The following is a 57,671-nucleotide window of genomic DNA, read 5'->3' as shown; positions in this document are numbered from 1 at the left end:
TATTGCCCATACTACTATACTAAATTTATGGAAAAATCTTTTCTTTTCTTCATCACCTTTAAATAGTACATAAGTTGCCCATATAGCATGGAATAGCATAAGTACTATAGCTAAGAAACCAGTAACTCCATGTAAACTTTGAGTAAAAGATGATGTAGCGATAGTTGAAGAACTACGTGCTATTTCACCCATTGTTAGAGTTCCTAATGTATCACAAACTAAACCACACCAGAATGTTAGTATATGTTTTTTGTTTAATGTTTTAGCCTTTCTTTCGCCAAAAACACCTATTGTATAAATAACAAGAGCTGATGTAATAAATACTATAGCCATTATTAATTTTGTATCCATAATTATCACTCCTTAATTTTAGATAAAATATTTCTTAAATTTGATACTAATTCATTTAAATCTTCTTCTGTACAATCCTTAAATATGTTATCAAAGCTTTTCTGAATTTTAAGTCTGAATGTAATAGCAAATTCTTTTCCTTTATTAGTAAATCTTAAATAAGTATTTCTTTTATCATTTTCTTTTTTGAATTTTTCAATAAACCCATTTTGTTCAAGCCTAGTTACTATACCAGAAACTGTTCCTTTAGCTAAAGACATTTCGTGACATAAATCAGATATTGTCATTTCTTGATTGTGTGCAACTAATTTAATAATTATAACTTGCTGATGAGTTAAACCATTTTCTTTAAAACTATCTTCAATAGAATACATTGTTTTAGAATAAATTTCTTTTAGTAACATTGCAATTCTAAAACTATCAAAATTTGAATTCAATAAAATCACCTCGAATATTTATATTCATAATAAAAACTGATTTTAAAATAGTTTCTATACGAACTAATATATTATAAAATATATATTTAGTCAATGGTTTCTATGCAAATCATTTTAAAATAGTAAATATTTTTAAATATATATGCTCTAATTAAGTTTTTACATTTTCGCTATATCGTGATTTTTGAAGTTATTTATTTGATTGTAGTTTTATTAATTTAGCTAATGGAAATTATTTTTGGAAAATATATGAAATTAGTTTACATTTAATGCAAATAATGCTAAAATTAGACTGTAATAATAAATAGACAAAAAAATAACTATTGAAATCAAAGCCATGAAGGTTTTACACAGTGAGTGTATACTTTTATGGCTTTTTTGTATTAATAGAAGTTTTATATTCAAATAAATGAGGGGGATTATTTTGTTAAGGGGTATATTAAAAAAAGCAATTCAGTTTATAGGAGTAATGTTCCTATTATCAATAATTGTATTTTATATGGCAAGATTGTCTCCAGGAGATCCTTTAAGATCTTATTATGGAGAAGGCGTAGAAAGAATGAGCACTATAGAAAAGCAACATGCTATGGACAAATTAGGACTAGATGAATCAATATATATTCAGTATGGAAAATGGATATCTAATGTATGTAAAGGGGATTTTGGAATATCTTTTAAATATAAACAAGATGTGTCTACAGTTATAAAAGACGTTTATATAAATACTATAATACTAGGTGGTCTAGGGTACATATTAACATTTATTTTAGCATTGATAATGGGAATATTTTGTGCATTGAATGAGGATAAGCTAATAGATAGATTTATATGTAAACTAGGAACTATAACTAATTGTATACCTTCGTTTTGGATTTCTTTGGTACTAATATTAATATTTAGTATAAATTTAGGAATATTGCCAACAAGCGGAGCTTATTCAATGGGACAAGAAAATGATATAACCAATAGAGTAATACATATAATTTTACCATTATCAGTTCTTATATTAAGTCATCTTTGGTATTATACATATATGATAAGAAATAAATTATTAGAAGAAATAAGAGAAGATTATGTTTTATTATGTAAATCAAAAGGATTACACAATAAGGCTATAGTGTATAAACATTGTTTAAGAAATATAATGCCAACATATATAAGTATAATGGCAATTTCAGTTCCTCATATATTAGGAGGTACATATGTAGTAGAACAAGTTTTTTCATATCCAGGTCTAGGATCTCTTTGTTTTGAAAGTGCAAAGTATCATGACTATAACATGTTATTAGTTTTAAGTTTATTAACAGGAACTTTAGTTGTATTTGCAAACATGTTATCACAAGTTATAAATAATAAAATAGATCCTAGAATGAAACATGATAGAGGTGATAACAGTGAAATTGCAATATAGCGACTTTGATATAGTAGGAGAAAATTATATTTGCCAAGAAAATGATAAAAAAATAAAAAGCAAGACTTTTATAAACCAAATTAAAGATAAACCTTATATATCAATAATTGCACTAAGTATAATAATGTTAGGATGTATTTTTTCATCAACAGTAATGAATCATAATCCATCTTACATGGATTTATTAAATTCAAATGTAGCTCCAAATAAAGAGTTTTACTTTGGAACAGATTCAAGAGGAAGAGATATATTTTCAATGATATGGTATGGAGGAAGAGTATCTTTATTGATAGGTATATTATCTACAATAATTTCAACATTTATTGGGATTATGTATGGAAGTATTAGTGGAGCATCTTCAGAAATTATAGATGATATTATGATGAGATTTACTGAAATAATACTTAGCATACCATCAATATTAATAATAATATTTGTACAGGCTATGCTAGGAAACTCAACGCCAATTTCTATTTCTATAGTTATAGGTATAACTAGCTGGATGAATATTGCAAAGATAGTAAGAAGTGAAGTAAGGCAAATAAGAAATAGTGAGTACATATTGGCAGCTAAAAGTATGGGAGGTAATTTTATATATATAGTGGGACAACACTTATTACCTAACTTTATATCATCTATAATGTTTATGGTAGTGACTAATATTGGGTCAGCTATTGTAACAGAATCAACTCTTAGCTTTTTAGGAATAGGTTTACCTTTAGAAATTATATCTTGGGGAAGCATGCTTTCATTAGCAGAACAAGCACTATTAACGAATCAGTGGTGGATAATATTGATACCAGGTATATTTTTAGTAGTTACATTAGTTTGTATTACTAATATAGGAAATTATATAAGAAAAAATAATAACAAGAAATTAAGCAACCTGTAGGTTAGGTTTATAAATAAAATGCTAGATAGTATTTTAAATATCTATTTAAATAAAAAAGGGGAAAATATACAATAGGGGGTAAAATTATGAAATTAAAGAAACTAAAGATTATGAGCTTAGCAATGATTTTAAGTTTAATGGCAGGATGCTCAAGTACTGGTAAAGGTGCTGATACTTCAGTGAAGTCATCTGACGAAAAAGTTTTAGTTTATGGAAGTGGAGATTATACAAGTATAAATCCAGCTTTATATGAACATGGTGAAATAAATTCATTAATATTCAATGGACTTACAGCACACGATAAAAATAATAAAGTAATTCCATGTTTATCGGAAAGTTGGGAGCTTGATAAACAATCTAATACATATACTTTTAAATTAAGAAATGATGTTAATTGGCATGATGGAAAAAAATTCACTGCGGAAGATGTTAAGTTTACTTTAGAGACAATAATGAATCCAGAGAATGCTTCAGAAATAGCATCAAACTATGAAGACATAAAAAATATAGAAGTAGTAGATGAAACTACTATAAAAATAACTTTAAAAGCACCAAACGTAGCAATGCTTGATTATTTAACAATTGGTATATTACCAAAGCACGTGCTAGAAGGTAAAGATATAACAACAGATCCATACAATCAAAGTCCAATAGGAACAGGCCCATTTGAAATGGAAAAATGGGATAAAGGACAAAGTATAACTCTTGTTAAGAATGAAGATTATTTTGAAAAGGAACCTGGTTTAGATAAAGTTGTATTTAAAATAGTTGTAGATGTAAAAGCAAAGGCTATGCAATTAAAATCAGGTGAATTAGATTTAGCTCAAGTAACTCCAAAAGATATGTCAATATTTGAGGGAAATAAAGATTTTAAAGAGAATATAATGAAAACTTCAGATTATAGAGGCATAATGTATAATTTTAATGCACCTTTATTTAAAGAAAATAGAGAATTACCTAATGCATTAAGTTATGCAATAGATAGAAAAGCTATATTAGACAGTGTATTGTTAGGACATGGTAAAGTTGCTTACTCTCCACTTCAAGCTGGAGCATATAATAATCCTGATATAGAAAAATTTGATTATAATCCATCTAAAACTAAAGAAGAACTAGAAAACAGTGGTTGGAAGCAAGGTAATGATGGTATATATGAAAAAAATGGAACTAAGTTAGCATTTGAAATAGTATGTGGTGAAGGCGACCAAGTTAGAATAGATATGGCAAATATATGTGCACAACAATTAAAAGAAATTGGAGCAGATGTAAAAGTAGCTGTAAATGCTGAAGTAGACTGGGAAAATCAAGACAGTTTCTTAATAGGATGGGGTAGTCCATTTGATCCAGATGATCATACATATAAGGTATTTGGAACTGATAAAGGTTCAAACTATAGTATGTACTCTAACCCTAAGGTAGATGAATTACTTCAAAAAGCTAGAGAAACAGATGTAGATGAAGATAGAGTTAAGTATTACAAAGAATTCCAAGAAGAAATGGTAAAAGATATGCCATACACATTTATATCTTACATAGATGCAATATATGTAGGAAAGAGCAATGTAAAAGGTATAACACCTGAAACAGTTTTAGGGCATCATGGTGTAGGTATATTCTGGAATATAGCTGATTGGACAATAGAATAATATAATAAAGAATGTTTAGAAAGTAATTATCTACAAATAGATAATTTATGATTATTATCATTATAAAAAAGCTTAAGGGGTCTTTTGACCCTTTAAGCTTTAAATAGTATAGGGGATGATTACATGGGTAATATATTAGAAGTTGATAATTTAGTTGTAAAATTCAAAACAGATGATGGAGAAGTTCAAGCAGTAAGAAATGTTTCGTTTAATTTGAAAAAGGGTGAAACCTTAGCTGTAGTAGGAGAGTCGGGTTGTGGAAAATCTGTCCTTTGTAAAAGTATAATAAAAATATTACCTAAAAATGGATATATAGAAGATGGTAAAGTACTTCTTAAGGGTGAAGATTTAGCTAAAGTATCACAAAAAAATATGAATAGTATAAGAGGAAAAGACATATCTATGATTTTTCAAGATCCAATGACTGCTCTTAATCCAACTATTTCTATAGGTAAACAAATATCAGAAGCTATATTAATACATAATAAAATAAGTAAGCAAGAAGCTAAAAAAAGGGCTATAGAGTTAATAAAACTAGTTGGAATAGATAATCCTGAGAAAAGATTTAAACAATATCCGCATCATTTTTCAGGTGGAATGAGACAACGTATTGTTATAGCTATAGCACTTGCATGTAATCCAAGTGTATTAATAGCAGATGAACCTACAACAGCACTAGATGTAACCATACAAGCACAAATAATAGATTTAATAAAAGATTTACAGAAAAAAATAGGTATTTCAATTATATTCATAACACATGATTTAGGGGTAGTTGCAGAAATAGCAGATAGAGTTGCAGTTATGTATGCAGGAAAGATAGTAGAAATAGGAACAGTAGAAGATATTTTTTATAACTCTCAACATCCATATACATGGGGACTAATGTCATCTCTACCTACATTAGAATTAGAAAATGAATTTTTATACAATATACCTGGAGAGCCACCAAATTTGCTAAACACTCCAAAGGGAGATGCTTTTGCAATAAGAAATGAAAATGCTTTGAAAATAGATTACTTTGAAGAACCACCAATGTTTAAGATAAGTGATACACATAGCGCATCAACATGGTTATTACACAAAGATGCACCTAAAGTAAATAAATATATAAAAGCTAAGGGAGAGAGAGTGATTATAAATGAATAAAGAAAAAATATTAGAAATTAAAAATTTAAGTCAATATTTTAAATTAGATAAAAATACTGTTGTAAAAGCGGTTGATAATATAACTTTTGAAATTTATAAAGGAGAAATTTTCGGATTAGTAGGAGAATCGGGGTCTGGAAAATCAACTCTAGGAAGAAGTATAATAAAACTATATGAAGCGACGAGTGGAGAAATAATATATAAAGGAAATAGAATATCGGATAAGAAAATATACAAAAAAGAAAAGAAGCTTTTAAACAAGAGCATGCAAATAATATTTCAGGATTCAACTTCATCGTTAAATCCACGAATGACAGTTGGTGATATTATTGCAGAACCTTTAAAAATACAGGGAATATATAATAATAAAGAAGAACGGTTAAATAAAGTATATGAAATGTTGAGTTTAGTAGGGTTAGATAAAAGTTATATTAACAGATATCCAACAGAATTTTCAGGGGGTCAAAGACAACGTATAGGTATTGCTCGTGCCCTTTGTATAAATCCAGAATTTATTATAGCAGATGAACCAATTGCATCGCTAGATGTATCTATACAGGCTCAAATCGTTAATTTATTTAAAAAATTACAAAAAGAAAGAGATTTGACTTGCTTATTTATAGCCCACGATTTATCAATGGTTAGGCATATAAGTGATCGTATAGGAGTTATGTACAATGGAAAATTAGTAGAATTAGCAGAAGCTAATGAATTATATAATAATCCAATACATCCATATACGAAATCTTTATTGTCAGCAATTCCAGTTCCAGACCCCAAATATTCTAAAATAAGAACAAAGATAAGATATAATCCCAGTATACATGACTACTCAGAAGATAAACCAAAATGGATTGAAATCTCTTCGGGACATTATGTATACGCATCTGAAAAAGAGCTATATACGTATGATCAAGAACTTAATATAATATAAAATGAAAAATGTGCTAATAATTTTAATAAAATAATAGCACATTTTTTACGCATAAAACTCAACCGAAAATATTAAAGTAATTTGCAAACACATTTTTCAAGTAACTGAATTAATTTACAGCCTGTTGAAAGATATGAGCTAATTGAATTTTTCTTTTTTTAGTGTTTATAAATAAATTAAGCGTAGAATTCAAATAATAAATATTAAGTTTCAATATTATAATTAAAAGATATAAAATTCAACAACGAGGTGATAAACATGAAAAAATTAAATGAAGTATTAAAAAGTTTAAATGAAGATTTATCAGGATTATTAAGTACTATGTTAGCATCGGAGAGAGTTAATAGCCAAAGATGTATAGCCAAAGATTTAGATACTACAAAGACTATAATAGACCATAAGGATGAAAGTAAAGAATTAAATCAAGAAGACTTAAATAAAATAGGTAAAGAGTTACATAAATTGACAGAAGATATAAAAGGGATGGCTAATACAATGCTTATATCAGAGAGAATTAATAGCCAAAGATGCATAGCTAAGGATATAGATACTACAAAAACAATAATGGATGCTAAAAATGAAGATAAAGAATTTACAGAAAAAGAAATTAAGCATTTAGTACAAGAAGCTAAAAAAGTAGTAGAGACAATGCTTATATCAGAGAGAATTAATAGCCAAAGATGTATAGCTAAGGATATAGATACTACAAAAACTATAATTGAACATGATGATAAGAAAGAAGAAATTAATAAAAGTGAGTTAGAAAAAGTAGTAAGTGAATTAAAAGGAATTATAAATGAAATGCTTATGTCTGAAAGAGTAAATAGCCAAAGATGTATAGCTAAAGATATAGATACAACAAAAACAATAATTGAACAAAAAAAATAATTGAACAAAAAACATGTGACTAGCTAGTATAATCCCCTTACAATGATCGCTTTTTAGAATAATTATACGATACTCTTTTAAAAGTGTCTACCATAAGGGGATTATACTATTTACATACGTGTATTTTTACATATAACTAAACATATCTAACATATATTTATAGTAACAAAAGATTACAAAGCAGATAATAGTAATATAAGTATAGTATAATAAATTTAAAGATATAAGTTAGGGGGGATACAAATGAAATTAGTATGGTTACTTGTAGCAATTGTTTTTGCCATAGGTGAAGCTATGACTCCAAGTTTAACATTGATATGGTTCAGTATAGGTGCGGTAATATTAATATTTTTAAGTGGCTTTATAGAAAGCATATTATTGCAGGTAATAATATTTGCAATAATATCGATAACATTACTAGTGGTAGTAACTAAGAATATAATAAAAAAAGATGAAACTCATGAATATAATACTAATTTAAAAGCTATTATCAACAAAACAGGTACAGTTAAGAATAATATACTTCCAAATAAAACAGGAATAGTGGTAGTTGATAGTGAAGAATGGACAGCGAGATCTTTAAACGGAGAAGTAATAAAAAAAGATGAAATTGTAGAAGTTATAAATATTGAGGGAGTAAAATTAATAGTTAGAAAAATAAAATAAGGGGGGATTTTACATAATGGAATCAATAATATCATTAGCATTACCAATAGTGCTTATAATTGTAGTTGTAGTAACCGGTTTATCTTGTGTAAAAGTAATAAAGCAATCTAAAGTAGGAATAATAATGAGACTTGGAAAGTTTAGAAAAGTAGCAGATACAGGGGTTCATTTTTTAGTTCCATTTGTAGATCAAATGAGTTATGTAATTGATTTAAGAGAAAATGTAATAGATTTTCCACCACAACCAGTTATAACTAAAGATAATGTAACTATGCAAATCGACACTGTAGTTTATTATAGGATTACAGATCCAGCTAGATATGTATTTGAAATAGCAAATCCAATTACAGCAATAGAAAATTTAACGGCAACGACTCTTAGAAATATAATAGGTGAATTAGACTTAGATGAGACTTTAACATCAAGGGATATAATTAATACTAAAATGAGAGCAATATTAGATGAAGCAACAGATAAATGGGGAATTAAAGTAAATAGGGTAGAGCTTAAAAATATAATGCCACCTCATGATATCCAAGTAGCTATGGAAAAACAAATGAGAGCAGAAAGAGAAAGAAGAGAATCAATATTACAAGCGGAAGGTAGTAAAGCATCATCTATACTTCAAGCAGAGGGTGAAAAGCAGTCATCAATTCTAAGAGGGGAAGCTAAAAGAGAAGCTATGATTCTTGAAGCAGAAGGTCAAAGGCAATCTTCCATATTACATGCACAAGGAGAGGCCGAATCTATTAGACAAATAGCTATAGCTAAAGCACAAGGTGAAGCTGAAGTAATATTAAAGGTTCAAGAAGCTACGGCTAAAGGGCTTAGAGAAGTATTTTTAGCTATGAAGGAATCAGATGTAGATGACAATATACTAGCGCTTAAGTCAATAGAGGCACTAGAAAAGGTGGCTCAAGGAAATGCTACTAAATTAGTATTACCTTCAGATACAGTGAACTTCTTAGGAACATTTAAGGGAATAAAAGAAGTATTAGGTCAAGACAAATAAAAATAAACAAATAAAGATTAAGATTATAAGGCCTCAAGATACTATAAAAGTATTTTGAGGCTTATTATAATTTTAATTAAGGAGTATGAAAAAAGATGTTTCATTTTATTAGCTTAGATATTAGAAAAGAATTATTAAGCTCATTGATAAAAAAATAACAATAATTAGATTATAGGTGATAAAAAAGATTGAAATATTAGAAAACGTTTTCAAAATCAAATGTATAAAAAAGAAATATTAAAAAAATTATGCTGAAATATATATATATATGAGTGCGTGTATTACAATATGTTTTTTTATGCTGAAATATAGAATTAATTGACTGAATTTTACTATAATTTGATTGTGAATAATAAGACGTATTAATATATAATTAAATACTATAGAGAGATAGAATAAGGGGGGCGAGATATTCATATTATGGAATATAAAAAAGTAAATTATGACAATATTCTAATTGATAATATAAATAAATTTAAATCAGGACAATCGTATGATAGTTATAAATTTATGGGATGCCATATTGACAGAGAAAACTATATATTATCTTTTACAGTATGGGCTCCAAATGCAAGAGAGGTTTATTTGGTCGGAGATTTTAATAATTGGAGTAAAAATTCTCATCCCATGGAAAATATAGGAAATAGTGGAGTTTGGAACATCTCACTGAACGATATAAAAGAAGGAGATGCATATAAATACAATGTAGTTGGCTGTGATGGAGTTAGTAGATTAAAGTCTGATCCATATGCATTTTTCTCAGAACTAAGACCGAATACAGCATCTATTGTATATGATTTAGAAAAATATAAGTGGAATGATAAAAAGTGGCAATCTAGAAAAATAGATGAAAATATTAATCAAATGCCAATGAACATATATGAAGTTCATTTAGGCTCATGGAAACGAAAATGGGACGGTGACTTTTTCTCTTACGAAGAACTATATGAAATGATAGATTATGTAAAAGATATGGGGTACACACACATAGAAATCTTGCCTATAACAGAACATCCATTAGATCAATCTTGGGGATATCAAACAGTAGGATATTATAGTAGTAGTAGTAGATATGGAAAACCAAATGAATTTAAGGCATTTATAAATAAATGTCATGAAAATGAAATTGGGATAATTGTAGATTTTGCATATAGTCATTTTTGTAAAGATGACCATGGATTATATAAATTTGATGGCTCACCTCAATTTGAATATAAAGACATATTAAAAGCTGAAAATATTGGATGGGGAACAGCTCATTTTGATTTAGGAAAACATGAAGTTAATAGTTTTTTAATTTCAAATGCAATATATTGGCTTAATGAATTTCATGTAGATGGAATAAGAGTAGATGCAGTATCAAGTATGCTGTACTTAGATTATGACATAGGTGAATGGAGACCTAACAAATATGGAGGAAGAGAAAATTTAGAAGCTATAGATTTCTTAAAAAAATTCAATGAAAGTATTTATAAATACACAAATAATCCCATTATAGTAGCGGAAGAATCAACTTCATGGCCTATGGTTACAGGACCTACATATAAAGGAGCATTAGGATTTACATACAAATGGAATATGGGATGGATGAATGATACCCTAAGATATATGGAAATGGATCCAGTATATAAGAAATATCATCATGAACTTATAACATTCTCTTTTATGTATGCATTTTCAGAAAACTTTATCTTACCATTATCTCATGATGAAGTAGTTCATGGTAAAAAATCATTATTAGATAAAATGCCGGGAGACCCATGGCAGAAATTTGCTGGACTTAGGACTCTATATGCATACTATATGATTCATCCAGGAAAAAAATTACTATTCATGGGAAGTGAATTTGGGCAAGGTTTAGAATGGCGATATGCATATGGTTTAGAATGGCAATTATTAGAAGTTGAGCCTCATATAGCAATGAAACAATATGTTAAGAGTCTTAATAATTTATATAAAAATGAAAAGGCATTATACGAAATAGATACCAGTTATGATGGATTTGATTTTATAGATCCACACAACAATGAACAGAGTGTAGTTGTTTTGATGAGAAAGGGTAAAAAGTCAGAAGATTTTATTATAGCAGTAATAAACTTTACACCAGTAGTATATTACGATTATAAAATTGGGGTTCCACATGCAGGAACATATGAAGAAGTATTTAATTCTGATGATAAAGCATATGGGGGTTCAGGAGAAACCATGGATGGAGCAGAATTATTTGCTAAACATGAAAAATGGCATAATAAAGATTACCATATAACAATAAAAGTTCCTCCATTAGGAGCAACATTTATAAAAGGTAAAAACATAAATATTAATAAATTTGAAGTTGATAAAGATAAAAAGGTACTAATAGGTGGAAAGAATAAAAAAACAGTAGTTCTTAATAGAGAAGAAATTTCAAATAATAAAGAAAATATAATTAAAAGACAAGAACTATAATTATATAGCAATTATAAATATAAACTAATTAATATTTAAGGGGGATAAATAGTGAAAAAGGAAATGTTAGCTATGATTTTGGCAGGGGGCCAAGGATCAAGACTAGGAGTATTTACAAAGAGAATTGCAAAGCCAGCAGTATCATTTGGGGGAAAGTACAGAATCATAGATTTTGTATTAAGTAACTGTTCTAATTCAGGAGTAGATACTGTAGGTGTTCTAACACAATATAGACCATTAATTTTAAATTCTCATATAGGTATGGGAAGTCATTGGGATTTAGATAGAATAAATGGTGGAGTTTATGTACTTCAACCATATATGAATGAAAAAGAAGGAAATTGGTATAAGGGAACTGCACATGCTATACATCAAAATATGAATTTCATAGATAGCTATAACCCAGAATATGTTCTTATATTATCAGGAGATCATATTTACAAGATGGATTATAGTAAAATGCTAGAATATCATAAGGAAAAGAATTCTAAAGCAACTATTGCAGTAATAGAAGTTCCATGGGATGAAACATCAAGATTTGGAATAATGAACACTAATTCAGATGGAAGTGTATATGAATTTGAAGAAAAGCCGAGTGAGGCAAAAAGTAATTTAGCATCTATGGGAGTTTATATATTCGACTGGAAAATGCTAAGAGATTACTTTGTTCAATCTGAAAATGAAAATTTAAATTATGAAGACTTTGGAAAAAATCTAATACCAAAAATGCTAGAAGATAATCAAGGTATGTATGCATATCCATACAAAGGTTATTGGAGAGACGTTGGTACTATACAAAGTTTATGGGACGCAAATATGGATCTTATAAAATCTAGAGAGACTTTAGATTTACAAGATCCTAAATGGAAAATATATACAAATACTATGGCTATGCCACCCCAATATGTTGGGAAAGATGCAGTTACAAATAATTCATTAGTAGCAGATGGATGTATGATATTAGGATCAGTAGAGCAATCTGTTTTATCTCATGGTGTTTCAGTAGGAGAAAATAGTAAGATAAAAGGCTCAGTTATAATGCCTAATGTGACGATAGGTAAAAATGTTATCATAGAAAAAGCTATGATAGGAGAAGGCGCAATAATAGAAGATAATGTAATTATAAGAAATAATAATGATGAAATAAATGTGGTTTCTGAATACGAAGTTATTAAGGATGAACTAGTGTTAGAAGGGGGGATGTAACAATGAGAAATGAGTGTATGGGGTTAATAAATTTAACTAAAAAGGGAGATCCAAATATAAATAAACTTAACTATGGTAGACCAATAGCATCCACTCCAATTGGAGGAAGATATAGAATTATAGACTTTATTCTTTCTAACATGGTCAACTCAGGTATAACTAATGTTGGGATATTTGCTAAAGAAAAATATAGATCATTAACAGATCACATAGATAGTGGTAAAGATTGGGATTTAAGTAGAAAAAAAGGTGGTTTATCTATATTTAGTCCGGAACACACAGAATCTCAAAATATTTACCAATATAGAAAAGGGGACATATATAACATATTATGTAATATAGAATATATAAAGAAAAGCGAAGAAGAGTATATTTTAGTTGCTCCAAGTTACATGATATGTAATATGGATTATTCAGAAGCATTAAAATACCATAAGAAATCTAATAATTATATAACTATGATATATAAAAATATTGATAATGCAAATACAGATTTTAAAGGAAACTTGACATTAAACTTAGATAATAATAATAAAGTTATAAATGTAGGTAGTAACATAGGCGTATTTGATAGAGCAGATATATATATGGAAACATATATAATGAAAAGAACAGACTTTATAGATGATATATATAACTTAATAAATACAGGAGATTACCTATACTTAGAAGATTATATAATAGAATTAGTTAAATATAAGCAAATTGGAGCATATAAATATAATGGATATTTAAAATGCATAAAATCAGTTCAAACATATTTTGAAGCAAGTAATGATCTTTTGAACGTAGATATTGCAAAAGAATTACTTTATTCAGATAGAAAAATATTAACTAAAGAAAAAAATGAATCACCAACTATATATACAGAAACTGCAAAAGTAGAAAATTCTTTTATAGCAAGTGGATGTGTAATAGAGGGCACTGTTAAAAATAGTACAATATTTAGAAGAGTACATATAGAAAAAGATGTAGTTATAGAAAACTCTGTAATAATGCAAAACTGTATTATAGGAGAAGGTGCAGAATTAAACAATGTAATATTTGATAAAAACATAAACTTAGCTCAAGGAAAAGAATTAAGAGGAGATGAAAATTATCCTATTGTTATAGAAAAAAATATATGTATTTAGTAAGAGGGGGAAATTTTTAGTGAAAGTTCTTTATGTAACATCAGAGTGCTGGCCATTTGCTAAAACAGGAGGATTAGGTGACGTAGCCTATGCATTACCTAAGGCATTAAAAAAAGAAGGTATTGATGTTAGAGTAATACTACCTAAGTATTCAACAATGCCAAATTATTTAAAGGAAAAGCTAAAGGAAGTAGCAGTATTTAGTGTAAAGGTTGGATGGAGAAACCAATATTGTGGACTTTTAGAGATGGAGTTAGATGGAGTTAAATTTTACTTTGTAGATAATGAGTATTACTTTAAGAGAGAAGGTGAAATTGCATATCTTTATGGATATGATGATGATGCAGAAAGATATACTTTCTTTAGTAATGCAGTGCTAGAAGCCATATCTATTCTTGATTTTTATCCGGATATAATTCATATGAATGATTGGCATACAGGTATGATACCTTTAACGCTTAAAGAAAAATATAACAATATAGAAAAGTATAAAAATATAAAAACTATGTACACTATTCATAATTTACAATATCAAGGTGTATTTTCAAATAAGGTCTTAGGTAATGTACTAGATCTTCCATATGAATATCTTTATAATGGAGATATTGAATATTACGGTGGAGTCAGTTTCATGAAATCTGGTATAGTTTTTAGTGATAAGGTGACTACGGTAAGTCCTACTTATACAAATGAAATACAAACTGAATTTTATGGAGAAAGCTTAGATGGATTATTAAGAACTAATTCATACAAACTAAAGGGTATTTTAAATGGAATAGATTATGATTTAAATAATCCTGCAACAGACAAAGATACATTTGTTAATTACGATGCAAAGAGTATTGATAAGAAGGTTGAGAATAAACTTAAATTACAGAAGATATTAGGTTTAGAAGTTAATTCAGACATACCTTTAATAGGTATAGTATCTAGACTAGTGTCACAAAAAGGTTTAGATTTAATATCTTATATTATGCCAGAGATAATGAGAGAGAATGTACAAATGGTAGTACTAGGTACAGGAGACCATCAATATCAATCTATGTTTAACTATTATGACTCAACATATCCAAATAAAGTCTCTGCTAGGATAACATTTGATAGTGCACTTGCACAGCAAATATATGCAGGTAGTGATATGTTTTTAATGCCATCATTATTTGAACCTTGTGGCATAGGTCAAATGTTAGCTATGAGATATGGAACACTTCCAATAGTTAGGGAAACTGGTGGTCTTAAAGATACAGTAGAACCATATAATCAATATACAGGACAAGGAAATGGGTTCAGTTTCCAAAATTATAATGCACATGATATGCTTTATTGCATCCAAAGGGCCATAGATATTTATAAAGATAAAGAAATATGGACAGAACTGGTTATAAATGCTATGAATACAGATAGTAGCTGGGAAAAATCAGCTAAAATCTATATAAGCACATATCAAGAGATGCTAAATTAAAGGAGAGATTTTATGGCCGTAATTAGCAAAAAAAAGTTTATACAGAGCTTTGAAAGTAAAATGTATAGTATGTATGCCCAACCAATAGAAGAAGCCACTAATGAACAGTTATTAAATGTTTTAAGCAGTGTAATGAAAGACATTATATCTAAAAAATGGATAGATACTAGACTATGTTGTGAAAAAGAAGTTTATTACTTTAGTATAGAATTCTTAATGGGAAGGCAATTAAAATCTAATTTATTAAATTTAGATATAGAGAATACAATTAGAACCGGATTAAAGGAAATAGGAATAAATCTAGATGATTTAATTGATACAGAAGGTGACCCAGCTTTAGGTAATGGCGGTTTGGGAAGACTTGCAGCGTGTTTTTTAGATTCTATGGCATCTTTAGGTATAAGTGGTCATGGATATGGAATTAGATACAAGAGTGGGCTGTTTGAGCAAAAGTTTGTAAATGGTTATCAGGTAGAAGTGCCTGATAACTGGCTTACTCAAGGAACTTATATCTGGGAAAGTGTGAGACCGAATAAAGCAATGGTTGTTAAATTTGAAGGTAATGTTTACTTATCAGAAGAAAAAGGTATGCTAAAAGTTCATCACACAAATTACATTCCAGTAATGGCTATGCCTTATGATATACCTATAATTGGATATCATAATGATTATATCAACACGCTAAGATTATTTAAATCAGAAATCATAAGTAGAGACTTTGGTCCTTTAACATCAAATGCAAAAAATTATTCAGGTAGTTACGAAGATGCATTAAGCTATAAATACTATACTGAAGAAATATCTCAGGTTTTATATCCAAATGATTCTAACTATGCAGGTAGATTATTAAGATTAAAACAAGAATATTTTTTAGTTAGTGCAGGAATACAAGATATAATCAGAAAGTATAAGAAAAATAAATTAAATATACTAGACCTATCAAAGAATGTAGCTATTCATATAAATGACACACATCCGACATTATGCATCCCTGAGCTTATGAGAATATTACTTGATGATGAAGAATTATCTTGGGATAAAGCTTGGGATATAACTAAAAATACTATATCTTATACGAATCACACAATAATGGCAGAAGCTATGGAAAAATGGCCTGTAGAACTGATCAAAAAATTACTTCCTAGAATATACATGATAATAGAAGAAATAAATAGACGATATGTAGAAGAACTAAATCATGACCATGATGATTATCAAAAAATACAAAGAATGAGTATTATTAATTGTGAAAGTGTTAGTATGGTTAATTTATGTATAGTGGGTAGTCATAGTGTCAATGGAGTTGCAAAACTTCATACAGAACTACTTAAAAATGAAGTACTAAATGATTTTTATGAGTATGAGGCTTATAAGTTTAATAATAAAACTAATGGGATTGCTCATAGAAGATGGCTTATAAGTTGTAACGAAGAACTTAGTGATTTGATAACACAATTAATAGGAGATGGATGGAAAAAAGATACTTTAGAGTTAAAAAAACTTGAGGAGTACAAGGAAGACCCAAAAATATTAGAAAAGCTAAGCAATATCAAAAATAACAATAAAAAAAGGTTAGCGGATTTTATAAAGACAGAGTATGATATTGAAATTAATCCAAACTCTATTTATGATGTACAAATAAAAAGATTACATGCATATAAAAGACAATTATTAAATGTGCTACACATACTTCATTTATATCATGAGCTACTAGAAAATCCTGGCTTTGATATGGAGCCTAGAACATTTATATTTGGAGCAAAAGCAGCACCAGGCTATTACTTAGCAAAAAGCATAATTAAACTAATAAATTCTGTGGCTAAGAAAATTAATAATGATGATAGAATTAAAAATAAAATAAAAGTAGTTTTTGTAGAAAATTATGGTGTATCCTTAGCTGAGATAATAATACCAGCTACAGAGGTTAGTGAACAAATTTCAACAACAACTAAAGAAGCATCAGGTACAAGTAATATGAAGTTCATGATGAATGGAGCAATTACATTGGCAACATTAGATGGAGCTAATGTAGAGATACATGAACAAGTTGGAGATGAAAATATAATAATATTTGGACTCAAAGCATCTCAAGTCTTAAATTACAATAAATATGGAGGATATTCATCGTTAGATTTATATAATTCAAATAAATATATAAAAAGAGTCGTAGATGATTTAATAAATGATTTTATAGATAATATGGGTAATGACGGTAGAGTAATATATGACTCATTAATAACGTATAATGATGAATATTTTGTATTAAGAGATCTAGAAAATTATATAAAAGCTCAACATGAAATAAATAAACTATATAAGAAAAAAGAAGAATGGAATAGAATATCTTTAATAAATATAGCAAATTCAGGCATATTCTCTTCAGATAGAACTATATCTGAGTATGCAAATGATATTTGGTTTAAAGGGTGTGAGATAAATGGGAAATATAATAAACTATAATTCTTGGGAAGATAAGGCTCCTTTTGGGGCCTTAAAGGTAAATCAAAGTATGAGATTGTCGATTAATTCGAATGAAGATTACAATATACTTGATATTTCCTGGGTAATTTTAAAAGAAAATGTAGAATTGAGCAAAATAAGTTTAGCAAGAGAGAATAATAAGTATTATCAAGGAGAATTTAATGGATTTAATGAAGTTGGTGTTTACTTTTATTATTTTGAAGTAGATATTGAAATAGATGGTCAAAATCAAAAAAAATATTATGGAAAAAGCATAGAAGATGGAAACATATATGAATATTCGTATGAAAATATAAAAAAATATCAAATTACAGCATATGAGGACTATGAAGTACCTAATTGGTATAAAGATGGAGTAATGTATCATATATTTGTAGATCGATTTAATAATGGAAACAGAACTAAAAAGACAAATAATCCCAAAAAAAATAGTTTTATATATGGAAATTGGAGTGATACTCCAATGTATATAAAAGATAATGAAGGGGACATTGTTAGATGGGACTTCCATGGAGGTAATTTAAAAGGAATTATAGACAAACTTGGATATTTAAAAAAGCTGGGAATAAGTATTATATATTTAAGTCCTATATTTGAAGCTTCAAGTAATCATAAATATGATACAGCAGATTACAAAAAAATCGATCCGATGTTTGGGGATGAAGAAACTTTTAAAGAATTAATAGATAAAGCACAGAAAAAAGGTATAAGCATAGTACTAGATGGTGTATTTAGCCACACTGGGGCAGATAGTAAATACTTCAACAAGTATGGAAACTATGGTGAAGTTGGAGCATGTCAATCACAGAGTTCTAAATATATTTCATGGTATAACTTCGAACAATATCCATATAAATATAAATGTTGGTGGGATATAAAGGCACTTCCGAATGTAAATGAATTAGAGCCAAGTTATATGGATTACATAATTAGAGACAGAGATAGTGTAATAAAGAAGTGGACTAACATGGGTGTTAAAGGTTGGAGATTAGATGTAGCAGATGAACTTCCAACTGAGTTTATAAAAATCCTTAAAAAGGAACTAAAAGAAACAGATAAAGATGCTATTCTAGCAGGGGAAGTATGGGAAGATGCATCCAATAAAATAAGTTATGGAGAAAGAAGAAACTATTTCTCAGGAAAGCAATTAGATTCAGTGATGGGTTATCCATTTAGACAAAATGTACTTTCTTTCTTAAAGAGAGATATTACATCTAAGCAACTTAACGACAAATTTATGGAAATAAAAGAGAATTATCCATCTGAAGCATTCAGATCTAATTTAAACTTATTGGGAACACATGATGTATCAAGAATAAAAACAGAGCTTAATGAGGACTGTGATGTGGTTAAGTTAGCAGTTGCAATCCAAATGACTTTTGAAGGTGTACCATATGTATACTATGGAGATGAAGCTGGACTTTGTGGTGGGTTAGATCCAGATAATAGAAGAACATATCCTTGGAAAGAAGAAGATGAGGATATGATTGAATTTTACAAAGAAGCAATAAATACAAGAAGAAAATATGATACATTAATACATGGAGACACTAAGTTTATAGATGTGAAAAATGATGATGTATTTTCTTTTATAAGATACTCAGAAGAAGAAAAAATACTAGTAATGATAAATAGAAATGAAAATACTCAAAATATAGAATTAGATTTTAAAGAAAATACACTAGAAGAAATAGACATAAAAAATAGTTCAAAAAAATACTTAGAAAGTATATTCAAAGAAAATGAAATATTCAGTATAAATTTAAATCCTAAGAGTTTTAGAGTATTCAATATAAAGACCTTAATAGAAGAATAGTATTAAAATACTATAATAATATTTAAAATATTAAATAGACATTGATTGGCACTATTTTGTTGACGATGTCTATTTATTTTACGATTTTTAAATGTATATTCTTTAATGGTAAAATAAGGTATGAAAAATGATTATTTGTACATAATCCTATTAAAATACACAATTTATATAAAAATAAAGGAGTGATGAATATGAATAATGTGGTTTTAGTGGGAAGACTAACAAGAAATCCAGAAATAAAATATGTGGGAAATGATAACTCACCATTAACTAAATTCAATATTGCAGTAGATAGAAATTATGTTAGCCAAGGCGGAGAAAAAAAGGCAGATTTTATAGATATAGAAATATGGGGTAGACAGGCAGAAAATTGTGCTAAATATCTCAATAAAGGAAGTATGGCATGTGTTAAAGGTCAAATTAGAGTAGACAGATATCAAAATTCTAATGGAGAAAATAGATATATTACAAAAGTAAGGGCAGACAGTGTTAAATTCTTAGGTTCATCAGGAGCTAGAAAGAGTTCTAATAATGAAGATGCAAATAACAAATATTTTGATGGATCTAAAGTATTTGAAGAAGTGGGAATAAGGACAGATGTGTCAGAGGAAGAATTACCATTTTAATTAATAGTACAAAGAATTATTAACAATAAATTACAACTAAAAAGGAGTATAAATATAAAATTAGAAAAATTATTTTCTTGATTATATTTATACTCCTTTTTAGTTGCTAAAAAATATAAACTGAAAGGTCTTAATATAAATAAATATTTAGAGATAGAACCTTAAAAATAATTTTTCTAAAGTTAAAAAAAGTTTATACTATTTAAATTAATGAATTTTTAGCAATATTGATTAATTTAAGAGGGTATTCTTAGGGAATACTAAGAAAATTAAGTTTAATATAGATATGACTTTAAAAAATAAGTTAATATAATATTTAAAGTAAACTAAACTTTATTTTTTAATGCGAAAAGTTTCTATATGGTGTATAATTAAGATATAAATATAGAAAAGGTTAGAAAGAAAGGAAATTATAATGAACAAAAAAATGACATTAACAAGCAAGATCTTACTGGGTTTATTGTTAGGATTTATAGTCGGATTGATATTAAAACAAGTACCTGGAGGATATATAAAAGATACATTAATACTAGGTGGAGTATTTAAAATATTAGGAAGTGGGTTTACTTCTTCTATAAAAATGATGGTAGTACCTTTAGTGCTTGTTTCATTAGTATGTGGAACAGCTTCTATGGGAGATGTAAAGAAATTAGGTAGAATTGGTGGAAAAACAATGTTTTTTTATCTAGGAACAACAGCAGTAGCAATAATAATATCACTTATACTAGGTAATTTATTAAAGCCAGGTCTAGGGCTTGATATGAGTAGTATGGCTTCAGGGGATATAGCAATTGGAGAATCAAAATCAATAGTCGAAATAATATTAAATATTATACCAAGTAATCCAATTCAATCTTTAGCAAGTGGTGAAATGTTACAAGTTATATTTTTTGCACTACTTATAGGTATAGCAATAAATGTAGTAGGAAAACAAGCAGAGCCTGTTAAGGTATTGTTTGAAAGTGCAAATGAAATATGTATGAAAATGGTAAATATAATAATGTTATTTGCTCCATATGGTGTATTTGCACTAGTAGCAGATACTTTTGCAACAGTTGGAACAGATGCGATATTTGCATTGTTAAAATATGTAGCAGTTGTATTATTAGGATTGTTAATACATGTATCACTTGTATATGGAGGACTATTTAAGTTATTTACAAAGCAGAAAATTAAGCCATTCTTGAAGAAATTTACACGAGTTGCAGCAGTTACATTCTCGACTGCATCAAGTAATGCATCTGTACCAGTAAGTTTGGAAATAATGGAAGAATTAGGGGTAGGAAAAGCAACAAGATCATTCACAATACCAATGGGAGCTACTGTAAATATGGATGGAACTGCAATAATGCAAGGTGTTGCAGCACTTTTTATAGCTCAAATATATGGAATAAACTTAGGTATGAGTGAAATGATGACAATAGTACTTACTGCAACTTTAGCATCAATAGGTACAGCAGGAGTTCCTGGGGTAGGAATGATAATGTTATCTATGGTACTTCAATCAGTAGGTCTTCCACTTGAAGGTATAGGATTAATAATGGGTGTTGAAAGAATTATAGATATGTTTAGGACTACAGTAAACGTAATGGGAGATAATGTTTGTACGTTAGTAATCGCAAATAGTGAAAAAGATTTAGATATCGATTTATATAACAAAAAATCTGAAAAACAAATAGCATAGTAATAATAGTTAAAAAACGATAGTGTTATATAGGAATTATTTTTATGAAGTTAAGATTGTTTTTCAATAAACATTAATATAAATACAAAAAACAAAAGGCTTACTTAAGTTAAATAACTGAGTAAGCTTTTTGCTTTTCAGATATTAATAACATTGAATAAGCATATAAATTATTAGAGGCTTGAACAAATAAATAGAGAGGGGCGGCATAATTATGAGTAAGAATACTGACTTTAAAGAAATTATGAAATTTGCAGGAACATACATATCGGTATGTATAGGGTCGGGATTTGCGACAGGGCAAGAAATCATGCAATTTTTTTCAGCTCATGGAATGATAAGTATTTTATCTAATATGATTTGTATGATAATACTAGCCTATTGTGGCGCAAGCTTGCTAGAAATAGGAAAGACTGTAAGATTAAAATCAAGCAATGATATATTTACATATTTATGTGGGAATTGTGTAGGTGGATTTTTCAAGATATTTATGCCTATATTTTTCCTTTGTAGTTTTATAGTTATGATATCAGGAGCAGGAGCTTCAATAAATCAATATTATGGTATAAATAAAAATATAGGCTCTCTAATATTAGCAATATTAGCGCTTATATCAGTATTATTAGGTATGAATAAGATTATAGACATATTAGGGAATATAGGACCTATGATTGTGATTATATCAGTTGGAGTTGGCATAGTAACTATATCAAGAAATTATGAAACATTCTTGTCTACAAATCAAATAATTTCTAACATAAATGTAACTAAAGCTGTAGATAGTTGGTGGGTGACGAGTGTTATATATAGCGGGCTTAATCTAATAATAGCTACAACTTTTTTAGTTGGTGTAGGATCTACAGCTAAAAATAGGAAAACTTGTATTTGGGGTGGGATACTGGGGGGCGTTATATTTATGATTGCAGCTATGGCTCTTAACCTAGGGATAATGTCAGATATACAAAATATATATATAAAAGAAATACCAACTCTATATATGGCGGACAAAATAGGACCTATAATTGGTATGATGTTTTCAATTATGTTAATAGCTGGAATATATACTACTGCAGTTCCTCTACTTTGGAGTGTATGTACTAGCTTTTCAGAAGAGAAGAGTAGTAAATTTACTATAATAGCTATAGTTTGCACAATTTTAGGTATCATAGGAGGTAGGCTACCATTTGCAATGCTAGTTAAGCTTATTTATCCAGTATCAGGATTATTTGGGGTAATTATAATTTGTGCTATTTTTATAAAACGTATAAAAATAAATAAAAGTGGTATTAACATTAAAAACAAACGTTTATAATATGTATGTACTATAAAACATACTAAAACTATGATAATATATTTACATCATAAGTGATAAGGAGAAAACAAATGAAAAAACAATTAGAAATAGATTATTCATTTGGATATGTATTTGACAAGAGTAAGTTAGTGGTAATGTATCCAGTAGGAAGTAATGTAATAGATGAAGAAGAGTATGAAATGGAAGTTGAAGTGGCATTTTTAGAGGATGGTATAGAAGTGGCATTTGAAGAAAGTGATATAACAGAAGCTAATGAAGTTATAAAGCCATTAGAAACATTTTTAATGAAACCAAATAAGATAATACCATTTGTAACGAATATAAAAGATGCTGAGACTAAAGAGGAATTGCCTAAATTACTTAAGGAATTCGATGAAGAATATGAAATAAAAGAAAATTACATAAGTAAAGATTATGAAATAAAAGATATATATGATGTATTTGAAAATGTAGCAAAATATATACCTAAAGAAAATATAGAGACATTAAACATATTAAAAATAGAATCTGATAAATTTGATATGGACAGTTTTATTAAAACAACAAGAGCTAATTTAGATGAAGCTACAGAGTCTAATTTAATACCTGTGAACATGATGAAAAGTAGTTTAACTAATAGATTATTTATAAAATCAGATGAAAAGAAAATAAATGGGAAGTATATAGTTTTTGCAACTGATATAAGTACATATTCAACTGGTATTTTATGTGCCAATAAAGAATTAGTAAAAGATTTAGATGTTGATATGGGAGACTTAGAAATATCAAATACAAGAGATGCAGGTTATTTAGTTGAAGAAGTTGATGGATATTTGACTTTTAAAATTGCAAATTATAATAGTCAAACTGGAAATAATAATCAAATAGCTCAAATTGTTGATTACAGCGGTATATTTAAGCCAATGATGATTAACTTTGTACATCAGTTTATAAAATAAAGATAATAAAAAGAGGACAGTAAATCTGTCCTTTTTTTATTATCTATTTCCATGTATTAATAATAAATAGGCACTTCCACCTAATAAAGCTCTGTCACCTTCAACTCTAGCTATTAAACAACTTTTTTCCTGAACGAAGCCATTTTCATCAACTTTACCAACAGGATTATTATTTGAATGGTGAGAATGAATAACACCATTTTCATCAACCCTACCAATAGGATCATTATAAAGATTGTATACTATGTTATTTTCATCAACTTTACCAATAGGACAGTGATGATATAGATGGTTGTGAACCACATTATCAGAATCTAATCTTGCAACAGCTCTGTTGTTATAAGGAAATTTAACCATTTTAGTCATATTTAGCACCCACCCTTTATAAAAATTATTTGTTTATTTACTTACAATTCTACATATAAAAAGATAATCCTTTGATAAAAAACAAAAATACATAATACATTGAATAATTGAAATTTTCGAAATAATAAAGCATGTAATTAATGTCATGCATTACATTATTAATATATGGCAGTTATTTCATAATTAGTACTAGAACGAATAATATACATATTATAATTTAGTACTAATAATTTTCATTATAAATCTATATAAAATATAACGATTTTTAAAAAATTATATTAAATCTAATATTCTATTATAGATATAAGTTTTTAGAATTTAAAAAATTAGCTTTTAAATTCAAAAGTAAATTTTATATAAAAAGTAGAATTAATATATGTATTTAGAGAAAAATAAGTAGAAAATGATTACTGTGGAAAAAACATAAATAATTTCAATAAATGAAAATACACTAATTGTTTATGTAAATATAGAGAAAGGAGTATTTTGACTATGGAAAAAGATAGCGTAAAGGTAATTCCTCTTGGTGGACTTGGCGAAATAGGAAAAAACATAACTGCCATAGAATACAAAGATGAAATAATAGTAATTGATGGAGGTATATCTTTTCCAGATGAGGATATGTATGGAGTAGATTTAGTAATACCTGATATAAAATACTTACTTGAAAAGAAAGATAAAATAAAAGGAATGTTTTTAACTCATGGCCATGAAGATCATATAGGAGCAATTCCATATATATTGAAACAATTAAATATGCCTGTATATGGAACTAAACTTACACTGGGTTTAGTGGCAAATAAATTAAAAGAACATGATATAGCAAAAGAAGTCAATTTAAAGCCAGTTAGAACAGGGCAAACTATTAAGCTAGAAAATATAAAAGTTGAATTTGTAGGTGTAACACACAGTATAGCAGATTCATGTGCTTTAGCTATACATACTCCTGTAGGAGTTATATTTCATACTGGAGATTTTAAAATAGATTATACTCCAATAGATGGAAGAATGACGGACCTTAATAGAATAGCTGCATTAGGTAGAAAAGGTGTATTACTTTTAATGGCAGATAGTACGAATGTAGAAAGAAGTGGGCACTCACTTTCGGAAAAGACTATAGGAGAAACCTTAAATAGAATCTTTTCACATGCAAAAGGAAGAGTTATAGTAGCTACATTTGCATCTAATATCCATAGAATGCAACAAATTGCAGATGCATCAATATTACAAAATAGAAAGATAGTTTTTAGTGGAAGAAGTATGGAAAATATTTCAAAAGTTGCAATGGAATTAGGATACTTACATATTCTACCAGAATATACTATAGATATAGATGATTTAAATAAGTATCCAAGTGAAGAAATAACTATAATAACTACAGGTAGCCAAGGAGAACCTATGGCAGGTCTTTCAAGAATTGCATATGGATCTCATAGAAAAATATCTATAGAGCCAAATGATTTATTTATACTATCAGCATCACCAATCCCAGGGAATGATAAAATAGTATCTAGAGTAATAAATCAATTATTTAGAAAAGGTGCAGATGTAATATACGAGGATTTAGAAGAAATACATGTATCAGGGCATGCATATCAAGAAGAATTAAAGTTAGTTCACAGTTTAATTAAACCAAAGTATTTTATGCCAGTACATGGTGAGTATAGACATTTAAAACACCATAGAGATTTAGCTATAAAATTAGGTATGAAACAATCAAATGTATTTACATTGGAGACTGGACAAGTTCTAGAAATATCTAACGAAAGTGCTAATGCATCTAAAACAGTTCATACAGGAGTTTTATTTGTAGATGGACTTGGAGTTGGAGATGTAGGTAATATAGTTCTAAGGGATAGAAGAGAGTTAGCTAAAGATGGTATGGTTACTATTGTCATAGCAATAAATAAAGAAAATTATAGCATAGTAGCAGGACCAGACGTTATAACTAGAGGGTTTATATATGCTAGAGAATCAGAAGATTTGATTAACAAAATAAAAGAAGTATCTAAAGATGAAATAGAGCGTTGCTTAGAAAAGGAAGTATTAGAATGGCAAATTTTAAAGAATAATGTAAAGAGATCAGTAGAACATCTCTTATATCATAAAACAAAAAGAAGACCAAGTGTATTTCCTATTATAATGGAAGTATAAATAATAAAAAATGGAGTATCTCAAAATAATTTTAATCATTTTGGGATACCCCATTTTTTCATCCAAGCTTACTTATTCTTTAATTATAGTATAGTGCGATTTTGAGGGTTATGATATATAATAGTGACAATGCTACCAATATTACTATGTCTTACAGTTAATTTTGAAATGTATTATAAATTAAAGAATGTTGAAATGTGTAGATTAATAGCATAATAGGTCTAAATAAATTACTGTCAAAAATAAAGTATCTCTCATAGTATATGTTAAGAGTAGAAACTCTACAAATTAAATACAACAGGGGGTACTAAAATGTTAGACAGATTATTTGGAGATGGCGGATTCAGTGGAATATGGATAATAGTATTATTTTTCTTATTCTTAGCATTTCAAGAGTGTTGGGCAGAAATTGATATATGCACTTGGATACCATTTTTAATATTATTATTAATAGTTTGTGCAAATGGAGATTTATTTGATGGTGGATGTGGCTGCTAATTAGTAGTAATTAACTTAAAACTATATTATACTCACTACAATTGCATGATTTTAATGTGATTGTAGTGAGTATATTTTATATTTAAGAGAATTATATATATAGAATAAATTATAATAGAAAAATGTTTATATGAGTAAAATAAATTTATATAAAAAAGGATAAAAAAATCATCTTGAAATATTTATATCTTAAATGTATAATATAAACTTAAAGTGAAAAATGATGAAAAAAACACCGTTAGAGTGTTAAGTAAGAATTTCACTTTACATAAATATAAATAAATATAAATATACGGTTATCAAAAAAATTAAATAATTTAGTGAGGTGCAATATGAAAATAGGATTTGATCATAAGAAGTATTTAGAGGAGCAATCAAAATACATTTTAGAAAGAGTAAATAATTTTGATAAGCTTTATCTAGAATTTGGCGGTAAGCTAATGGGAGATTTACATGCGAAAAGAGTATTGCCAGGATTTGATGAAAATGCAAAAATAAAAGTACTTCAACATATGAAAGAAAAAGTAGAAGTAGTTATATGTGTTTATGCAGGAGATATCGAAAGAAATAAAATAAGAGGTGACTTCGGTATAACATATGATATGGAAGTTTTAAGACTTATAGATGATTTAAGAAAGTATGAACTAGATGTAAACAGTGTTGTTATAACAAGATTTGAAGGACAACCTGCAACTACAGTATTTATAAACAAGTTAGAGCGTAGAGGAATAAAAGTATATAAGCATGCTCCAACAAAAGGATATCCAACTGATGTTGATACAATAGTAAGCGAGGAAGGATATGGAGCAAATCCTTATATAGAAACTACTAAGCCTATAGTTGTTGTTACAGCTCCAGGACCCAATAGCGGGAAATTAGGAACTTGTTTGAGCCAATTATATCATGAAAATCAAAGAGGAAATGCAGTTGGGTACTCAAAGTTTGAGACATTCCCAGTATGGAATGTACCATTAAAGCATCCTGTAAATATAGCATATGAAGCTGCTACAGTAGATTTAAAAGATGTTAACATGATAGATTCATTCCATCTTGAAAAATACGGAGAAATGGCAGTAAACTACAATAGAGATTTAGAACTATTCCCGGTTCTTAAAAAGATAATAGAGAAAATAACAGGAAAAGAATCTATATATCAATCACCAACTGATATGGGTGTTAATAGAGTTGGATACGGTATAGTAGATGATGAAGTTGTTGCTGAAGCATCAAGACAAGAAATAATAAGAAGATATTTTAAAACTGCTTGTGAATATAAAAAAGGCCAAGTAGATAAAGGGGCTTACGAAAGAATAAGAATGATAATGGAAGGTCTTAACTTAAAGCCAGAAGATAGAACAGCTGTAATTCCAGCTAGAAACTATAGTAATAAGTTAAAGGAAACTGCTGAGAAGAATGATGTTTGTCCATCCGTTGCATTAGAATTAACTGATGGAACAATATTAACTGGTAAAGGTTCAGACTTAATGAATGCAACTGCAGCTGCTACATTAAATGCTGTGAAGTATCTAGCTAATATAGCTGATGAAATTCATTTAATATCTCCTGCGATACTAGAGCCTATCGTAAACCTAAAAACTAAAACATTAGGAAGTAGAACACCAGAGTTAAGTTGTGAAGAAATTTTAACTGCACTTAGTATATGTGCTGTTACAAATCCAAGTGCTCAAGTAGTACTTGAGAAATTACCTTTATTAAAAGGGGCTCAAGCACATTCTACTACTATATTAAGTAAAAATGACGAGCAAACATTTAGAGAACTTGGTATAGATGTTACAAGTGATCCTGAATATCCATCACAAAATCTTTACTATGCTAACTAATATTAGTTAGAAATAGAGAAAATATAAGACCATACTACATCCGAGGTAGTATGGTCTTTCTTATATAAAATTATATAATCTAAAAATAAATATAAATATACGGTTATCAAGTATCTAAATAACTTAGTTCCTTGGAATACCTATTTTAAAGGTTTTCAAAAAAAAATGCAAGTTATTTTTTTAAAACGATAAAATAAATTCAAAATAATATTAATTTGATATAATAATATATGCAACATAACCTTATTAATAAAGTTATGGACAGAGAAACTAGGGCACATAAAGCAAAATAATATTAAATAAAAAAGGTGATAGTAATGGATGATAATAGGAAGATAATTCATATAGATATGGATGCTTTTTATGCATCGGTTGAACAAAGAGATAATCCTAAATTAAGAGGGAAGCCTGTAATTGTTGGAGGGGAACCTCAAAGTAGAGGAGTTGTGGCAACTTGTTCTTATGAAGCAAGAGCATATGGAATTCACTCAGCCATGCCGTCTCAAACCGCATATAAAAGATGTCCATATGCTTATTTTGTGAGACCTAGATTTGATGTGTATCACCAAGCATCCAATCAAATACGAGAAATATTCTACAGATATACGGATTTAGTAGAACCTCTATCTTTGGACGAAGCATTCTTAGATGTAACCAACAATAAAAAAAATATAAAATATGCCACAGATATAGCAAAAATGATTAAGAAGGAAATTTTAGAAGAAGTCGGATTAACGTCATCTGCGGGAGTATCATATAATAAATTCTTAGCTAAACTTGCATCTGACTATAAAAAACCAAGTGGATTAACTGTAATAACACCAAAAAACAAACAAGAATTTCTTGATAATTTACCAATAAATAAATTTTTTGGTGTGGGAAAAGTAACAGAAAGAACTCTTAAGAATCTAGGAATAAAAACAGGTTATGATTTGAGAAATTTAGAATTACATCAACTAGAGAATATATTTAAAAATAGAGGATATAATTTTTATCAATTTGCAAGAGGGATAGACTATAGACCGGTAGAACCTCACAGAGAAAGAAAATCGGTAGGGTCAGAAATTACCTTAAGTCGAAATTTAAATATAGATGATGAAGAGGTAGTGGATATATTGAGTGAAATATGCGAAGAAGTAGCTACTAGATTAAATTATTCTGATAAGTTAGGTAAAACAGTAACTCTAAAAGTTAAGTTTGATGATTTTACGCAAATAACAAGAAGCATTAGTTTAGAACATTCTATAAATAAACAGGATGAGATTAGAATAAATGTATATAATTTATTAAAAAATATTAATATAGATAAACAAATTAGATTACTAGGGGTTACATTATCAAATTTAACTAAGAAAAAAGAAGAATGTACAAATATAACTATATTTGAGTATATAGAAAAAATAAACTGAAACAGCTTGTTCAAATAATAAATAGTTAGAAAATAAAGGGGTATTTTAGCCCCTTTATTCCATTAAAATACTTCTTAAAGAATTTATATCTAAAATTTTAACTACATCTTTTGAGTAATCTATAAGTCCTTCATCTTTCATATTAATAAGTTCTCTAGATAAAGATGGTCTAGGAATCCCTAATTTTTCTGAAAGTTTTTGCTTTGTCATATTAAGATTAATAAATAAGTTACCTTGAATATCATATTCGCTAAGTAAATGATTACTGATTTTTTGACGTATACTAGTTAAAGATAAACCGGTAATAGATTTATTTAGGGTTATAATTTTATTAGTTAGATCATTTAAAAACATTGCTAAAAAATCAGGATGCTTTGTACAAAAACTAATAAAATCATTTTTTGTTATAAACATTATTTTACTAGATGTAGCAGATATAACTGTAGCAGGATACGTATTAGTATCTGAAAAAGCAATTATTTCACCGAAAAAGCCCCCTTCACTAAAAGAAGAAATATGGATAACATTATTACTAGTTAAAATTCTTTTTATATCTACACTTCCTTTCAAAACTAATCCAACTTTTTCACAAGGAGATCCCTCTAGAGCTATAATATCATTTTTAGAATAATTAACGACATTATAAGTAGATTCTTTAAAGAAGTCTAAAACATCATCTTTATTCATAAACATAATTCTCACCAAACTTTCTATAATATTATAAATAATGTAACCTGTGTTACGGAACTATATACTATTATATCATATAATAAGTATATGAAATACACATTAAAAATATGGAGGTTTAGTTATGGAAAATAAAATGTTTTGTTTTCAATGCCAAGAAACAGCAGGCTGTACAGGATGTACAAAGTTTGGAGTATGTGGAAAATCACCAGATTTAGCAAGAATGCAAGATTTATTAATATATACAACTAAAGGATTATCAGAAGTTACTACAAGACTTAGAGCAGAAGGAAAGTTAATATCTCATGATGTAAATCATTTAATAACAATAAACTTATTTACAACAATAACAAATGCAAACTTTGATGATGCAGTATTCTATGAAAGAGTTAAAGCGACTTTAAATACTAAAAAAGAGCTAATGGATACATTAAATAATAAAGAAAACTTATCAGAAGCAGCTTTATGGAATGCAACTTCTAACGCAGAGATGGACGAAAAAGTTGGAGTATTATCTAAATTAAAAAATGCAATATTAGGTGGAAAAGAAGAGACTTCGATTGATTCAATATTAGACGAAAAATCAACAAAAGTTGGTGTATTAGCTACTAAAGATGAAGATATGAGAAGTTTAAGAGAACTTATAATATATGGATTAAAAGGTATGTCAGCTTATATCAAGCATGCCAATTCATTAGGATATGATGATGAAGCAGTAAATGCATTTATGCAAAGTGCTTTAGCAAAGACTTTAGATGACAACTTAACAATAGATGAATTAATAGGATTAACTTTAGAAACTGGAAAAGTTGGAGTAGATGGAATGGCTTTATTAGATTCTGCTAATACAGGAACTTATGGAAATCCAGAAATAACTAAAGTAAATATCGGAGTTAGAAATAACCCAGGTATATTAGTATCAGGACATGATTTAAAAGATTTAGAATTATTATTAAAGCAAACAGAAGGAACTGGAGTGGATGTATATACTCACTCTGAAATGTTACCGGCTCATTATTATCCAGCATTTAAGAAGTATACTCATTTCGCAGGAAACTACGGGAATGCTTGGTGGAAACAAAAAGAAGAATTTGAAAGTTTTAACGGTCCAATATTAATGACTACAAATTGTATAGTAACTCCAAAGGATAGCTATAAAGATAGATTATATACTACTGGAGCTGCTGGATTCCCAGGGTGTACTCATATAGCAGGTGAATCAGAAGATAATAAAGATTTCTCTGTTATAATAGAGCAAGCTAAAAAATGCCCATCTCCTATAGAAATAGAAACAGGAGAAATAATAGGTGGATTTGCACATAATCAAGTATTTGCATTAGCAGACCAAGTGGTAGATGCAGTTAAATCAGGAGCTATAAAGAAATTCTTTGTTATGGCAGGATGTGATGGAAGAGCTAAATCTAGAGATTACTATACAGATTTTGCAAAAGCATTACCTAAGGATACAGTAATACTTACAGCAGGATGTGCAAAATATAAATACAACAAGTTACAATTAGGTGATATAAATGGAATACCTAGAGTATTAGATGCAGGACAATGTAATGATTCATACTCATTAGCATTAATAGCATTAAAGCTTAAAGAGGTATTTGAATTACAAGATATAAACGAATTACCAATAGCTTTTAATATAGCATGGTATGAGCAAAAAGCTGTAATAGTGTTATTATCATTATTATATCTTGGAGTTAAAAACATACATTTAGGACCAACTCTACCAGCATTCTTATCTCCAAATGTAGCTAAAGTTTTGATTGAAAACTTTGGAATCAGTGGAATAACTAATGTTGAAGATGATTTAAAGATGTTCTTAGGATAATTAAAAATATTTAAATGTAAATTAAAATGTGGAGGAATATTAAAACCTCCGCATTTTTAAAATTAATTGAAAAGTCGTAATTTGACGGAAATTTCATAGGAAAAAATTAAATAAATAGTTGCTAAAATATACGATAAATCATATAATTATATTGTAAGAACTAAGGCGACATAGCCAAGTGGTAAGGCAGTGGACTGCAACTCCTTGATCCCCAGTTCAAATCTGGGTGTCGCCTCCAATCAAGATAACTTTAATCAATATTGATTAAAGTTATTTTTCTGATTATAAGTATATTATATTCATTTTGGAGTTGTGCATAACCTGTGAATCAAAGTGGCATTACTATTTATACTTCCTATGTTTATGCAAGATAAATTATTTGCGGTATTTTTAGCAGACCCAATAGCAGATATAACGGCAGCGCTTACTACAATACTTTGCTTTACTATTTCTTACAAAAAAATTTTATCTGTAATTGATGAAAAAAGTGAAAATAAACAAAAAAAAATGTAGTAAGAACTCATTAATAATAAATTATGAATTCTTAAACTATAAATTTTAAAGAGGATATCCTGTTAAGTGATTTTAAAAATCATTTTGAGATATCCTCTTTTATGTTTAAAGATAATGGGTAATATAAAAATAGTTATACAAAAATAGGAAATTACTAAAAGGAGTAAAGATATGAATTATAATAAGATAGTTAGTGCGAAGTTTATAGAAAGACCAAATAGATTTATAGCATATTGTGAAATAGATGGTAATATTGAAAAAGTGCATGTGAAAAATACGGGAAGATGTAGAGAATTATTAATTCCAGGATGTACAGTATATCTAGAAGAAAGTGACAATCAAAATAGAAAAACTAAGTATTCATTAATATCAGTTCGAAAGGGTGATAGATTAATAAATATGGATTCTCAAGTGCCAAATAAGGTGGTGTATGAAGCTTTAATTAATAAAACAATAATACTTCCTGGATTAAATGGAGAAATTAAATTAATAAAACCAGAAAAAACTTATGGAAGTTCAAGATTTGATATATATTTAGAAACTGAAAATAAAAAAGCATTTATAGAAATAAAAGGGGCTACATTAGAAGAGCATGATATAGTGATGTTTCCAGATGCAAAAACTGAAAGGGGACTTAAGCATGTAAATGAACTTATACAAGCACAAAAACAGGGATATAATGCCTATGTTATATTTGTAGTTCAAATGGATAATATATTATATTTTACTCCAAATAAAAAAATGCACATAGAATTAGCAGATGCGCTAAAGAAGGCACAAGAAAATGGTGTAGAAGTATTGGCATATGACTGTTATATAACACCAGAAAGTATAAATATAAAAGATAAAGTTAAGGTCATATTATAGTAAGAAATTAGTATATAATAAAAATAATATAATAGGATAAATTATTAATTGTAAATTGAAAATATTACAATAAAAATGTAAGTATTTGCAATATTAATGGTATAATATTTATATATATAATATGATACTTAGAATGAAGGGATTGATAACCATGACAAATAACTTATCGATGCAAGAATTATTAGATCAACAAGAAAAAGAATTTAACAGTGTTAAAATTGGAGAAACTATAACTGGTAAAATAACTAAAATAACTAATGATGAAGTTGCTTTAGAATTAAACTACGGGTTTGACGGAGTTATATCAGTGAAAGAATTAAATCTTCCTAGAGGGAAATATGCTAACGAAGTATATAATGTAGGAGATGAGATAAATGCAGTTATAACAAAGATTTATCATAAAGATGGAGTAATACACTTATCTAAATTACAATTAGATAAAAAATCTGACTTTAAAGATTTAGAAAAGGCTTTCAATGAACATAGAATAATAACTGTTAATGTAGAAAAGAACATAGAAAGAGGAGTATTTGCTACATATAACACACAATCATTATTCATACCAATATCACAATTAGATACTAAGTTTATTAATGACACAACTAGCTACGTAGGTCGTAATTTAGAAGTATATATAAAAGAATTAGATATTAAGAAAAATAGATTAGTAGCTAGTCATAGAGACGTACTACAAGAGCGTTTAGATAAAGAAAGAGAAGAAAGAAGAGCTCGTATACAAGTAGAAAAAGAAGAAGCAAGAGTAAAAGCTAATGCTGAAAGAGAAGCACATAAAGCTCAAGTTAAAGCAGAAAAAGAAAATTTATTTAACTCTTTAGAAGCTGGTCAAAAAAGAGAAGGTAAAGTTACTAAAATAATGCCTTATGGAGCATTTGTTAACATCGGTGGATTAGAAGGTTTAGTTCATTTAACTAACTTATCTTGGGAAAGAGTTGAATCTGTAGAAGCTGTATTAGCTGAAGGTCAAGAAGTAGAAGTTTATGTGTTAGATGTAGATGCTGAGACTAAAAAAATAGCATTAGCACTAAAAGATATAAACAATGATCCATGGGATTTAATAAGAGATGAAATAAAATTAGATGAGATAGTTACTGGTAAAGTAGTAAGAGTTATAGAAAAAGCTGCTTTTGTACAAATAAGAGAAGGTGTTGAAGCATTTTTACCTATTTCTGAATTGAGTGAAGAAAGAGTTATGAAAGTTACTAATGTAGTAAATGTTGGTGATGAAGTTAATGTAATGGTTATAGATTTCAAGCCAAAGAACAAGAGAATGGTAGTATCTATAAAAGAAGCTACAAGAGAACCTGAAGAAGATATAACTGAATTCTTAGAAGTAGAAGATTCTTTAGGAACTTTAGGAGAATTATTTAAAGAAAAATTTAAAAATTTACAAAAATAATAAATATATCTAAGGCCATGTTGGTTAAGTCAATATGGCCTTAACTGTATGAAAATAGTATTAAGGAGGCATTTATGAAAGGATTAATAGATTTACATACACATACTATAGTAAGTGGACATGCCTATAGTACTGTTCAAGAAAATATACAAGTAGCTATAAAACAAGGTTTAAAATATTTAGGGCTATCAGACCATGCTCCAAGTATGCCAGGAGGACCACATCCATATTATTTCTATAGTATATATTGTATTCCAAGAGAAGTAGATGGATTAAAAATACTTAGAGGGATAGAAGCTAATATTATTGATTTTGAAGGAAATACTGATGTTCCTGACGATATGCTTACTCATATAGATTATATGATAGCGAGTTTGCATCCACCATGTATACAATGGGGAAGTGAAGAAGAAAATACAAATGCAATACTTAAAGTTATGGAACATGCAAAAGTAAAGATAATAGGTCATTTAGATGATAGTAGATATAAAGTAGATTATGAGCGTATTATTAAAAAAGCTAAAGAAAAAAATATTTTATTAGAAATAAATAACTCATCATTAAGTCCTACTACTTTTAGAGAGGGAGCATGGGAGAATATAGCTACTATGCTTAATCTTTGTAAAAAATATAATACTAAAGTTATAATGGGAACAGACTCTCATATATCTTATGATATAGGAAAATTCACATATTGTGAGAAAATAATAAACGATAATGATTTTCCAACTGATTTAGTTATAAACTATCATGAAAATCAAATTATAGAGTTTTTTGATATGAGTGATAAAAGATAGATACAATATCATAAGTACTAAATATAAAAAGCCTGCTGTAACTGATATTAAGATTAAAATAGTTGAAAGAACAACTAAGAAAAATAGAAGATTGTTTGAAGGTAGTCCTAATGGACTACCTTTTTTTAATTATTATATAATAAAAAATTATTATATAATAATTAAATTTTAAATTGCGCAATAAAATAAATATTGCTATTATAAGTATTAATATATTCAAAAAACAAAATACAAAGGAGGGGAATTATATGAATAAGAAATTATTTATTCCTGGACCTATCGATGTTAGAGAAGATGTTTTAGAAAAAATGTCTACTCCAATGATAGGTCACAGAGGAAAAGAAGCATCACAACTTCAAAAAAGTATAAGTGAGAAATTGCAAAGATTATTTTACACTGAAAGTGCAATACTTTTATCAACATCGTCAGGATCAGGATTGATGGAAGGTGCTATACGCTCCTGTACATCGAAAAAGGCGGCTGTGTTTTCCTCTGGATCCTTTGGAGATAGATGGTATAAGATGGCGGTAGCAAATAATGTACCTGCAGATTTGTTTAAAGTAGAAATGGGAAAAGGGATAGAGCCAGAAATGGTTGAAAAGGTACTTTCCACGGCAGAATATGATTTAATAACTGTAACTCATAATGAAACATCAACCGGAATAAGAAATCCAATAGAAGAAATTGGAGAGGTTGTAAAAAATCATGATGATATAATCTACTGTGTAGATGCAGTCAGTTCAGCCGGTGGAATAAAAATAGAAGCCGACAAAATAGGAATAGATATATGTATAACATCAGTTCAAAAAGCAATAGCCTTACCACCAGGAATGGCTATATGTACATTATCTCAAAAAGCAATTCATAGGGCTAGAAAAGTACCTTTCAGAGGCGTATATTTTGATTTATTAGAAATGTATGAATATCTTATCAAGAAGAATTACCAATACCCTTCAACTCCATCTCTTTCTCACATGTTTGCACTAGATTATCAGCTAGACGAAATCTTAAAAGAAGGCCTAGACAACAGATTTAAAAGGCATGAAAATATGGCCGAACTAGTTAGAAACTGGGCTAAAAAACACTTCGAAATTTTTACCAATGAAAACTATCTATCAAATACTCTTACCGTTATAGAAAATACAAAGGGAATAAACGTATCAGATTTAAATTCAAAATTACAAGAAAGAGGATGCCAAATTGCTAATGGATATGGTGATCTTAAGGAGAAAACTTTTAGAATTTCTCATATGGGTGACTATACTTTGGATGATATAAAAGAATTATTAAATAATATTGATGATATATTGGGGTTTTAAAATAAATAGAGTTGTATCAAAGGAGGTATTATTAAATTGTATAATATTTTAATTACAGAGGAATTCGATAGAAATGCTATAAATAAATTAAAAGAATTAAATTTTAATGTTATAGAAAAATTTTATAAACAAAATGAATTAGGAAATAAGCTTAGACAATTTGATGCGATAATTATGCGCTCAGTAACTGAGATTACCAAAGAGGTTATAGATAAAGCATGTGAAAATAGTAAACTAAAATTAATAGTAAAGGCTGGTGTTGGAATAGATAATATAGAGGTAGAATATGCAATGGAAAAAGGTATAAAAGTTATAAATACTCCTAATTCAAGTAGTATATCAGTAGCTGAACTTACGATAGGTCATATATTTGCACTATCTAGATTTGTAAATATTTCTAATGTAACTATGAGGCAAGGAAAATGGGAAAAGAAGAAATATGAAGGCACAGAAATCAACGGAAAAACTTTAGGATTAATTGGTTTTGGAAGGATTGGAAAGGAAGTTGCAAAAAGGGCAGAAGCATTAGGTATGAAAGTTATTTATAATGATATATTAGGAAAATTTGAAGGTTACGATAAGTATAAATCTTGCAAGTTAGATGAATTGTTATCAAAATCGGATTTTATATCTTTGCATATTCCTTATGATAAAAATATAGGAACGGTAATAACTAAAAAAGAAATAGCAAAAATGAAAGATGGAGTATATTTAATAAATTGTGCTAGAGGTCGAGTGATTTCTGAAGAAGATTTATTAGATGAATTAAATAATGAAAAAATAAAAGGTGCAGCACTGGATGTATTTGAAGAAGAGCCAACTACAAATATGAAACTTATTAATCATCCGAGAGCTTGTGTAACTCCTCATATAGGAGCATCAACAAAAGAAGCTCAAGAAAGAATAGGAGACGAAGTAGTTAATATACTAAGAGATTATTTTGATATAGATGATTCAGTAGGTGTAGCTTTATAAAGAATGGAGGAATAAGAATGGCTATAATTAAAGCATTTAAGGCCTTAAGACCTAAGGATAAACTTGCACAGAAGGTTTGTGCACTTCCATATGATGTAATGAATAGTGAGGAAGCTAAAATACTAGCAAGATATAATCCATATTCATTTTTGCATATAGACAAGCCAGAAATAGATCTAGATGAAGATGTATATGAATATGACGAAAAAGTATATCTTAAAGCAAAAGAAAATTTAGATGAATTTAGAGAAAATAATATTTTAATAAAAGATGAAAAAGAAAGTATATATATATATAAACAAGTAATGGGTGATAGAGCTCAAGTTGGAATAGTAGCTTGTGTATCAGTAGAGGATAGTTTAAATGGAATAATAAAAAAACATGAGTATACAAAACCAGATAAAGAAAAAGACAGAACAAATCATATAAGATACTGTAATGCAAATACAGGGACAATTCTAATCACATATAAATCGAAGCAAAACATAAATGAATTAATAAATAAGCACATTCAAGAAAATGAATCACTATACAATTTTACAACAGAAGACAATATACAACATACGGTATGGAAAATTGAAGAAAAAAATAGTATTAATAATTTAGTAGATGAATTTGAAAAAGTACCATACTTTTATATTGCTGATGGTCATCATAGAAGTGCATCAGCAGAAAATATAGCTAAAGAAAGAAGAAGAGCAAACCCTAATTATAGTGGAGACGAAGAATTTAATTATTATTTAGCTATGATTGCACCAGATAAAGATTTAATGATACTAGATTATAATCGAGTGGTAAAAGATTTAAATGGTCTAAATGAGAAAGAATTCATAGAAAAAATTAAAGAAGAATTTGAAATAAATGAAGTGAAGACTAAAGATTACAAACCAGATTCAAGAGGAAAAATAGGTATGTATTTAAATAGTAAATGGTATGAAATAAAAATTAATGAATGTAAAAGAGAAAAAAGAGATATAGTAAAATCTTTAGATATATCAATTCTTCAAGATTATATAATATCGCCTATTTTAGGTATACAAAATCCTAAAGAAGATAAAAGAATTGACTTTGTAGGTGGTATAAGAGGGCTTAAAGAATTAGAAAAAAGAGTTCATGAAGATATGGAAATAGCATTCGCGATGTATCCAACTAGTATAGAGGAATTGATAAATGTAGCAGATGATAATGGAATAATGCCTGCTAAATCAACGTGGTTTGAGCCAAAGGTAAGGTGTGGATTGTTCTTACATGAGTTAGAATAAGATAATATTAAAGAGCTAGTGTAGAAGCTAGTTCTTTTTTTGTATTTGAAAACAGTTAATTTAATATATTTTCAAATAATAATTAAAAATAATGCATTTTAGTGATATAATTAGACATTAGATGCAAAAATTAATAAAGTGGTTTCGGTATCGATTAATTAGGACATAATAAATTTAATGATAAATAAGCAGGTGATATTAATGGAAAATAAATTTTTACCAATATGTAAACAAGATATGATAGATAGAGGTTGGGATGAGCTAGATTTTATAATAGTTACAGCAGATGCTTATGTTGACCATCACAGTTTTGGAACGGCGATAATATCAAGAGTATTAGAACATGCAGGATATAAAGTCGGTATAATAGCACAACCAGATTGGAAAAGTACTGATGACTTTATGAAATTAGGAAGACCAAGATTAGGATTCTTAGTTAACGGTGGGAACATGGACTCTATGGTTAATCATTATTCAGTAAGTAAAAAGCATAGAGATAAAGATTTGTACTCTCCAGGTGCAAAAATGGGTCTTAGACCAGATAGATCAACTATAGTTTACTGTAATAAAATAAGAGAAGCTTACAAAAATATACCTATAGTAATAGGAGGTATAGAAGCGAGCTTAAGAAGATTTGCTCACTATGATTACTGGAGTGATAAGGTTAGAAAATCTATGTTAATAGATAGTGGTGCAGATTTATTAGTTTATGGAATGAGTGAAAAGCAAATAGTGGAAGTAGCAAATGCATTAAATGATGGATATGACCCTAAGTATGTTAGACATATAAATGGGACTTGCTATGTATCGGATAGTTTAGAAGAAATATATGATGACTATACATTAATAGCATCATATAAGGAAGTTTGTGATGATAAGGTGAAGTATGCACAAGCTTTCAAAATTCAATATGATGAGCAAGATCCATTTAGAGGAAAAGCAATTGTACAAAAACACGGAGATAAATATGTTGTACAAAATAAACCAGAAACACCTTTAACTAGAGCAGAGTTAGATGCAGTATATGCATTACCATACCAAAAAAATTACCATCCAATATATAAAAAAGATGGTGGAATACCAGCTATAGAGGAAGTTAAATTTAGTATAGTGAGTTCGAGAGGATGCTTTGGAAGTTGTTCTTTCTGTGCGATAACATTCCACCAAGGAAGAGCAGTACAAAGTAGGAGTCAAAACTCTATAGTAGATGAAGCTGTAGGAATAACTAATCTTCCAGATTTCAAAGGATATATACATGATGTAGGTGGTCCTACTGCAAACTTTAGAAAAGCAGCATGTAAAAAACAAGTTACACAAGGTGCTTGTAAAAATAAGCAATGTTTACATCCAGAGCCATGTAAAAACTTAGATGTAGACCATAGTGAATATTTACAATTACTAAGAAAGTTAAGAAAACTTCCTAATATAAAGAAGGTATTTGTACGTTCTGGACTTAGATATGACTATATCATGGCAGATAAGGATAACAAATTCCTTAGAGAATTAATAGAACATCATGTTAGTGGGCAATTAAAGGTTGCTCCTGAGCATATTTCTGAAGAAGTTTTACAACATATGCAAAAGCCAGCAGGGAATACTTATGATAAATTCAGACAAAAGTTCTTTGCTATAAATGAACAATTAGGTAAAAAGCAATACTTAATACCATATTTAATGTCAAGTCATCCAGGATCTACATTAAATAGTGCTATTGAGCTAGCTGAATACTTAAGAGATACAGGATATCAACCAGAGCAAGTGCAAGATTTCTATCCAACACCAGGAACATTATCTACAACAATGTTCTATACAGGATTAGATCCACTTACAATGAACCCTGTATATGTTCCAAAATCAAAAAATGAAAAAGCAATGCAAAGAGCATTACTTCAATATAAAGCTCCGAGAAATTATGATTTAGTTCATGCAGCATTAGTAGAAGCTGGAAGAGAAGATTTAATAGGTCTTGGACAAAGATGCTTAATAAAACCTAAAGATGTAAGACCGTATTCAAATAGAGTATCTTCAGGAAAGAAAAAGAGTAATAATGGACCAAGAGATAACTCGCAAAGAGGTAATTCATCAAGAGGTGACTCAGGAAATGATAGAAATGAAAAGAAAGAAAGAAGTATTAGTAAACCAAGAGCCAATAAAAATGCTAAACCAATAAAAAAGAAAAAAAGATAGATAATTTAAGTAGCAAACAATAGTATATTTATTGTTTGCTATTTTTTATAGCATATAGGAAATTATATTCATTTTAAATCTGTGGATAAATATAATTTTCGTATATGTGCTTCAAAAAAGTCTTCCTTATAAATTTTAAATTAAAGAATTTTTTATATCCCGGTTTATTAAAAATATACATTTAAATGTATAACTGAAAATGAATAATAGAGCAGTGAGTTATACATAAACCAGTAATATTGACGATTTTCGAGTTATAATTTATACATCTAAAAATAGAGAGGTATAAAAATGACGAAAAAGAATATTAAATAAAAAAATTCAATCGAAAAAGAAGGAATATTGAGCAAATTAAGAGAAAATATTAGATTAGAGATTATTTGAGGGGGGAACAAAAATATGAAAAAGTTTAAGTCAATAATATTATTAGTAGTCTTAGGGGCTACATTTTTAGTAGGTTGTAGTCAAACTACAGAAGATAGTTCAGAATCAGAAAAACCAATAGCATCTAAAGAAATAAAAGTATCTACCCCAGATGGATTGCCATCAATAGCAATAGCAAAATTAGCGAAGGAAAATCCACAAATAAAAGAAGGATATAACATTACATATACAATAGAAAAAACGCCAGAGAATCTTTCGACAACAGTCATGAAAGAAGAAGCGGATATAGCAATAGTTCCATCCAATATGGCAGCTATTGCATACAATAAAACTTCTAATTATCAAATAGTAGGAACTGTAGGAAATGGATCATTTTATCTAGTGTCGACTAGAGATATAAATGAATTTAAAGATTTAGAAGAACTAGATGTGTGGAATACAGGAAAAGGTCTAACACCAGATATTACAGTCCAAAGTATATTAAAAAATAAGGGGATAAATACAGAAAGTATAAACTTTAACTATGTAAACTCTACAAGTGAATTAATACCTTTAATGGTTACAGGAAAAGCAGATACAGGATTTGTTCCAGAGCCAGCATTGACAACCTTAATGGCTAAAAATCCAAATATAAAAATAGTAAAAAGTTTAAATGATGCATGGAAAGAAACTAGTGATTCGAAAGAAGGATATCCGCAATCAACAATAATAGTTAAATCTGATTTTGCAAAGGAGAATGAGGAATTTATAAGTGCATTTTTAGGTCAAATATCAAATAGTATAAATTGGGCAAATACAAATGGAAATGAAGCTGGGGAATATGCAAAAAAAATAGGTGTGTCTATAGAACCTTCAGTTGTAGGAAAATCTATAGAAAGAGCAAATTTAAAGTTTACACCAGTAAAAAATATGATAGAAGATTACAATAATTATTATCAAAGTTTATTTGATTTCGATTCAAAGTCAGTAGGAGGAAAACTACCAGATGAAGGAATCTACTTTGTACAAGAATAATTTGAAAGACAATACAAAGTCAGGAAGAAATATTTTGAAAAAAGATAAATTAGAGGTAACACTATCATGTGTTATTCTCTTATTTTTATGGCAAGTTATAGCTTTGTTAATAAAAAATGATATATATTTACCCACCATAGATCAGACACTTAAAAGTCTAACAGAAATTATGTCACAAGAAAGATTTTATTTAGATATACTTTTTTCAATAGGAAGAAGTTTAGTAAGTTTTATAGTAGCGTTACTTTTAGCAATTATAATAGGTGTTTTAGCATATATAAGTACAATGGTAAGAAATTTTTTTAAACCTTTAAATACTTTAGCGCAATCAATACCTATGATGATATTAGTGGTATTAACTTTAATTTGGTTTGATAAAGATAGTGCACCTTTTATTGTAGGATTTATGATAACATTTCCGATTTTATATGAGAGTATTTTAGGAGCTATGATAGATGTAGATAAAGGTTTAATAGAAATGACTAATGTATATAAAATAAATTTAAAAGATAAGATTTTAAAAATTTATTTTCCGTCCATAATTTTTAGATTATCATCTATAATAGCTTCAACAATATCTTTGGCATTGAAAATCGTAATAGCTGGAGAAGTATATGGCCAACCAAATTATGGAATAGGCACAATGATACAAGTTGAAAAAATTAATTTTAATACATCTGGAATATTTGCTTGGTTGGTAATTATAGTCCTAATATCTGTTTTATTAGATATAACGCAAAAGAAAATACTAAGGAGCACTTTTGTATGGAAGAGATAAATCTAAAAGTTAAAAATATAAATAAAATATATGGACATAATATAATATTTAAGGATTTTAATATAGAATTTTATAAGAATAAGGTTAATTGTATACTTGGTAAATCAGGATGCGGAAAAAGTACACTTTTGAATATAATAAGTGGAATAATAAAAAATGATGGCGATGAAATTAACATATCAAAAAATATAGGTATGAGTTATATTTTTCAAGATGATAGACTAATAGAATGGCTTACAGTTGAAGAAAATATAAAATTAGTAATAAAAAAGCATTATAATAAAAATGAATTGGATAAACTATGTGACAAATATTTAGATATGGTTGAAGTTTATAATTATAAAAAATATTATCCTCAAATGCTAAGTGGTGGGCTTAGACAAAGAATAAATATAGCTAGAGCATTTATATATCCATCTCAAATTATAATAATGGATGAACCATTTAAGTCTATAGATATAAAAAATAAGAAAATAATAATGGATAATTTTAAAGAAATATTAGAAAAAGAAAAAAGAACTGTAATATTTGTTACTCACGATATTGAAGAAGCTATGTTTTTAGGAGAAAAAATTTTTATATTAGGAAATTATCCAATAGAAGTTAAAAATATAATAAATAATTCCACTGATTTGAAAAAAGAAGATATAAGTATGTTAATATAAAATAAATAGAAAATAATAAATAATATACATAGTAAAACATTATAAAAAAGGGAGTAAAAACATGATAAAACAAAGAGTAGAAAAATTAAGAAGTATAATGAAAGAAAAAAATATTTATGCTTATATGATACCTTCTTCAGATTATCATCAAAGTGAATATGTAGGAGAGTACTTTAAATCTAGGGAATTTATATCAGGATTTACAGGTTCTGCAGGGTCAGTTATAGTAACTCAAGACGAAGCTGGTCTGTGGACAGATGGAAGATACTTTATACAAGCTGAAAATGAATTGAAAAATAGTGATATAAAACTATTTAAGATGGGTGAAGAGGGTATACCAACGATAGAACAATATTTAGTAGATTCTATACCTAAAGATTCAAGATTAGGATTTGATGGTAAGGTAATATGCGCAAAGGAAGGTCAAAATCTAGCCAGTAAGTTAGAATTTAAAAATATATCTATAGAATATGATTGTGATTTGGTAAATGATGTATGGGAAGGGAGATGTAGTCTACCTAATAAAAAGGCATTTTTATTGGGTATTGAGTATACGGGAGCAAGTTTTTCTGAAAAATTATCTAGAGTAAGAGAAGCTATGAAAGAAAAGAAAGCTACAACTCATATAATTGCATCATTAGATGATATAGCATGGCTATTTAATATAAGAGGTGGAGATATAAAATCTAATCCAGTAGTACTTTCTTATGCCGTTATAGAACTAGAGAATGTTTACTTATTTGTTGATGAAAATAAATTAAATGATGAAATAAAAAGTGAATTCAGTAAAGAAAATGTTCAAATTAAGCCTTATGATTCAGTATATGAATTTGTAAAAAGTATTAATGAAGGTGAAGTGGCTTTACTTGATCCAAATAAAGTTAACTATGCAATATATAATAATATACCTAAAAATATTCAAAAGATAGAAGCTACTAATCCTACTATAATGTTTAAAGCAATAAAAAATAAAGTAGAATTAGAAAATATAAGAAATAGTCATATAAAGGATGGAGTAGCATTTACTAAGTTCATGTATTGGTTAAAAACTAATGTAGGTAAGATGGAAATTACAGAATTAAGTGCAACTCAAAAGCTTGAAGATTTAAGAAGAGAGCAAGATAAGTTTATAGAACCTAGCTTTGGAACGATTGCAGCGTATAAAGAGCATGCCGCTATGATGCATTATAGTGCTACTGAAGAAAGTAATTATAAGCTAGAGGCTAGAGGCTTATTTTTAGTAGATTCAGGCGGGCAATACTATGACGGGACTACTGATATAACAAGAACAATAGCTGTAGGCTGTATATCAGAAGAAGTTCAAAATCACTTTACAAATGTTGTTAGAGGTATGATAAGATTATCTATGGCTAAATTCTTACACGGGTGTAGGGGATATAACTTAGATATACTTGCAAGAGGTCCATTATGGGACTTAGGAATAGATTATAAGTGTGGAACAGGACATGGTATAGGATTTGTATTAAATGTTCATGAAGCTCCAAATGGGTTTAGATGGAGAGTTGTCCCAGATAGAGATGATAGTTGCGTACTTGAAGAAGGTATGGTAACAACTAATGAACCAGGTGTATATGTAGAGGGTTCTCATGGTATAAGAATTGAAAATGAAATAGTAGTAAGAAAAGCAGAAAAAAATGAATATGGTCAATTTATGGATTTTGAAGTAGTTACATTTGCACCAATTGATGTGGATGCTATAGATGGAAGTTTACTACTACAAAATGAAAAAGATTATTTAAATAATTATCACAAAGAGGTCTATAATAAGATATCACCATTCTTAAATGATAATGAAAAAGAATGGTTAAAAGAGTATACGAGGGAAATATAAAGAATGTCAAAATTAAAAACAAATGTAATGAGAATTTTAGACTCTAAGAATATAAAATATAATATGCACTCTTATGAAGTTAAAAAGGGAGAGCATATTGATGGTGTAGAAGTTGCAAAGCAAATAGGAAAAGATGTTAGTCAGGTATATAAAACACTAGTAGTTATGGGAGCTAGTAAAAATATATATGTGTGCGTAATTTCTGTAAATGAACATTTAGATTTAAAAAAAGCTGCTAAAGTAGCTAAAGAAAAAAGCATCGAAATGATTAATATAAATGATATAAACAAGTTTACAGGGTATATAAGAGGTGGATGTTCTCCTATAGGGATGAAAAAGTCTTATAAAACATTTGTAAATGAAAGTGCAGAGAACTTAGAAACTATTATAGTCAGCGCTGGAAAAATAGGATATCAAGTAGAAATTTCACCAATAGACTTACAAAGTATAGTAAATGCTAATTTCGAAGATATTATAAAATAGCACTAAAAAGGAGGATTAATAAAATCCTCCTTTTTGTATATTAAAATTTTTAATTACATCATTTTAATGAAAAATTCTGTTGCTACATATAAAGCAGAAAGTCCAACTAATCCATAAACTATTCTACTTACAGTACTTATATTACCAAATTTTCCACCTCCAGCAAGTAAAGCTGAAACTAAATCAAATTGTATTAAACCTACTAGACCCCAGTTGAGGGCACCTATAAGTATAAGAATAAAAGCTATATTATAAATTAAGTCCATTTTTCTATCCTCCATTAAAATATTCGGTTATACACTATAATTAACATATAAAGTTTTTTTATGCTGAATTTGAATATATTGTAAATTTTAATTACATAATTAAACTATGGTAAATTAGTATTTGTATATTGTAAAAAATAATCTGTATTAGGTAAATCAATCAAACTACAATAAAATAAGTAACTTCAAAAGTCACGATATAGTGAAAGTGTAAAACTTAATTATAATATATATTGTTTAATAAACTATTTAAAATATAAATAAATTATCTGACAAAAATAGTATAAATTGAAAATATAGGTAAAAATATTAAACTCTTGTTAAAAAACAGAAAAAATGATAAAGTTTAAGTATAAAAACGAATATTAATAGAAAAAAGATAGGGGATGTTCGAGTGAGAATAATAAAATCTCATAAAATAACAGAAAAAGTAAAAGAAATATGTATTGAAGCTAATATTTATTTAGGTGAAGATGTAGTAAATACAATAAATAAAAGTCTAGAGATTGAAGAAAGTCCATTAGGTAAGAATATATTAAATATATTATTGGAAAATACAGAGATAGCAAAAGAAAAGAATATACCAATATGTCAAGATACAGGAATGGCTGTATTTTTCGTAAAACTAGGTCAAGATGTGGTTGTAGAAGGTGATACAATAGAAGATGCTATAAATGAAGGTGTTAGACAAGGATATGAAGAAGGATATTTAAGAAAATCTGTTGTAGATCCAATAACTAGATTAAATACAAAAGATAACACTCCTGCAATTATTCACTATGAAATAGTAAAGGGCGATGAAATTGTTATTGAGTTTGCACCAAAGGGATTTGGTAGTGAGAATATGAGTAAATTAAAAATGCTTAAACCATCAGATGGGATAGATGGAATAAAGAAATTTATAATAGATACAGTGTCAGAGGCTGGGCCGAATCCGTGTCCTCCAATAGTAGTTGGAGTTGGTATAGGAGGTACGGTTGATAAATGTGCACAGATAGCCAAGAAAGCATTGTTTAGAGATTTAGGTAATTATAATGAGGACACAAATATAGAAAACTTGGAAAAAGAATTATTAATTGAGATAAATAAATTGGGTATAGGACCTCAAGGTTTAGGGGGGAACACGACTGCTCTTTCCGTACATATAGAAACTTTTCCTACACATATAGCAGGTTTACCAGTTGTGGTTAATATAAATTGCCACGCATCAAGACACAAAAAAGCAGTAATATAGGGAGGGAATGGATATGATAAATATACAGATGCCACTTAGCGAAGATAAAGCAAGAGAATTAGTATATGGAGATGTAATTACCTTGAGTGGAATAATTTATACAGCTAGAGATGCTGCTCATAAAAAGTTAATAGAATGTATAAACAATAATGAAGAACTTCCATTTGATGTAGATAATCAAGCTATATATTATGTAGGTCCAACACCTAGCAAGCCAGGCGAAATCATAGGATCAGCAGGACCTACTACAAGTTATAGGATGGATGATTTAACAATTCCTTTGTTAGAGAGAGGTCTTAGAATTATGATAGGCAAAGGAAAAAGAGATGAAAAAGTAATACAGGCAATGAAAAAATATGGAGTAGTATATCTTGCAGCTATTGGTGGTGCAGGAGCATACATATCAAACTCTATAAAATCATGTGAGATTATTGCATATGAAGATTTAGGAGCAGAAGCGATAAGGAAGTTAGAAGTAAAGGACTTACAGTTAATTGTAGCTATAGATAGCTATGGAAATAATATATATGAAAAAGGGAGAGAAGCTTATGCAAAGTAAAAACTATTCACAACTAGCGCTTCAAATGCATGAAGAGAACAAAGGAAAGATAAGTGTAGAAAGTAGAGTTAAAGTAGAAAATAGAGATGATTTATCAATAGCCTATACACCGGGAGTGGCTGAGCCGTGCAGAGAAATACATAAGAATAAAGAAAATGCATATAAATATACATCTAAAGGTAATATGGTTGCAGTAGTTAGTGATGGTAGTGCTGTACTTGGACTAGGTGATATAGGAGCAGATGCATCTATACCGGTTATGGAAGGTAAAGCGATATTATTTAAACAGTTTTCAGGTGTAGATGCATTTCCGATATGCTTAAAAACTAATGATGTAGATGAAATAGTTAATACTGTTAAATTAATGGAACCTGTATTTGGAGGAATAAACTTAGAAGATATAAGCTCTCCAAGATGTTTTGAAATAGAAGATAGATTAAAGAAAGAATTAGATATACCAGTATTTCACGATGATCAACATGGTACAGCTATAGTTGTAGCGTCATCTATAATTAACTATTTAAAGTTATCAGGCAAAAATATAGAAGATTTAGAAGTGGTAATAAATGGTCCAGGTGCTGCAGGTATGGCAATAGGGAAAATACTTTTAAGTATGAAAGTTAAAAATGTAATATTCTGCAACAAGCAAGGTGCTTTATCTGAAGATATGGAAGATTTAAACTGGGCACAAAAAGAAATGCTAGAAATAACTAATATAAGAAATGAAAAAGGTTCTTTAAAAGATGTTTTAATAGGAAAAGACGTATTTATAGGAGTATCGGGTCCAAATATGTTAACTAAAGAAATGGTTGAAACGATGGGTGAAAAATCTATGGTACTAGCAATGGCTAATCCAACGCCAGAAATAATGCCAGATGAAGCTAAAGCTGGGGGAGCACTTGTAGTTGGAACAGGACGTTCAGATTTTCCTAATCAAGTAAATAATGTTTTAGCATTTCCAGGAATATTTAGAGGAGCACTAGACGTTAGGGCTAAAGAAATAAATGAAGAAATGAAGATAGCTGCAGCATATGCAATAGCTAATACTATAAAAGATGAAGAAATTTCTCCAAACTATATAATACCAGATGCATTTAATAAAGATGTAGTAGAAAATGTAGCTAAAGCTGTAAAAGAAGCTGCAATAAAGACTAAAGTAAATAGAATATAATGGAATAATAAAGGCTAGTAAAGGATTTAACCCTTACTAGCCTTTATTATTTGTTGACTACTTTAAAGAAGTTCCATTTTCATCTTGAGTAATCAATCCTTTTTTCATTAATACCCCAAGTGCACGCTTGAAGTTCTTTTTACTAGTATTAAATACAGTAGATATTTCTTCTGGACTAGTTTTATCGTTAAATCTCATATTTCCGTCAGCACCTTCAAGGTAACTCATAATACTACTCTCGATAGAATCTAGTTCTTCTTTTCTACCTTGTCTAGGAGAAAGACCTAGTTTACCATCTTCATATATTTTTATAACATTAAGATTTAGTTCATCACCTATTTTTAATTCTGTAAAGTATTCGTTGTGAAGGATAACCCCTGCATATTTATTATCAATGCATATCATTACCGAATTGTTAGTTTGGAATCCATAAACTATACCTGTAACATTATCACCTATATTGTAGCTATGGTCAGTAGTAAGATGCGAATCTATGTCAGTTGTAGCAGCAAGTCTTCCTGTTTTATCTAAGTATATATAGAATAAGTATCTACATCCCTTTTCTAATTCATAAGTTTTAGCTTTGAAAGGAACTAAGATGTCCTTTTGAAGACCTATATCTATGAAGCTACCTATTTGAGTGTGAGCAACAACCTTTAAGTAAGCCACTTCCTCAATTTTAGCTTTTGGAGCTACTAAAGTTGCAGAAGGTCTACCTTCAGAATCTTTATATATGAAAGCATCTACTGTATCTCCAACTTCAATTTTATTTTTATCAAGTAGTCTGTTGTGAAGTAATACATCGTCTTTTGTATTTCCTGTTTGTGCATCTAAGAAGTATCCGAAATCAGTTTTTCTTTTTACTTCCAGTTTATTAAAATCGCCTATTTTTATCAAATTGTACATCTCCTTAATTCTAATTCTTGTTAATAGTCATAATTCTATATAATACCATATATATCAGATATATAATATACAAATATTTTATGCAAAATCATAGGAAACTATTGAAAATAAGTATAAAAATAGAACATAACTAGAATATACCAAAAAGTACCAATTGCAAGGATTTATAAAAAATGAAATCTCATAATTAAATTATATAAATTAGGTATACTAAACTTTATAAATATTAATATAAACATATTTAATTGAATGATTCAGATAAACTGTTTAAAATGCTATATTCTTCAGATTAAATAAAAAATAAAAAAAAGGTTAAAAACTATTGAATTATAACATGAACTTTTATATAATAAGTTTTGTTGTTTAGATATTTTAAACATCGTGTTTAGATATAATAACAAATACTTAGGAGGTGGAACTGTGGATATTGGTGAGAAAATAAAGCGAATGAGAATAGAAAAACAGCTAACTCAAGAAGAATTAGCAAATAGATGTGAGTTGTCAAAAGGATTCATATCTCAACTAGAAAATAATCTAACATCACCATCCATTGCTACCCTTATAGATATACTTGAAATACTAGGTACAAATTTAAGGGAGTTTTTTAACGAAATAGATGATGAAAGAATTTCTTTCACAAGAGATGACATGTTTGAAACTGAGGATGAAGAGTTAAAATACACATTTAAATGGTTGATACCAAACTCTCAAAAAAATGAAATGGAGCCTGTAATAATAACGCTACAACCAGGTGGCCAATATAAAGAAGAAAAGCCTCACGAAGGTGAAGAGTTCGGCTATGTACTTTCAGGAGTAGTATATGTTCATATAGGTGAGAAAAAGAGCAAGGTAAGAAAAGGTGAAAGTTTTTACTTTAAACCAAGGGCAAATCATTATATATCAAATCCAGGAAAAACGACTGCAAAAGTTATCTGGGTGAGTACTCCGCCGTCATTCTAGAAAAGAGGTGCTAATAATTGATAGAAAATATAATAACATTAAAAAACTTGTCTAAGACATACGATGATTTAACAGTTTTAGATAATTTATCTTTAGATATAAAGAAAAATGAATTTTTAACTCTGCTAGGACCTAGTGGATGTGGAAAAACTACAATACTAAAAATAATAGCAGGATTTGAATATGCAGATGGAGGAAAAGTTTTATTTGAAGAAAAAGAAATGAATAATCTTCCTCCATATCAAAGACCAGTAAATACGGTATTTCAAAAATATGCTTTATTCCCACATCTGAATGTGTACGAGAATATAGCGTTTGGGTTGAAAATTAAGAAGTTGCCTAAAAATGAAATAGATAAAAAAGTAAAAGAGATGTTAAAGCTAGTTTCCCTAGAAGGTAAAGAAAATAGAACAGTAGACTCTTTAAGTGGAGGTCAGCAACAGAGAATAGCAATAGCAAGAGCGTTAGTAAATGAGCCTAAAGTTCTTTTATTAGATGAACCTCTAGGAGCGCTAGATTTAAAGTTGAGACAAGAAATGCAAATGGAGTTAAAGAAAATGCAACAAAAACTTGGAATAACATTCATATTTGTAACTCATGATCAAGAAGAAGCGCTTAGCATGTCTGATACTATAATAGTAATAAATAAAGGTAAGATACAACAAATGGGTACTCCAGAAGATATATATAATGAGCCTAAAAATTCATTTGTTGCTAGATTTATAGGAGAAAGTAATATATTTGAGGGCACAATGCTTGATGATTTTAAAGTTGAATTTTGTAATGTTAAATTTGACTGTGTAGATAAAGGATTCAATAAAAATGAAAATATAGAGGTTGTAATAAGACCTGAAGATATAAAAATGGTTGATACTAAAGAGGGTATGTTAAAGGGAAAAGTTACATCGATAGTATTTAAAGGTGTTCACTATGAAATAGAAGTAAAAGAAAATAATAGAAAATGGATACTTCACAATACTAAAGCTGCTGAAATTGGATCAGAATTAGGAATGGATATATATCCAGAAGACATCCATATAATGCGAAAAGAGAAAAACTAAGATGAAGAAAAAATCTATCTTAGCATACCCATACATTATATGGAGTTCAATATTTATAGTAATCCCTTTAATACTAGTAGTAATTTTAAGTTTTACAGTAGAAGTAGATAGAAGACACATATTTTCTCTATCAAACTACAAAGAGTTAATGGATCCTATATATTTTAAAGTGTTTTTTAGATCTATTACATTAGCGGGACTATCTACTTTAATATGTCTTATAGTCGGATATCCAGTAGCTTATATAGTTTCAAAAGCTCATATAAATAAAAGAGGAACGTTGATATTATTATTCATCCTACCTATGTGGATGAATTTCCTTTTAAGAACATATGCGTGGGTTGCTATACTTGGAAAAAATGGATTATTAAATTCTTTTCTAGGTATATTTGGAGTAGAGCCTATAGGAATTTTATATACTAATTTTGCCATATTACTTGGTATGGTTTATAATTTTTTACCGTTCATGGTTCTTCCTATATATACATCATTATTAAAAATGGATAATGATTTAATTAATGCAGCACGTGATTTAGGTGCTAATAGTTTCCAAGTATTCATAAAAGTTATATTCCCTCTTAGTTTATCGGGTGTTGTATCTGGAATAACAATGGTGTTTATGCCAGCTGTAACTACATTTGCAATATCAAGATTATTAGGTGGTGGTAAATTTATGTTAATTGGAGATTTAATAGAGCAACAATTCACAGTAGTAGGGGATTGGAACTTTGGGTCTGCAGTATCTATATTTATGATGATAGTTATACTAATATCTATGGCTGTTATGGCTAAATTTGATAATGAATCTGATAAGGAAGGCGGTGGGTTATTATTTTAAGATTAAAGAAAGTAGTTTCTAATATATACTTATTTGTAGTATTTCTATTCTTATATGCACCAATATTTGCACTAGTTGTATTTTCTTTCAATGATTCTAAATCAATGGCTCACTGGGGCGGGTTTACATTCAAATGGTATGAAAGGTTAATTCATAATGAGAGTATTATGAGTGCGCTATATTATACCCTTATAGTAGCTATACTTTCATCAGTAATAGCTACAGTTGTTGGAACGATAAGTGCTATTGGTATACATAAGATGAAATCTAAATCTAGAAAGTTAGTTTTAAATATTAACTATCTTCCAGTATTAAATCCAGACATAGTTACAGCAGTAGCTCTTATGAGTTTATTTGCATTTGTGAGTATGGAATTTGGATTTACTACAATGCTTTTAGCACATATAATGTTCAATATACCATATGTTATACTATCTGTGTTACCTAAAATAAAGCAGATGCCTCAAAATATAGAGGAAGCGGCAATGGATTTAGGAGCAACACCGATATATGCTCTTAGAAAAGTAATATTACCTCAAATTAAGCCAGGAATAGTATCGGGATTTCTGATTGCATTTACTATGTCTATAGATGATTTTATAATAAGTTTTTTTAATACTGGAAACGGAGTAAGTAACCTTTCTATAGAAATATATGGAATGGCCAGAAGAGGTATAAAACCTGAAATAAATGCATTGTCTACGATAATGTTTGCTGTAGTTTTAGGATTACTTTTACTATCGAATAAAAAACAATCTTTAGTAAGAGGTGATGAATAATGGCTATATCAAAAAAAATAATATCTATTTTAACTATGGGTGTATTAAGTGTAAGTTTCATGACAGGATGTAATAGCTCAACAGACTCAACGAAAGTTCTTAATGTATACAATGTCGGAGATTATATAGACGAAGAACTTATAATTAAGTTTGAAGAAGAAACAGGTATAGATGTCCTTTATGAAACTTATGATACAAATGAAATGATGTACCAAAAAGTTAGAAGCGGAAGCACAAACTATGATTTAGTTTTTCCGTCAGATTATATGGTAGCAAAAATGAAAAATGAAGACCTTCTTCAAAAGATAGATTTTAAAAACATACCGAATTTTAGATATATAGAAAAAGGATTCACAAATCCTGTATATGATGAAAATAATGAATACAGTGTACCGTATATGTGGGGAACATTTGGAATCCTATATAATACAAAAATGGTAGAAGAACCTGTAGATAGCTGGGATATATTATGGAACCCAAAATATAAGGGGAATATAATGATGTTTGACTCAGTTAGAGATACTATGGGAATAGCTTTAAAAAAGTTAGGATATAGTCTTAACAGCACGAATCCAAAAGAAGTTAATGAAGCTAAAGAGCTTCTTATGGAACAAAAGGATTTAGTTATGGCTTATGTAAATGATGAAGGAAAGGATAGACTTTTAGGAGAAGAAGTTGCTATGGGTATAATTTACTCTGGAGATGCAGTTACTTTAATGGAAGAAAATCAAAATCTAAGATATGCTATACCTAAAGAAGGAACTAATAAATGGGTGGATGCTATGTGTATACCAACCACAGCTCAAAATAAAAAGGAATCAGAAATGTTTATAAACTTTTTATTAGAACCTGAAAATGCAAAGATAAATGCAGAATACATAGGTTATTCTATACCCAATACTGATGCATTAAAGTTATTAGATGAAGAAATAACTAATAACCCAGTAGCATATCCTTCAAAAAAAATATTAGATAAGAGTGAAACATTTATAGATATAGGGAAAGATATAAAAATATATGATAGAGCATGGATTGAATTAAAATCCAAATAAAAAGAGTAGAAAAATTTTTCTCCTCTTTTTATTTTTTTAGGAATATAATTATATTATCAAAAATATAGGGGGATACAATGGGTAGGAAGAAACTTAAACATTTAGGTAAATACAGAAAGATAAAAAAGAATATTAAGATGTACATAGGAAAAATTGGAATTACAATATGTATAATAGTAAGTATAGGCGCGCTCTTTAATATTACAAGTTACATAGAAGATATAAATGAAGCTAAAGATATACAACTAGAAGAAAGTAAGAAGGATTTTATAATTGAGATTGAGAAAGGTGCAAAAAAGAGTTACAGAAAGTATGGCATATTTCCATCGATAACAATATCACAAGCTATACTAGAATCAGGATGGGGTGAATCTGAATTAACAAAGGACAGTAATAATTTATTTGGAATAAAGGCAGATAAGAGCTGGGATGGAGAAACTATAGAAGTTATAACATCAGAAAATTATAATGACAAAGTAAAAGCTAAATTTCGTAAATATAAAGATATGAATGAATCAATAGAAGATCATGCTAAATTTTTAGTGGAAAATAAAAGATATGAAGAATATGGAGTATTTAATGCTAAAAATTATAAACAGCAAGCAATAGCATTACAAGATGCGGGATATGCTACTAAAAAAAATCAAAAAGGGGAAGCTATATATGCACAAATGCTTATAAATATAATAGAAAATTATAATTTACAACTACTAGATAGTAAACTATAGTTAAGTAATTATTAGAGTATTATAATAAAGTAAATGAGTAATAAAGACTGATTTATGCCCAAGAATATGGGGATAGAGATAAATAGTTTTTATATATAATATAAAAATATATAAAAAGTTTAAAAAAATGTTGACTTATTATTTTATAGATGATAATATTAATAATGTACTCAGGACGAGCACATAAGAACTTTGAAAATTAAACAGTAGGTTAATTTATAGAATTTGAAACAACCAAACATAAAGCCAGATATATAACAGTATCTGAGCCCTAGATAAACTTTTATTTGAGAGTTTGATCCTGGCTCAGG

General features: G+C 28.4%; 51 protein-coding genes and 1 tRNA gene (1 of these 52 running past the window's edge). 46 read left to right on the top strand and 6 right to left on the bottom strand.

The window, feature by feature from the left end:
• Positions 1–351, bottom strand: the 5' portion of a protein-coding gene (locus AC11VW_RS10710; RefSeq protein WP_484301407.1) for an HsmA family protein. The gene continues 45 nt to the left of window position 1, outside the view; the window shows 351 of its 396 coding nt (coding positions 1–351); its start codon is at positions 349–351; its stop codon lies off the left edge, out of view.
• Positions 352–356: 5 nt separating this feature from the next.
• Positions 357–797 carry a MarR family winged helix-turn-helix transcriptional regulator gene (locus tag AC11VW_RS10705; protein ID WP_484301406.1) on the bottom strand — a complete coding sequence of 147 codons (441 nt, stop codon included), beginning with the start codon at positions 795–797 and terminating at the stop codon, positions 357–359.
• A gap of 415 nt (positions 798–1,212) precedes the next feature.
• Here AC11VW_RS10705 and AC11VW_RS10700 point away from each other — a divergent pair, with 415 nt between their 5' ends.
• From AC11VW_RS10700 to AC11VW_RS10615, 18 genes are all read left to right on the top strand, one after another.
• Complete coding sequence (locus AC11VW_RS10700) at positions 1,213–2,199, top strand: ABC transporter permease (protein ID WP_484301405.1); 987 nt, start codon at positions 1,213–1,215, stop codon at positions 2,197–2,199.
• On the top strand, positions 2,183–3,091 hold the full coding sequence (locus AC11VW_RS10695; protein ID WP_484301404.1) for an ABC transporter permease: 909 nt from the start codon (positions 2,183–2,185) through the stop codon (positions 3,089–3,091). Before AC11VW_RS10700 ends, AC11VW_RS10695 begins: the two co-directional genes overlap by 17 nt.
• 86 nt (positions 3,092–3,177) lie before the next feature.
• On the top strand, positions 3,178–4,737 hold the full coding sequence (locus AC11VW_RS10690; protein ID WP_484301403.1) for an ABC transporter substrate-binding protein: 1,560 nt from the start codon (positions 3,178–3,180) through the stop codon (positions 4,735–4,737).
• A gap of 123 nt (positions 4,738–4,860) precedes the next feature.
• Positions 4,861–5,886, top strand: a complete 1,026-nt coding sequence (locus AC11VW_RS10685; protein ID WP_484301402.1) for an ABC transporter ATP-binding protein — start codon at positions 4,861–4,863, stop codon at positions 5,884–5,886.
• Positions 5,879–6,820: an ABC transporter ATP-binding protein gene (locus AC11VW_RS10680; protein ID WP_484301401.1), complete on the top strand. Its 942-nt coding sequence runs from the start codon at positions 5,879–5,881 to the stop codon at positions 6,818–6,820. The genes AC11VW_RS10685 and AC11VW_RS10680 overlap by 8 nt, the downstream gene beginning before the upstream one ends.
• Positions 6,821–7,078: 258 nt before the next feature.
• Complete coding sequence (locus AC11VW_RS10675) at positions 7,079–7,708, top strand: hypothetical protein (RefSeq protein ID WP_484301400.1); 630 nt, start codon at positions 7,079–7,081, stop codon at positions 7,706–7,708.
• 243 nt (positions 7,709–7,951) lie between these two features.
• The gene (locus AC11VW_RS10670) at positions 7,952–8,374 is read left to right on the top strand and encodes an NfeD family protein (protein WP_484301399.1); all 423 of its coding nucleotides are present in this window, start codon (positions 7,952–7,954) and stop codon (positions 8,372–8,374) included.
• Positions 8,375–8,390: 16 nt separating this feature from the next.
• Positions 8,391–9,386, top strand: coding sequence for an SPFH domain-containing protein (locus tag AC11VW_RS10665; protein ID WP_484301398.1), 996 nt, complete (start codon positions 8,391–8,393; stop codon positions 9,384–9,386).
• Between the two features lie 420 nt (positions 9,387–9,806).
• Positions 9,807–11,834 (top strand): 1,4-alpha-glucan branching protein GlgB, encoded by a 2,028-nt coding sequence (gene glgB, locus AC11VW_RS10660; protein WP_484301397.1) that lies wholly within the window; start codon positions 9,807–9,809, stop codon positions 11,832–11,834.
• Between the two features lie 51 nt (positions 11,835–11,885).
• The gene (locus AC11VW_RS10655; protein WP_484301396.1) at positions 11,886–13,040 is read left to right on the top strand and encodes a glucose-1-phosphate adenylyltransferase; all 1,155 of its coding nucleotides are present in this window, start codon (positions 11,886–11,888) and stop codon (positions 13,038–13,040) included.
• A gap of 2 nt (positions 13,041–13,042) precedes the next feature.
• Positions 13,043–14,173, top strand: a complete 1,131-nt coding sequence (gene glgD, locus AC11VW_RS10650; RefSeq protein ID WP_484301395.1) for a glucose-1-phosphate adenylyltransferase subunit GlgD — start codon at positions 13,043–13,045, stop codon at positions 14,171–14,173.
• Between the two features lie 19 nt (positions 14,174–14,192).
• A complete protein-coding gene (gene glgA / locus AC11VW_RS10645; RefSeq protein WP_484301394.1) occupies positions 14,193–15,635 on the top strand; it encodes a glycogen synthase GlgA in 1,443 nt (480 codons plus the stop codon).
• Positions 15,636–15,647: 12 nt separating this feature from the next.
• Entirely contained in the window at positions 15,648–18,095 is a 2,448-nt protein-coding gene (locus tag AC11VW_RS10640) for a glycogen/starch/alpha-glucan phosphorylase (protein ID WP_484301393.1), read from the top strand.
• Positions 18,073–19,932, top strand: coding sequence for a glycoside hydrolase family 13 protein (locus AC11VW_RS10635; protein WP_484301392.1), 1,860 nt, complete (start codon positions 18,073–18,075; stop codon positions 19,930–19,932). The genes AC11VW_RS10640 and AC11VW_RS10635 overlap by 23 nt, the downstream gene beginning before the upstream one ends.
• A 191-nt stretch (positions 19,933–20,123) precedes the next feature.
• Positions 20,124–20,558, top strand: a complete 435-nt coding sequence (locus AC11VW_RS10630; protein ID WP_484301391.1) for a single-stranded DNA-binding protein — start codon at positions 20,124–20,126, stop codon at positions 20,556–20,558.
• 415 nt (positions 20,559–20,973) lie between these two features.
• Positions 20,974–22,242, top strand: a complete 1,269-nt coding sequence (locus AC11VW_RS10625) for a dicarboxylate/amino acid:cation symporter (protein ID WP_484301390.1) — start codon at positions 20,974–20,976, stop codon at positions 22,240–22,242.
• Positions 22,243–22,456: 214 nt separating this feature from the next.
• Positions 22,457–23,554 (top strand): YkvI family membrane protein, encoded by a 1,098-nt coding sequence (locus AC11VW_RS10620; protein ID WP_484301389.1) that lies wholly within the window; start codon positions 22,457–22,459, stop codon positions 23,552–23,554.
• 71 nt (positions 23,555–23,625) lie between these two features.
• Positions 23,626–24,495: a hypothetical protein gene (locus tag AC11VW_RS10615; RefSeq protein WP_484301388.1), complete on the top strand. Its 870-nt coding sequence runs from the start codon at positions 23,626–23,628 to the stop codon at positions 24,493–24,495.
• A gap of 39 nt (positions 24,496–24,534) precedes the next feature.
• Here AC11VW_RS10615 and AC11VW_RS10610 read toward each other — a convergent pair whose 3' ends face one another.
• Positions 24,535–24,861 carry a hypothetical protein gene (locus AC11VW_RS10610; protein WP_484301387.1) on the bottom strand — a complete coding sequence of 109 codons (327 nt, stop codon included), beginning with the start codon at positions 24,859–24,861 and terminating at the stop codon, positions 24,535–24,537.
• A 492-nt stretch (positions 24,862–25,353) separates the two neighbouring features.
• Here AC11VW_RS10610 and AC11VW_RS10605 point away from each other — a divergent pair, with 492 nt between their 5' ends.
• The 4 genes from AC11VW_RS10605 (at position 25,354) to dinB (ending at position 30,763) form a co-directional block, all read left to right on the top strand.
• Positions 25,354–27,015 carry a ribonuclease J gene (locus AC11VW_RS10605; RefSeq protein ID WP_484301386.1) on the top strand — a complete coding sequence of 554 codons (1,662 nt, stop codon included), beginning with the start codon at positions 25,354–25,356 and terminating at the stop codon, positions 27,013–27,015.
• 312 nt (positions 27,016–27,327) lie between these two features.
• On the top strand, positions 27,328–27,513 hold the full coding sequence (locus tag AC11VW_RS10600) for a hypothetical protein (RefSeq protein ID WP_484301385.1): 186 nt from the start codon (positions 27,328–27,330) through the stop codon (positions 27,511–27,513).
• A gap of 332 nt (positions 27,514–27,845) precedes the next feature.
• Complete coding sequence (locus AC11VW_RS10595; RefSeq protein ID WP_484301384.1) at positions 27,846–29,354, top strand: DUF1846 domain-containing protein; 1,509 nt, start codon at positions 27,846–27,848, stop codon at positions 29,352–29,354.
• Positions 29,355–29,671: 317 nt separating this feature from the next.
• Positions 29,672–30,763, top strand: a complete 1,092-nt coding sequence (gene dinB / locus AC11VW_RS10590) for a DNA polymerase IV (RefSeq protein WP_484301383.1) — start codon at positions 29,672–29,674, stop codon at positions 30,761–30,763.
• Between the two features lie 54 nt (positions 30,764–30,817).
• On the opposite strand, the gene AC11VW_RS10585 is transcribed toward dinB, so the two are convergent.
• A complete protein-coding gene (locus tag AC11VW_RS10585; RefSeq protein WP_484301382.1) occupies positions 30,818–31,456 on the bottom strand; it encodes a Crp/Fnr family transcriptional regulator in 639 nt (212 codons plus the stop codon).
• Positions 31,457–31,574: 118 nt separating this feature from the next.
• Here AC11VW_RS10585 and hcp point away from each other — a divergent pair, with 118 nt between their 5' ends.
• The 15 genes from hcp to ybaK all read left to right on the top strand — a co-directional run bounded on the left by hcp (position 31,575) and on the right by ybaK (position 47,806).
• Complete coding sequence (gene hcp, locus AC11VW_RS10580; RefSeq protein ID WP_484301381.1) at positions 31,575–33,293, top strand: hydroxylamine reductase; 1,719 nt, start codon at positions 31,575–31,577, stop codon at positions 33,291–33,293.
• A gap of 164 nt (positions 33,294–33,457) precedes the next feature.
• Positions 33,458–33,531 (top strand) — tRNA-Cys (locus AC11VW_RS10575).
• Positions 33,532–33,626: 95 nt separating this feature from the next.
• Complete coding sequence (locus AC11VW_RS10570) at positions 33,627–33,806, top strand: hypothetical protein (protein ID WP_484301380.1); 180 nt, start codon at positions 33,627–33,629, stop codon at positions 33,804–33,806.
• 171 nt (positions 33,807–33,977) lie between these two features.
• Entirely contained in the window at positions 33,978–34,673 is a 696-nt protein-coding gene (gene sfsA / locus AC11VW_RS10565; protein ID WP_484301379.1) for a DNA/RNA nuclease SfsA, read from the top strand.
• 151 nt (positions 34,674–34,824) lie between these two features.
• Complete coding sequence (locus AC11VW_RS10560) at positions 34,825–36,090, top strand: 30S ribosomal protein S1 (protein WP_484301378.1); 1,266 nt, start codon at positions 34,825–34,827, stop codon at positions 36,088–36,090.
• Positions 36,091–36,164: 74 nt separating this feature from the next.
• On the top strand, positions 36,165–36,887 hold the full coding sequence (locus AC11VW_RS10555; RefSeq protein WP_484301377.1) for a phosphatase: 723 nt from the start codon (positions 36,165–36,167) through the stop codon (positions 36,885–36,887).
• A gap of 248 nt (positions 36,888–37,135) precedes the next feature.
• Entirely contained in the window at positions 37,136–38,206 is a 1,071-nt protein-coding gene (locus AC11VW_RS10550; RefSeq protein ID WP_484301376.1) for a pyridoxal-phosphate-dependent aminotransferase family protein, read from the top strand.
• A 36-nt stretch (positions 38,207–38,242) separates the two neighbouring features.
• Entirely contained in the window at positions 38,243–39,181 is a 939-nt protein-coding gene (locus tag AC11VW_RS10545) for a D-2-hydroxyacid dehydrogenase (RefSeq protein ID WP_484301375.1), read from the top strand.
• Positions 39,182–39,198: 17 nt separating this feature from the next.
• Positions 39,199–40,443 carry a DUF1015 domain-containing protein gene (locus AC11VW_RS10540; protein WP_484301374.1) on the top strand — a complete coding sequence of 415 codons (1,245 nt, stop codon included), beginning with the start codon at positions 39,199–39,201 and terminating at the stop codon, positions 40,441–40,443.
• Between the two features lie 201 nt (positions 40,444–40,644).
• The gene (locus AC11VW_RS10535; protein ID WP_484301373.1) at positions 40,645–42,630 is read left to right on the top strand and encodes a YgiQ family radical SAM protein; all 1,986 of its coding nucleotides are present in this window, start codon (positions 40,645–40,647) and stop codon (positions 42,628–42,630) included.
• Positions 42,631–43,029: 399 nt separating this feature from the next.
• Positions 43,030–44,028: an ABC transporter substrate-binding protein gene (locus tag AC11VW_RS10530; protein ID WP_484301372.1), complete on the top strand. Its 999-nt coding sequence runs from the start codon at positions 43,030–43,032 to the stop codon at positions 44,026–44,028.
• On the top strand, positions 44,000–44,806 hold the full coding sequence (locus AC11VW_RS10525; protein WP_484301371.1) for an ABC transporter permease: 807 nt from the start codon (positions 44,000–44,002) through the stop codon (positions 44,804–44,806). The genes AC11VW_RS10530 and AC11VW_RS10525 overlap by 29 nt, the downstream gene beginning before the upstream one ends.
• Positions 44,794–45,471, top strand: coding sequence for an ABC transporter ATP-binding protein (locus AC11VW_RS10520; protein WP_484301370.1), 678 nt, complete (start codon positions 44,794–44,796; stop codon positions 45,469–45,471). Before AC11VW_RS10525 ends, AC11VW_RS10520 begins: the two co-directional genes overlap by 13 nt.
• Positions 45,472–45,532: 61 nt before the next feature.
• On the top strand, positions 45,533–47,323 hold the full coding sequence (locus AC11VW_RS10515; protein WP_484301369.1) for an aminopeptidase P family protein: 1,791 nt from the start codon (positions 45,533–45,535) through the stop codon (positions 47,321–47,323).
• Positions 47,324–47,326: 3 nt separating this feature from the next.
• On the top strand, positions 47,327–47,806 hold the full coding sequence (gene ybaK / locus AC11VW_RS10510; protein ID WP_484301368.1) for a Cys-tRNA(Pro) deacylase: 480 nt from the start codon (positions 47,327–47,329) through the stop codon (positions 47,804–47,806).
• A gap of 53 nt (positions 47,807–47,859) precedes the next feature.
• Here the strand turns inward: ybaK and AC11VW_RS10505 are convergent, their stop codons facing one another.
• A complete protein-coding gene (locus AC11VW_RS10505) occupies positions 47,860–48,072 on the bottom strand; it encodes a DUF378 domain-containing protein (RefSeq protein WP_484301367.1) in 213 nt (70 codons plus the stop codon).
• Between the two features lie 394 nt (positions 48,073–48,466).
• On the opposite strand from AC11VW_RS10505, the gene AC11VW_RS10500 reads away from it, so the two are divergent.
• From AC11VW_RS10500 to AC11VW_RS10490, 3 genes are read left to right on the top strand one after another with little or no spacing between them, the layout of a single operon-like run.
• Positions 48,467–49,306 (top strand): fumarate hydratase, encoded by an 840-nt coding sequence (locus AC11VW_RS10500; RefSeq protein ID WP_484301366.1) that lies wholly within the window; start codon positions 48,467–48,469, stop codon positions 49,304–49,306.
• A 13-nt stretch (positions 49,307–49,319) separates the two neighbouring features.
• Entirely contained in the window at positions 49,320–49,865 is a 546-nt protein-coding gene (locus AC11VW_RS10495; protein WP_484301365.1) for a Fe-S-containing hydro-lyase, read from the top strand.
• On the top strand, positions 49,855–51,036 hold the full coding sequence (locus AC11VW_RS10490) for an NAD(P)-dependent malic enzyme (RefSeq protein WP_484301364.1): 1,182 nt from the start codon (positions 49,855–49,857) through the stop codon (positions 51,034–51,036). The genes AC11VW_RS10495 and AC11VW_RS10490 overlap by 11 nt, the downstream gene beginning before the upstream one ends.
• Positions 51,037–51,093: 57 nt before the next feature.
• Here the strand turns inward: AC11VW_RS10490 and AC11VW_RS10485 are convergent, their stop codons facing one another.
• A complete protein-coding gene (locus tag AC11VW_RS10485) occupies positions 51,094–51,933 on the bottom strand; it encodes a CvfB family protein (RefSeq protein ID WP_484301363.1) in 840 nt (279 codons plus the stop codon).
• A gap of 429 nt (positions 51,934–52,362) precedes the next feature.
• On the opposite strand from AC11VW_RS10485, the gene AC11VW_RS10480 reads away from it, so the two are divergent.
• The 6 genes from AC11VW_RS10480 (at position 52,363) to AC11VW_RS10455 (ending at position 57,360) form a co-directional block, all read left to right on the top strand.
• A complete protein-coding gene (locus AC11VW_RS10480) occupies positions 52,363–52,902 on the top strand; it encodes a helix-turn-helix domain-containing protein (protein WP_484301362.1) in 540 nt (179 codons plus the stop codon).
• Positions 52,903–52,919: 17 nt separating this feature from the next.
• Positions 52,920–53,963 carry a spermidine/putrescine ABC transporter ATP-binding protein gene (gene potA / locus AC11VW_RS10475; RefSeq protein WP_484301361.1) on the top strand — a complete coding sequence of 348 codons (1,044 nt, stop codon included), beginning with the start codon at positions 52,920–52,922 and terminating at the stop codon, positions 53,961–53,963.
• Position 53,964: 1 nt separating this feature from the next.
• Positions 53,965–54,801, top strand: a complete 837-nt coding sequence (locus tag AC11VW_RS10470; RefSeq protein WP_484301360.1) for an ABC transporter permease — start codon at positions 53,965–53,967, stop codon at positions 54,799–54,801.
• Between the two features lie 104 nt (positions 54,802–54,905).
• Complete coding sequence (locus AC11VW_RS10465) at positions 54,906–55,580, top strand: ABC transporter permease (protein WP_484301359.1); 675 nt, start codon at positions 54,906–54,908, stop codon at positions 55,578–55,580.
• Entirely contained in the window at positions 55,580–56,632 is a 1,053-nt protein-coding gene (locus tag AC11VW_RS10460; RefSeq protein ID WP_484301358.1) for an ABC transporter substrate-binding protein, read from the top strand. The genes AC11VW_RS10465 and AC11VW_RS10460 overlap by 1 nt, the downstream gene beginning before the upstream one ends.
• A gap of 77 nt (positions 56,633–56,709) precedes the next feature.
• Positions 56,710–57,360 carry a glycoside hydrolase family 73 protein gene (locus AC11VW_RS10455; RefSeq protein ID WP_484301357.1) on the top strand — a complete coding sequence of 217 codons (651 nt, stop codon included), beginning with the start codon at positions 56,710–56,712 and terminating at the stop codon, positions 57,358–57,360.
• Positions 57,361–57,671 lie beyond the last annotated feature (311 nt).

The organism is Romboutsia sp., assembly GCF_056995035.1.
The sequence above is the reverse complement of the archived record's forward strand: the minus strand, read 5'-3'. Positions and strand labels throughout refer to the sequence as shown.

Bases quoted from the DNA above. Each gene is read 5' to 3' on its own strand.
- AC11VW_RS10550 (WP_484301376.1), top strand. From the start codon at position 37,136: ATGAATAAGAAATTATTTATTCCTGGACCTATCGATGTTAGAGAAGAT.
- AC11VW_RS10600 (WP_484301385.1), top strand. From the start codon at position 27,328: ATGTTAGACAGATTATTTGGAGATGGCGGATTCAGTGGAATATGGATA.
- hcp (WP_484301381.1), top strand. From the start codon at position 31,575: ATGGAAAATAAAATGTTTTGTTTTCAATGCCAAGAAACAGCAGGCTGT.
- AC11VW_RS10635 (WP_484301392.1), top strand. From the start codon at position 18,073: ATGGGAAATATAATAAACTATAATTCTTGGGAAGATAAGGCTCCTTTT.
- AC11VW_RS10620 (WP_484301389.1), top strand. From the start codon at position 22,457: ATGAGTAAGAATACTGACTTTAAAGAAATTATGAAATTTGCAGGAACA.
- AC11VW_RS10615 (WP_484301388.1), top strand. From the start codon at position 23,626: ATGAAAAAACAATTAGAAATAGATTATTCATTTGGATATGTATTTGAC.
- AC11VW_RS10665 (WP_484301398.1), top strand. From the start codon at position 8,391: ATGGAATCAATAATATCATTAGCATTACCAATAGTGCTTATAATTGTA.
- dinB (WP_484301383.1), top strand. From the start codon at position 29,672: ATGGATGATAATAGGAAGATAATTCATATAGATATGGATGCTTTTTAT.
- AC11VW_RS10585 (WP_484301382.1), bottom strand. From the start codon at position 31,456: ATGTTTATGAATAAAGATGATGTTTTAGACTTCTTTAAAGAATCTACT.
- glgD (WP_484301395.1), top strand. From the start codon at position 13,043: ATGAGAAATGAGTGTATGGGGTTAATAAATTTAACTAAAAAGGGAGAT.
- AC11VW_RS10680 (WP_484301401.1), top strand. From the start codon at position 5,879: ATGAATAAAGAAAAAATATTAGAAATTAAAAATTTAAGTCAATATTTT.
- AC11VW_RS10465 (WP_484301359.1), top strand. From the start codon at position 54,906: ATGGCTCACTGGGGCGGGTTTACATTCAAATGGTATGAAAGGTTAATT.
- AC11VW_RS10685 (WP_484301402.1), top strand. From the start codon at position 4,861: ATGGGTAATATATTAGAAGTTGATAATTTAGTTGTAAAATTCAAAACA.
- AC11VW_RS10535 (WP_484301373.1), top strand. From the start codon at position 40,645: ATGGAAAATAAATTTTTACCAATATGTAAACAAGATATGATAGATAGA.
- AC11VW_RS10540 (WP_484301374.1), top strand. From the start codon at position 39,199: ATGGCTATAATTAAAGCATTTAAGGCCTTAAGACCTAAGGATAAACTT.
- AC11VW_RS10605 (WP_484301386.1), top strand. From the start codon at position 25,354: ATGGAAAAAGATAGCGTAAAGGTAATTCCTCTTGGTGGACTTGGCGAA.
- AC11VW_RS10640 (WP_484301393.1), top strand. From the start codon at position 15,648: ATGGCCGTAATTAGCAAAAAAAAGTTTATACAGAGCTTTGAAAGTAAA.
- ybaK (WP_484301368.1), top strand. From the start codon at position 47,327: ATGTCAAAATTAAAAACAAATGTAATGAGAATTTTAGACTCTAAGAAT.
- AC11VW_RS10670 (WP_484301399.1), top strand. From the start codon at position 7,952: ATGAAATTAGTATGGTTACTTGTAGCAATTGTTTTTGCCATAGGTGAA.
- sfsA (WP_484301379.1), top strand. From the start codon at position 33,978: ATGAATTATAATAAGATAGTTAGTGCGAAGTTTATAGAAAGACCAAAT.
- AC11VW_RS10515 (WP_484301369.1), top strand. From the start codon at position 45,533: ATGATAAAACAAAGAGTAGAAAAATTAAGAAGTATAATGAAAGAAAAA.
- glgB (WP_484301397.1), top strand. From the start codon at position 9,807: ATGGAATATAAAAAAGTAAATTATGACAATATTCTAATTGATAATATA.
- AC11VW_RS10595 (WP_484301384.1), top strand. From the start codon at position 27,846: ATGAAAATAGGATTTGATCATAAGAAGTATTTAGAGGAGCAATCAAAA.
- AC11VW_RS10495 (WP_484301365.1), top strand. From the start codon at position 49,320: ATGATAAATATACAGATGCCACTTAGCGAAGATAAAGCAAGAGAATTA.
- AC11VW_RS10625 (WP_484301390.1), top strand. From the start codon at position 20,974: ATGAACAAAAAAATGACATTAACAAGCAAGATCTTACTGGGTTTATTG.
- AC11VW_RS10460 (WP_484301358.1), top strand. From the start codon at position 55,580: ATGGCTATATCAAAAAAAATAATATCTATTTTAACTATGGGTGTATTA.
- AC11VW_RS10505 (WP_484301367.1), bottom strand. From the start codon at position 48,072: ATGGACTTAATTTATAATATAGCTTTTATTCTTATACTTATAGGTGCC.
- AC11VW_RS10530 (WP_484301372.1), top strand. From the start codon at position 43,030: ATGAAAAAGTTTAAGTCAATAATATTATTAGTAGTCTTAGGGGCTACA.
- AC11VW_RS10630 (WP_484301391.1), top strand. From the start codon at position 20,124: ATGAATAATGTGGTTTTAGTGGGAAGACTAACAAGAAATCCAGAAATA.
- AC11VW_RS10610 (WP_484301387.1), bottom strand. From the start codon at position 24,861: ATGACTAAAATGGTTAAATTTCCTTATAACAACAGAGCTGTTGCAAGA.
- AC11VW_RS10490 (WP_484301364.1), top strand. From the start codon at position 49,855: ATGCAAAGTAAAAACTATTCACAACTAGCGCTTCAAATGCATGAAGAG.
- AC11VW_RS10675 (WP_484301400.1), top strand. From the start codon at position 7,079: ATGAAAAAATTAAATGAAGTATTAAAAAGTTTAAATGAAGATTTATCA.
- AC11VW_RS10470 (WP_484301360.1), top strand. From the start codon at position 53,965: ATGAAGAAAAAATCTATCTTAGCATACCCATACATTATATGGAGTTCA.
- AC11VW_RS10525 (WP_484301371.1), top strand. From the start codon at position 44,000: ATGAAGGAATCTACTTTGTACAAGAATAATTTGAAAGACAATACAAAG.
- AC11VW_RS10555 (WP_484301377.1), top strand. From the start codon at position 36,165: ATGAAAGGATTAATAGATTTACATACACATACTATAGTAAGTGGACAT.
- AC11VW_RS10690 (WP_484301403.1), top strand. From the start codon at position 3,178: ATGAAATTAAAGAAACTAAAGATTATGAGCTTAGCAATGATTTTAAGT.
- AC11VW_RS10455 (WP_484301357.1), top strand. From the start codon at position 56,710: ATGGGTAGGAAGAAACTTAAACATTTAGGTAAATACAGAAAGATAAAA.
- AC11VW_RS10560 (WP_484301378.1), top strand. From the start codon at position 34,825: ATGACAAATAACTTATCGATGCAAGAATTATTAGATCAACAAGAAAAA.
- AC11VW_RS10520 (WP_484301370.1), top strand. From the start codon at position 44,794: ATGGAAGAGATAAATCTAAAAGTTAAAAATATAAATAAAATATATGGA.